Source organism: Halobaculum rarum (assembly GCF_040025155.1).
In the GTDB taxonomy this organism is placed as follows: Archaea; Halobacteriota; Halobacteria; order Halobacteriales; family Haloferacaceae; genus Halobaculum; species Halobaculum rarum.
The window spans coordinates 2,896,283-2,951,729 of record NZ_CP157275.1; the positions used below are offsets into that span (position 1 = coordinate 2,896,283).

53 protein-coding genes and 1 other RNA gene (1 of these 54 only partly in view) are annotated in these 55,447 nt (G+C 69.4%); 26 read left to right on the plus strand and 28 right to left on the minus strand.

The window, feature by feature from the left end:
* The 6 genes from ABJD39_RS14675 to ABJD39_RS14700 form a co-directional block, all read right to left on the minus strand.
* Nucleotides 1–100, minus strand: the 5' portion of a protein-coding gene (locus ABJD39_RS14675; protein ID WP_431357888.1) for a biotin--[acetyl-CoA-carboxylase] ligase. The gene continues 854 nt to the left of window position 1, outside the view; 100 of the gene's 954 nt are visible here — the first part of the coding sequence; it begins with the start codon at nt 98–100; the stop codon falls past the left edge of the window.
* Between the two features lie 77 nt (nt 101–177).
* The gene (locus tag ABJD39_RS14680; RefSeq protein WP_348610292.1) at nt 178–630 is read right to left on the minus strand and encodes a universal stress protein; all 453 of its coding nucleotides are present in this window, start codon (nt 628–630) and stop codon (nt 178–180) included.
* 96 nt (nt 631–726) lie between these two features.
* Nucleotides 727–2,196 (minus strand): bifunctional metallophosphatase/5'-nucleotidase, encoded by a 1,470-nt coding sequence (locus ABJD39_RS14685; RefSeq protein WP_348610295.1) that lies wholly within the window; start codon nt 2,194–2,196, stop codon nt 727–729.
* A 253-nt stretch (nt 2,197–2,449) separates the two neighbouring features.
* Nucleotides 2,450–4,168 (minus strand): YcaO-like family protein, encoded by a 1,719-nt coding sequence (locus tag ABJD39_RS14690; RefSeq protein ID WP_348610298.1) that lies wholly within the window; start codon nt 4,166–4,168, stop codon nt 2,450–2,452.
* Between the two features lie 81 nt (nt 4,169–4,249).
* Nucleotides 4,250–5,068, minus strand: coding sequence for a transcriptional regulator TbsP (tbsP, locus tag ABJD39_RS14695; protein WP_348610300.1), 819 nt, complete (start codon nt 5,066–5,068; stop codon nt 4,250–4,252).
* Nucleotides 5,069–5,446: 378 nt separating this feature from the next.
* Nucleotides 5,447–7,528, minus strand: a complete 2,082-nt coding sequence (locus ABJD39_RS14700) for a hypothetical protein (protein ID WP_348610303.1) — start codon at nt 7,526–7,528, stop codon at nt 5,447–5,449.
* 96 nt (nt 7,529–7,624) lie between these two features.
* Between ABJD39_RS14700 and glyA the strand changes: the two genes are divergently transcribed.
* Together glyA and ABJD39_RS14710 are read left to right on the plus strand one after the other, a co-directional pair.
* On the plus strand, nt 7,625–8,872 hold the full coding sequence (gene glyA, locus ABJD39_RS14705) for a serine hydroxymethyltransferase (protein ID WP_348610306.1): 1,248 nt from the start codon (nt 7,625–7,627) through the stop codon (nt 8,870–8,872).
* Between the two features lie 102 nt (nt 8,873–8,974).
* On the plus strand, nt 8,975–9,859 hold the full coding sequence (locus ABJD39_RS14710) for a tetrahydrofolate dehydrogenase/cyclohydrolase catalytic domain-containing protein (protein ID WP_348610309.1): 885 nt from the start codon (nt 8,975–8,977) through the stop codon (nt 9,857–9,859).
* A gap of 40 nt (nt 9,860–9,899) precedes the next feature.
* Here the strand turns inward: ABJD39_RS14710 and ABJD39_RS14715 are convergent, their stop codons facing one another.
* The 3 genes from ABJD39_RS14715 to ABJD39_RS14725 form a co-directional block, all read right to left on the minus strand.
* Nucleotides 9,900–10,529, minus strand: a complete 630-nt coding sequence (locus ABJD39_RS14715) for a hypothetical protein (RefSeq protein WP_348610312.1) — start codon at nt 10,527–10,529, stop codon at nt 9,900–9,902.
* Between the two features lie 3 nt (nt 10,530–10,532).
* The gene (locus ABJD39_RS14720) at nt 10,533–11,924 is read right to left on the minus strand and encodes a PQQ-binding-like beta-propeller repeat protein (RefSeq protein WP_348610314.1); all 1,392 of its coding nucleotides are present in this window, start codon (nt 11,922–11,924) and stop codon (nt 10,533–10,535) included.
* A gap of 123 nt (nt 11,925–12,047) precedes the next feature.
* Nucleotides 12,048–15,416 carry a tetratricopeptide repeat protein gene (locus tag ABJD39_RS14725; protein ID WP_348610317.1) on the minus strand — a complete coding sequence of 1,123 codons (3,369 nt, stop codon included), beginning with the start codon at nt 15,414–15,416 and terminating at the stop codon, nt 12,048–12,050.
* Between the two features lie 220 nt (nt 15,417–15,636).
* Between ABJD39_RS14725 and ABJD39_RS14730 the strand changes: the two genes are divergently transcribed.
* Entirely contained in the window at nt 15,637–16,599 is a 963-nt protein-coding gene (locus ABJD39_RS14730; RefSeq protein ID WP_348610319.1) for an alpha/beta hydrolase, read from the plus strand.
* Between the two features lie 28 nt (nt 16,600–16,627).
* On the opposite strand, the gene ABJD39_RS14735 is transcribed toward ABJD39_RS14730, so the two are convergent.
* Nucleotides 16,628–17,401 carry a DUF7117 family protein gene (locus ABJD39_RS14735; protein WP_348610321.1) on the minus strand — a complete coding sequence of 258 codons (774 nt, stop codon included), beginning with the start codon at nt 17,399–17,401 and terminating at the stop codon, nt 16,628–16,630.
* A 181-nt stretch (nt 17,402–17,582) separates the two neighbouring features.
* On the opposite strand from ABJD39_RS14735, the gene ABJD39_RS14740 reads away from it, so the two are divergent.
* From ABJD39_RS14740 to ABJD39_RS14750, 3 genes are all read left to right on the plus strand, one after another.
* Complete coding sequence (locus ABJD39_RS14740; protein ID WP_348610323.1) at nt 17,583–17,990, plus strand: VOC family protein; 408 nt, start codon at nt 17,583–17,585, stop codon at nt 17,988–17,990.
* Nucleotides 17,991–18,113: 123 nt separating this feature from the next.
* Entirely contained in the window at nt 18,114–19,061 is a 948-nt protein-coding gene (locus tag ABJD39_RS14745) for a DUF1028 domain-containing protein (RefSeq protein ID WP_348610326.1), read from the plus strand.
* Between the two features lie 5 nt (nt 19,062–19,066).
* Complete coding sequence (locus tag ABJD39_RS14750) at nt 19,067–19,453, plus strand: hypothetical protein (protein ID WP_348610329.1); 387 nt, start codon at nt 19,067–19,069, stop codon at nt 19,451–19,453.
* A gap of 60 nt (nt 19,454–19,513) precedes the next feature.
* Here ABJD39_RS14750 and ABJD39_RS14755 read toward each other — a convergent pair whose 3' ends face one another.
* Nucleotides 19,514–20,038, minus strand: a complete 525-nt coding sequence (locus tag ABJD39_RS14755) for an adenylyltransferase/cytidyltransferase family protein (RefSeq protein ID WP_348610332.1) — start codon at nt 20,036–20,038, stop codon at nt 19,514–19,516.
* Nucleotides 20,031–20,519, minus strand: a complete 489-nt coding sequence (locus tag ABJD39_RS14760; RefSeq protein WP_348610335.1) for a Mov34/MPN/PAD-1 family protein — start codon at nt 20,517–20,519, stop codon at nt 20,031–20,033. The genes ABJD39_RS14755 and ABJD39_RS14760 overlap by 8 nt, the downstream gene beginning before the upstream one ends.
* A gap of 139 nt (nt 20,520–20,658) precedes the next feature.
* Here ABJD39_RS14760 and ABJD39_RS14765 point away from each other — a divergent pair, with 139 nt between their 5' ends.
* Nucleotides 20,659–22,575: a DHH family phosphoesterase gene (locus ABJD39_RS14765; RefSeq protein ID WP_348610338.1), complete on the plus strand. Its 1,917-nt coding sequence runs from the start codon at nt 20,659–20,661 to the stop codon at nt 22,573–22,575.
* A gap of 55 nt (nt 22,576–22,630) precedes the next feature.
* On the opposite strand, the gene ABJD39_RS14770 is transcribed toward ABJD39_RS14765, so the two are convergent.
* On the minus strand, nt 22,631–24,376 hold the full coding sequence (locus tag ABJD39_RS14770) for a phospholipase D-like domain-containing protein (protein WP_348610341.1): 1,746 nt from the start codon (nt 24,374–24,376) through the stop codon (nt 22,631–22,633).
* A gap of 131 nt (nt 24,377–24,507) precedes the next feature.
* Here ABJD39_RS14770 and ABJD39_RS14775 point away from each other — a divergent pair, with 131 nt between their 5' ends.
* Nucleotides 24,508–24,747, plus strand: a complete 240-nt coding sequence (locus tag ABJD39_RS14775; RefSeq protein WP_348610344.1) for a hypothetical protein — start codon at nt 24,508–24,510, stop codon at nt 24,745–24,747.
* Nucleotides 24,748–24,854: 107 nt separating this feature from the next.
* On the opposite strand, the gene ABJD39_RS14780 is transcribed toward ABJD39_RS14775, so the two are convergent.
* A complete protein-coding gene (locus tag ABJD39_RS14780) occupies nt 24,855–26,162 on the minus strand; it encodes a HEAT repeat domain-containing protein (protein WP_348610346.1) in 1,308 nt (435 codons plus the stop codon).
* 150 nt (nt 26,163–26,312) lie between these two features.
* Between ABJD39_RS14780 and ABJD39_RS14785 the strand changes: the two genes are divergently transcribed.
* Together ABJD39_RS14785 and dpsA are read left to right on the plus strand one after the other, a co-directional pair.
* Nucleotides 26,313–27,092, plus strand: a complete 780-nt coding sequence (locus tag ABJD39_RS14785; protein WP_348610349.1) for a carbon-nitrogen hydrolase family protein — start codon at nt 26,313–26,315, stop codon at nt 27,090–27,092.
* Between the two features lie 120 nt (nt 27,093–27,212).
* Nucleotides 27,213–27,761: a DNA starvation/stationary phase protection protein DpsA gene (dpsA, locus tag ABJD39_RS14790; RefSeq protein ID WP_348610352.1), complete on the plus strand. Its 549-nt coding sequence runs from the start codon at nt 27,213–27,215 to the stop codon at nt 27,759–27,761.
* 126 nt (nt 27,762–27,887) lie between these two features.
* On the opposite strand, the gene ABJD39_RS14795 is transcribed toward dpsA, so the two are convergent.
* On the minus strand, nt 27,888–28,061 hold the full coding sequence (locus tag ABJD39_RS14795; protein ID WP_348610355.1) for a hypothetical protein: 174 nt from the start codon (nt 28,059–28,061) through the stop codon (nt 27,888–27,890).
* 114 nt (nt 28,062–28,175) lie between these two features.
* Nucleotides 28,176–29,015 (minus strand): hypothetical protein, encoded by an 840-nt coding sequence (locus tag ABJD39_RS14800; protein WP_348610358.1) that lies wholly within the window; start codon nt 29,013–29,015, stop codon nt 28,176–28,178.
* A gap of 197 nt (nt 29,016–29,212) precedes the next feature.
* On the opposite strand from ABJD39_RS14800, the gene ABJD39_RS14805 reads away from it, so the two are divergent.
* A complete protein-coding gene (locus ABJD39_RS14805; protein WP_348613661.1) occupies nt 29,213–30,310 on the plus strand; it encodes an NADH:flavin oxidoreductase/NADH oxidase in 1,098 nt (365 codons plus the stop codon).
* Between the two features lie 80 nt (nt 30,311–30,390).
* Complete coding sequence (locus tag ABJD39_RS14810; RefSeq protein ID WP_348610361.1) at nt 30,391–31,419, plus strand: DUF7547 family protein; 1,029 nt, start codon at nt 30,391–30,393, stop codon at nt 31,417–31,419.
* Between the two features lie 53 nt (nt 31,420–31,472).
* Here the strand turns inward: ABJD39_RS14810 and ABJD39_RS14815 are convergent, their stop codons facing one another.
* Genes ABJD39_RS14815 through ABJD39_RS14825 form a run of 3 tightly spaced genes read right to left on the minus strand, consistent with a single transcriptional unit; the run spans nt 31,473 to nt 33,500 of the window.
* Nucleotides 31,473–31,886 carry a hypothetical protein gene (locus tag ABJD39_RS14815; RefSeq protein WP_348610364.1) on the minus strand — a complete coding sequence of 138 codons (414 nt, stop codon included), beginning with the start codon at nt 31,884–31,886 and terminating at the stop codon, nt 31,473–31,475.
* Nucleotides 31,887–31,908: 22 nt separating this feature from the next.
* Nucleotides 31,909–32,346: a nucleic acid-binding protein gene (locus ABJD39_RS14820; RefSeq protein WP_348610367.1), complete on the minus strand. Its 438-nt coding sequence runs from the start codon at nt 32,344–32,346 to the stop codon at nt 31,909–31,911.
* Nucleotides 32,343–33,500 (minus strand): thiolase C-terminal domain-containing protein, encoded by a 1,158-nt coding sequence (locus ABJD39_RS14825; RefSeq protein ID WP_348610370.1) that lies wholly within the window; start codon nt 33,498–33,500, stop codon nt 32,343–32,345. The genes ABJD39_RS14820 and ABJD39_RS14825 overlap by 4 nt, the downstream gene beginning before the upstream one ends.
* A 145-nt stretch (nt 33,501–33,645) precedes the next feature.
* Here ABJD39_RS14825 and ABJD39_RS14830 point away from each other — a divergent pair, with 145 nt between their 5' ends.
* The 3 genes from ABJD39_RS14830 to ABJD39_RS14840 all read left to right on the plus strand — a co-directional run bounded on the left by ABJD39_RS14830 (nt 33,646) and on the right by ABJD39_RS14840 (nt 34,858).
* Entirely contained in the window at nt 33,646–34,059 is a 414-nt protein-coding gene (locus ABJD39_RS14830) for a DUF7548 family protein (protein WP_348610373.1), read from the plus strand.
* Nucleotides 34,060–34,133: 74 nt separating this feature from the next.
* Nucleotides 34,134–34,448, plus strand: an RNA gene (gene ffs / locus ABJD39_RS14835) — signal recognition particle sRNA.
* Between the two features lie 137 nt (nt 34,449–34,585).
* Complete coding sequence (locus ABJD39_RS14840) at nt 34,586–34,858, plus strand: DUF7111 family protein (RefSeq protein WP_348610376.1); 273 nt, start codon at nt 34,586–34,588, stop codon at nt 34,856–34,858.
* 47 nt (nt 34,859–34,905) lie between these two features.
* Here ABJD39_RS14840 and ABJD39_RS14845 read toward each other — a convergent pair whose 3' ends face one another.
* Nucleotides 34,906–36,300 (minus strand): NAD(P)/FAD-dependent oxidoreductase, encoded by a 1,395-nt coding sequence (locus ABJD39_RS14845; RefSeq protein ID WP_348610379.1) that lies wholly within the window; start codon nt 36,298–36,300, stop codon nt 34,906–34,908.
* Nucleotides 36,301–36,433: 133 nt separating this feature from the next.
* On the opposite strand from ABJD39_RS14845, the gene ABJD39_RS14850 reads away from it, so the two are divergent.
* On the plus strand, nt 36,434–37,438 hold the full coding sequence (locus ABJD39_RS14850; RefSeq protein WP_348610382.1) for a zinc-dependent metalloprotease: 1,005 nt from the start codon (nt 36,434–36,436) through the stop codon (nt 37,436–37,438).
* 72 nt (nt 37,439–37,510) lie between these two features.
* Here the strand turns inward: ABJD39_RS14850 and ABJD39_RS14855 are convergent, their stop codons facing one another.
* On the minus strand, nt 37,511–37,732 hold the full coding sequence (locus ABJD39_RS14855; RefSeq protein ID WP_348610385.1) for a hypothetical protein: 222 nt from the start codon (nt 37,730–37,732) through the stop codon (nt 37,511–37,513).
* On the minus strand, nt 37,732–38,124 hold the full coding sequence (locus ABJD39_RS14860) for a nuclear transport factor 2 family protein (RefSeq protein WP_348610388.1): 393 nt from the start codon (nt 38,122–38,124) through the stop codon (nt 37,732–37,734). Before ABJD39_RS14860 ends, ABJD39_RS14855 begins: the two co-directional genes overlap by 1 nt.
* Nucleotides 38,125–38,225: 101 nt before the next feature.
* On the opposite strand from ABJD39_RS14860, the gene ABJD39_RS14865 reads away from it, so the two are divergent.
* Complete coding sequence (locus tag ABJD39_RS14865; RefSeq protein WP_348610390.1) at nt 38,226–38,624, plus strand: hypothetical protein; 399 nt, start codon at nt 38,226–38,228, stop codon at nt 38,622–38,624.
* Nucleotides 38,625–38,810: 186 nt separating this feature from the next.
* Here the strand turns inward: ABJD39_RS14865 and ABJD39_RS14870 are convergent, their stop codons facing one another.
* From ABJD39_RS14870 to ABJD39_RS14880, 3 genes are all read right to left on the minus strand, one after another.
* Nucleotides 38,811–40,328, minus strand: a complete 1,518-nt coding sequence (locus ABJD39_RS14870) for an RtcB family protein (protein ID WP_348610393.1) — start codon at nt 40,326–40,328, stop codon at nt 38,811–38,813.
* Nucleotides 40,329–40,363: 35 nt separating this feature from the next.
* The gene (locus ABJD39_RS14875) at nt 40,364–41,548 is read right to left on the minus strand and encodes a DoxX family protein (RefSeq protein WP_348610396.1); all 1,185 of its coding nucleotides are present in this window, start codon (nt 41,546–41,548) and stop codon (nt 40,364–40,366) included.
* A 75-nt stretch (nt 41,549–41,623) separates the two neighbouring features.
* Nucleotides 41,624–42,001 carry an archease gene (locus tag ABJD39_RS14880; protein ID WP_348613662.1) on the minus strand — a complete coding sequence of 126 codons (378 nt, stop codon included), beginning with the start codon at nt 41,999–42,001 and terminating at the stop codon, nt 41,624–41,626.
* A 377-nt stretch (nt 42,002–42,378) separates the two neighbouring features.
* Here ABJD39_RS14880 and ABJD39_RS14885 point away from each other — a divergent pair, with 377 nt between their 5' ends.
* Entirely contained in the window at nt 42,379–42,852 is a 474-nt protein-coding gene (locus ABJD39_RS14885) for a GNAT family N-acetyltransferase (RefSeq protein WP_348613663.1), read from the plus strand.
* Nucleotides 42,853–43,090: 238 nt separating this feature from the next.
* On the opposite strand, the gene ABJD39_RS14890 is transcribed toward ABJD39_RS14885, so the two are convergent.
* On the minus strand, nt 43,091–43,504 hold the full coding sequence (locus ABJD39_RS14890) for an ArsR/SmtB family transcription factor (RefSeq protein WP_348610398.1): 414 nt from the start codon (nt 43,502–43,504) through the stop codon (nt 43,091–43,093).
* Between the two features lie 98 nt (nt 43,505–43,602).
* On the opposite strand from ABJD39_RS14890, the gene ABJD39_RS14895 reads away from it, so the two are divergent.
* Entirely contained in the window at nt 43,603–44,223 is a 621-nt protein-coding gene (locus ABJD39_RS14895; RefSeq protein WP_348610400.1) for a DUF7509 family protein, read from the plus strand.
* A 43-nt stretch (nt 44,224–44,266) separates the two neighbouring features.
* Here the strand turns inward: ABJD39_RS14895 and ABJD39_RS14900 are convergent, their stop codons facing one another.
* Nucleotides 44,267–45,379 (minus strand): pyridoxal-phosphate-dependent aminotransferase family protein, encoded by a 1,113-nt coding sequence (locus ABJD39_RS14900; RefSeq protein ID WP_348610402.1) that lies wholly within the window; start codon nt 45,377–45,379, stop codon nt 44,267–44,269.
* Between the two features lie 171 nt (nt 45,380–45,550).
* Here ABJD39_RS14900 and ABJD39_RS14905 point away from each other — a divergent pair, with 171 nt between their 5' ends.
* Together ABJD39_RS14905 and asd are read left to right on the plus strand one after the other, a co-directional pair.
* Entirely contained in the window at nt 45,551–46,732 is a 1,182-nt protein-coding gene (locus ABJD39_RS14905; RefSeq protein ID WP_348610405.1) for a cystathionine gamma-synthase, read from the plus strand.
* A 188-nt stretch (nt 46,733–46,920) separates the two neighbouring features.
* Entirely contained in the window at nt 46,921–47,961 is a 1,041-nt protein-coding gene (asd, locus tag ABJD39_RS14910; RefSeq protein WP_348610408.1) for an aspartate-semialdehyde dehydrogenase, read from the plus strand.
* A gap of 27 nt (nt 47,962–47,988) precedes the next feature.
* Here asd and ABJD39_RS14915 read toward each other — a convergent pair whose 3' ends face one another.
* Complete coding sequence (locus ABJD39_RS14915; protein ID WP_348610411.1) at nt 47,989–51,027, minus strand: FAD-binding and (Fe-S)-binding domain-containing protein; 3,039 nt, start codon at nt 51,025–51,027, stop codon at nt 47,989–47,991.
* Nucleotides 51,028–51,183: 156 nt separating this feature from the next.
* Between ABJD39_RS14915 and ABJD39_RS14920 the strand changes: the two genes are divergently transcribed.
* From ABJD39_RS14920 to ABJD39_RS14940, 5 genes are all read left to right on the plus strand, one after another.
* Complete coding sequence (locus ABJD39_RS14920; protein ID WP_348610414.1) at nt 51,184–51,555, plus strand: VOC family protein; 372 nt, start codon at nt 51,184–51,186, stop codon at nt 51,553–51,555.
* A 96-nt stretch (nt 51,556–51,651) separates the two neighbouring features.
* Entirely contained in the window at nt 51,652–52,956 is a 1,305-nt protein-coding gene (gene aceB, locus ABJD39_RS14925; RefSeq protein ID WP_348610417.1) for a malate synthase AceB, read from the plus strand.
* Between the two features lie 59 nt (nt 52,957–53,015).
* Nucleotides 53,016–53,732, plus strand: a complete 717-nt coding sequence (locus tag ABJD39_RS14930) for a fumarylacetoacetate hydrolase family protein (protein ID WP_348610420.1) — start codon at nt 53,016–53,018, stop codon at nt 53,730–53,732.
* Nucleotides 53,733–53,815: 83 nt separating this feature from the next.
* Nucleotides 53,816–54,802 carry a D-2-hydroxyacid dehydrogenase gene (locus tag ABJD39_RS14935; RefSeq protein WP_348610423.1) on the plus strand — a complete coding sequence of 329 codons (987 nt, stop codon included), beginning with the start codon at nt 53,816–53,818 and terminating at the stop codon, nt 54,800–54,802.
* Nucleotides 54,803–54,871: 69 nt separating this feature from the next.
* Nucleotides 54,872–55,405 (plus strand): helix-turn-helix domain-containing protein, encoded by a 534-nt coding sequence (locus tag ABJD39_RS14940; RefSeq protein ID WP_348610426.1) that lies wholly within the window; start codon nt 54,872–54,874, stop codon nt 55,403–55,405.
* Nucleotides 55,406–55,447 lie beyond the last annotated feature (42 nt).

The following is a 55,447-nucleotide window of genomic DNA, read 5'->3' on the forward strand; positions in this document are numbered from 1 at the left end:
GCAGCGCCTCGACGTGGTTCCACACCGCCGCGCGCGACACGCCGAGGCGGTCGGCCAGCGTCGGCCCGGCCACCGGTCCCTCGGCGAGCGCGTCGAGCAGCGCCCGGCGCGTCGCGGGAACACCGACCTCGCGAGCGCCACCGTCTCCGCCTTCGGCGCTGCGGTCGGCGTCGCCCGTCACGAGTCGTCGCGTCCGCCGTCGGCGGACGCGAACTCCGTCGACTCCCCGTTCGCGCGGACGGTGATCACCGTCGCGTCGAGTTTCCCCTTCAGGAACGTCTCGATGTCGGGATCGGAGAACAGCTTCTGGAGGGTCCGCCGCCAGCGACTCGCCTGCTTGGCGCCGATGACGACCACGTCGGCCTCCTCGGCCGCGATCTCGTCGAGGATCGTCTCCTCGACGAGGAACCCCCGGCGGACGACGTACCGGACGCTCGGCAGTCGGCTGAACTCGTGCTCGACCGCGCGCTTGAGCTGCGTCCGGGTCACCTCCCGACCGTCCTGATACAAGTCGACGTGGAGGATCGTCAACTCGGCGTCGCGCTCCTCGGCGATCCGGATCGCCTCCGCAAGCGTCGCCTTGGAGTGTTTCGAGAGCGGGTACCGAACCGGCACGACGACCAACGTCATTGTGGGCCGGACGCGCCGGTGCGTGTAAACACTTGCTTTTGGCCCATCGCTGACACAGGTCGCTCCGGACCCACCGCTGTCAACGGCGGTCTCCCGTCACTCGTCGTCGACTGCGGCGTCGGCGGTGTCCGCGACAGCTTCGGCGTCCGCGGCGTCGCCCGACACCCGCTCGATCCGCCCCTCGATCTCGGGGGCGATCCCGTGTTCGCGGACGTACTCGGCCAGCATCTCGTGTTGGATCCCGTGCTCGCCGGCGCGGTGGCGCTGCTCGATCGTCGGGAACTCGTGGTCCGAGTGCAGGAGGTACTCGGGCGTCGCGACGCGGTACAGCCGCTCGGGGTCGATCGGCTCGCCGCCGACGCGTGCGTCGATCAGCTCCTCGCGGTCGTCCTCCCAGACGACCCGCGCGCCGCTGAGGTGACCGTGCCACCAGCCGTCCTCGCCGAAGTCGACCACCGAGGCCGACATCTCCGACAGCACCGCGCGCAGCTCCGTGCCCGTGAGCTCGACGACGACGATCGGCTCCTCGAACGGCAGCACCGACAGGAGATCCGCGAGCGTTACCTCGCCCGCGAGGTCGTCGCCAAGGCGGAGGCCGCCGGCGTTCTGGAGCCCCACGTCGGCGTCGGCGGCCGCGCGGTAGGCGTCGGCGACGAGGTTGCCGAGGCGGCACTCGCCGCCGTGGACCGTCTCGTCGCTGCGGACGATCGGCTCTTCGACGGTGCCGACCGGCTCGTCGAGGCCCGCGGCGGCGATTCGCTCGCGTAGTGCGTCCGCGAGGTGCTCGTCGACGGGTGCGCCCTCGGGGCTGTGGCGGGTCACGCTCGCGCCGTCGTCGCCGAGCGTCACCTCCAGTACCGTCTCGCCGTTGACCCCCGGGCGGGTGCACAGCACGCCGTCGACCTCCTCGGCGCGCTCGCTGTGGATGTGCCCGCCGAGGACCAGATCGATCCCGTCGACGCGCGCGAGTTCGTCGTCGCCGCCGCCGAGGTGCGAGACCGCGACGACGTAGTCGACGCCCTCGCGCTCACCCTCGCCCCCGCCAACGCCTTTGGGTTCGGCTTCGGCTTCAGCCTCTATCGCCGCGACCGCCTCGCGGGCGGCGTCGTACGGGTCGGTGAACGTCATGTCCGCCGCGGAGGGGTTCAGCGAGTCCGTGCTCGGATCGGTGACTCCGAGGAAGCCGACGCGCGCGCCGTCGACGCGTTCGATCGTCCACGGAACGACGCCCTCGGCCTCGCCGAACGGTTCGCCGGCTTTGTCGCGGACGTTGGCGGACACCCACGTCTGGGGGGAGTCGGCGACGATCGCGCGGGTCGCGTCGGTCCCGAAGTCGAAGTCGTGGTTGCCGAACGTCTCCACGTCGGTGTCGACGGCGCGAAAGAAGTCGATCGCCTGTCGCCCCTTCGAGACCGTCGCGGCGACGCCCGGCGAGGTGTCGTCGCCGGATCCGACGACCGCGGCGTCGGGGCCGTCGAGCTGGGTGATCAGGCCGGCGAGGCGCCCCGCGCGCTCGGGGTCGTCGTAGACGTTCTCGATGTCGGAGTAGTGGACGAACCGGGGCATTCGAGTGAGTGATCCGTGTGGGGTGGCGGCCAAGAACGCTCCGGGTTCGATCGATCGGTCGATATGCTCGCTCGTGTAGACGATCGAGTCCGGCGCACGGACGAGAAGCGGCGGCCGGGAAAGCCCCCGGTTCGCTCGCGCGCGCTCGGCGGGCACTACCCGGGACCTCCGGTCCCGTGAGTTCACACTCGCTGCGCTCGCGTGAACGGAGGCCCGCCGGCACGCGCCATTCCGTTTTCCTGTCGCCCCGTGCTTATGGGAACGGGTGATACGCCCGTTCCGGCTCCGGATCGAACCCCAGCGACGCCGAGACGGCCTCCAGCCGGTCGCCGAAGAACGGCTCGCCGGTGAACAGCGGCTGCGCCTCGGGGACGAGCACGCGCACGCCCTCGAAGCCGATCGCGGCCACGTCGCGCGTGGTGAGGCGCGCGGCGTACGCGTCGAGGTCGGCGTCGTTGAGGCGGTCGACGACGGCCTCGACCTCGGCGACGCCGTCGAGTGTCGCCGCGTCGCCGTCGGTCACGTCCGCCGCGGGGAGCGTCACGTCGGGGGAGACGAACTCCCGGACGCGCTCGGGGAAGTCGGCGTACGAGCCGATCGCGCCCTCCTCGCGGCTCGCCTGCTCGGGCCCCATCGCGCGCAGCTCCATCCAGTTCTGCAGCGCCTCCGCGAGCGCGCCCCGGGCGGCGGCCGCGGCGTCGAGGTCCGCCGCCGAGCCCATCGCGAACCGCGGCCACTCGCCGGTCTCGGCGTCGCGGTGGACCGCCACTCCGACGACGGGAACGTCCACGTCCTGGGTGAGCAGCAGCGTGGTCACGGAGAGGTCCTCGGCGCGCGCCCGCTTGCGCAGCGTCTCGAACCTGTCGTCGTCGACGTCGAGGCCCATCGGATCGAACGTCGAGTACCACGCCAGCATCGACGCGTCGCGCTCGACGGTCTCGTACAGCCCCGACAGCACCGCCTCCGCCGTCGAGTTCCCCAGCCCGAGCCCGGTCGTGATCGCCGGCGCGAACCGCTTCTCGGGCGGCGGAAACACGACGAACTCCGCCGGCAGCGACGCCGATTCGCGGGTCGCCAGATCGATCCCGGAGGTCCACGGAATGTGGTCGTCGGGGTCGGGCGTTTCGGCGTCTGCGGGGCGGACGAACCGGTCGACCGGGACCGCGTCGACGACGCCAGCCGTCGGCGCCGACCGGAACGACGACGCGCGGTACGTGCCCGCGCAGTAGCGTTCGAGCGCCTCGCCGATCGCCTTCGCGTAGGCGGCGTCCCAGTCGGCGGCGACGCCGGCGGCGAACTCGGCGCAGCGCGTGTCCGCGAAGGCGGCGGTGTCGGTCGTCCGCGCGATGTAGTACGGCGCCGGCACCGACTCGCGCTCGCCCACCTCGGTGACGATCCCGAGCCGGTCGTCGACCGCGCGGTCCATCCGGTCGACGGCGTCGTCGAGGTCGACCGGCTCCGCGGGTGCGCGAAGCTCGAACCCCGTCGGCACGGCGCCGCAGTCGCACCCCGGGGACGGGAGGAAGCTCCGCTCGGCCCCGTCGACCTCGGTGACGGTGCCGGCCACGCCGCCTCCCGAGAGCTGTTGGATGGCGCGTCGCCCCGCGAGCGCCCCTGCAAAGCGGACGGCGCTGCGGGTGCCCTGCGGCGTCGCGTCCGTCGTCGGGACGTTCGCGCGAACACGGTCGCGCAGGCAGTCATAACAGCCGCTGTCCGCGGAGAAGACGGTGACCGCGGCGTCGAGCCCCTCGATCGCGTGGCCGCCGATGCCGCCGATCTCGACGGCGACCCAGTCGTCGACGAGTCGGGTCGCGGTGCGGAACGCGTCGTCGCCGGTGGTGCCGACGACGACGGCGAAGTCGAACCCGTCCAGGAGGCCGGCTTCGACCTCCATCACGTTCGCCTCGATGTCGGCGAAGGCGCCCCGGATCGGCTCGACGGCGGGGTCGGGGCCGACGATGGCGATGTCCATGCCCCGCCCGTGGAGTGAGTCGCACAAAAAGGTGGCCGGTCGCCGCGGTCCGGTGTCGAAGCCCGAAAACGGGACCCGCGCTCAGTTCAGCATCCGGTGGGCGACGCTCGCCAGCTCGTCGCTCGACGCGTCGCGCAGTCGGTCGTCGCCGAGCTTCAGACGCAGGCGGGGACGGCCGACGTCGATGGGCACCTTCTCGGTGTCGATGAGCCCCAGGTCCTCGAGGCGGGTCTTCGTGCGCGAGAACGTCGCCTTCGAGGCGATGCCGACGTCCTCGCCCCACTTGCTGATGTCGTACAGCAGCACGTCGTTTTTCGCGGCGACGAGCAGCGAGATGGTCACCTCGTCGAGGCCGTCGCCGTCGCCACGGGCCGTCTCGAGGGACTCGAGTACCGCGTCGAAATCGGCGCGGACCGGCTCCCCGATGTCCTCGTCCAGCGTCTCGCGGACGCGAGAGAGCGCCGGCGTGCGGAGGTTGAACGCCGTTGCGTCCGCCCACTGGTCGTGATACGTCTCGTAGGCGGCGGCGGCGAACGATTCGTCGTCGGCCGCGAGCGCGGCGACGTGCTCGCCCGCGGAGACGATGGCGTACAGCTCGTCCTCGCCGGCGACGAGCGTGTTGTCCGCGTCGCCGTCGAGTTCACGCAGCGTCATCGACCCGGCGTCGACCAGGTCGGCGGCGTCGCCGGCGACGAGGAAGTCGTCCATCACGTCCTTGAGCATGCGGCTGTCCGCGAGCACGTTCAGCGTCGGGAGGTCGTCGCCGTAGGCAGCTCCGGCGTCGACGAGCGACTCGATCACCGCCGCGTTCGGGTCGACGATCACCAGCTCCCCCCCGGACCGATCGAAGAGCGTCTCGAGCGTGTCGTCCATCGACTGCTCGAATACGTTCGTAGCCATAACTACGTAGACCATCGCCAGTTGAATATTTAATACTAACGGGAATTTGGGGGAATCAAGCGCTCTGCGGGGAGAATACGAGTCCCGGATGATCGGATGAAAGTACCTCCGCAGGTGAGGAACCCACCCGTGTGTGTTAAGAACACACATGCTAGTCGTGTCTACATACTTCGTTCGCTCCGCGTGCGAACGGTCGGATCGACACTACCGATCCGTAGCTGTCGGCACCGAGGCTCGCGCTGCGGGTGGCGACGGTTCTGACAGTCGTCGTGGCGTTGCTCCGCACCGGCGACGTGGCAGCGACCGCGGAGATCGGAACCGACCCGCCCGGGGTCGGCGACGTGTCGTCGGGGCCCTGAGTGACGCGTCCGACGGCGGCTACGACTCTCGGAGGTCCTCGGCGAGCGCGTCCGACCAGCGGAGTTCGCCGTCGAACAGGACGGGTGCGTCCGCGTACGAGAGGAACTCGATCAGCGTCGAACGATCGACTGTGAATTCCTTGCGTGCACCGAGGAGGTGTGTCTCGTCGCTCTCCTGGAGGTACGGTCGGAAGAACCCGCCCGCCATCCACGGCGCGCCCATCGCCACTCTCACGTCGAAGCAGTCGGGCCCTCGGCGGGTCACACGTACGTCCGTGCCGACGACGTTCTCTGACTGCGTCAGAACGTGTGTTCCGTCGCCGACGACGGCGTACTCCTTGCCGGTCATGATCTGGCGCCGCGACTTATCGAGCGCCCGCTCCATGCAGTAGCCCGTGACGAGCAGTCGAGCGAACATCGTGCCGACCGTCGCCGCCTGACTGTCGAGCACCTCGCTGAACGTGACCGCGCCAGCGACGCTCCCCTTCCGGATCAGTTCGACCCCCTCATGGAAGGAGCCGCAGGCGTTCAGAAAGAACGTCTGGGCGTTCGACCGCGAGAGGCTCGACGCCGAGAGGTAGCCGTCGGCACACCTGAGCCCGTCCCGCTCGCAGTGGCCGATATAGTGAACGAGATCGTTCCGTGACTCGAACACTGACGCGAGTTCGTCGACGGTCAGGTGCTCGTCCAGCGTGAGTTCGAGGTCGAGCGCCCCGACGCGCTCGCGGTAGTGCGCAGCGACGCCGTCGTGTTCCTCGCGCATGTCTCCGTCGTTCAAGATCGCGACGATCGAGATCGGCTCGCCCGCGGCGTCGAGGTAGCGGGCGCGGTTCTCGTACGCCTCCGGGACGGTTTTGAACACGTCTATCGGCGCGCCCTCGGCGAGCCAGCCGTGGGTCCGTCCCGGTCCGAGTGCGGGTCGGACCGGCTCGACGGACGCCGCCTCGCCCGCGTCGCGCCGGTAGAAGGCGGACAGCGACGTGTCGAGCCACTCCGACTCCGGCAGCGGGGTCGACTCGGCGACCCGGACGTGCGGGACGTTCGCGAGGAGGTGCGACAGCGTCGGTACGTGGTCGTACCGGGGGTCGATCGACATCGACAGGTGCCACTCGGGGAAGCGATCGCGGACCGACTCGAACGGCGTCGCGAGGTACGCCTCGAGCCGCTCGCCCGGCGACGCGGCGTACAGCGACCCCGGGTCGAGACCGAGATCCGAGGTCACCTCCGCGACGGACAGGTCGGAGCCGTACGGGCCGACCTCCCTGACAACGCAGTCGAGATAGAACGTCCGCTCGAGCAGCGAGGCGACGGCGTCCTGGAACTCGGGAAGCCGAGGGAGCCGATGGGTCCGTCCGGGCGTCTCGATCAGGGGACGGCCGTCAGGATCGACGGCGACCTCGGCGCCGACGTAGTGGGCAAACGGCGAGACGACGAACAGGTGGTCGAGGTCCGGGGGAACGACGACGCGCACGTCCGCGTCGTCGCGTGTCTCGCGCAGTGAGTCAGGGATCGAGACGGACTCCCCGAACGCGATCTCTGGGGGCAGTCCACGCATACTGTCGAACGAGCGGTCGGCGGTCGCGGTGCGGTGCCCGGCCGGGAACGTCGACAGCGCCGTCGCGACGCCGGCGGGCGTCCGCGGCACCGTCACCGTCTCCGGCTCGTCGTTGACGTCGCCGCCGAACCCGATCTCGACGGGGGTCGCCGCCGGGAACCGAACGTGTAGCTGCTCGTACCGCGGCTTCTCGATCGTCGCCGCGCCGTCGAAGCGGACGTACACGTCGACCCGGCTCTCGACGTTGAATGCGTACGACCCCTCGGGGATCGATAGCGGACCGGTGCCGCTGCCGAGGTCGAACACGTCTCCGGTGTCGACGTCGCGGACCGGTGCGTACACCGGCGGGAACCCGAGGGACTCGACCGACCCCGACACCGTCGCGTCCGGCCTCCAGGTGTTCCCGAGGCCGAGCGCGTCGATAGTGGCGTCGAGCGACGGGGCCGACGCGTCGGTGCGGTCGCTCCATCCGCTCGTCCGAACGTCGATCGCGTTCTTCGCGGCGTCGACCGCGCGGAGCCCGTCCTCGGTCCGTTCGACCTGCATCGAACTGCACGAACGTGCGGAGTGGCCGTATTTATCCGTATCGCCAGCCGCGCGCGAGTACGCATGGTTTTTGTCACCGCTCGCCGGACCTCCGGTATGGAGTATCCCGAGGTACGCGAGACCGATCCGGCCGTCGCCGACGCCCTCGAGGGCGAAGTCAGCCGACAGCAGGACACGCTGGCGATGATCGCCTCCGAGAACCACGTCTCCGAGGCCGTCCTCGAGGCGCAAGGGAGCGCCCTCACGAACAAGTACGCGGAGGGCTATCCCGGCAAGCGCTACTACGCCGGCTGTGAGTTCGCCGACGACGTCGAGGAACTCGCCATCGAGCGCGCGACGGAGCTGTGGGGCGCCGAGCACGTCAACGTCCAGCCCCACTCGGGCACGCAGGCCAACATGGCCGTTTACCTCGCGACGCTGGACCCGGGCGATAAGATCCTCTCGCTCGAACTCGAACACGGGGGTCACCTCAGCCACGGGCACCCCGCGAACTTCACCGGCCAGCTGTTCGAGGTCGAGCAGTACGGCGTCGACACCGAGACGGGCTACATCGACTACGAGGCGCTGGAAGCGCAGGCGGAGGAGTTCGACCCGGACATCGTCGTCTCGGGCTACTCGGCGTACCCGCGGGAGGTCGAGTGGGAGCGAATCCAGGCGGTCGCGGACGCGGTCGACGCCTACCACCTCGCGGACATCGCGCACATCACCGGGCTCGTCGCCGCGGGCGTTCACGACTCGCCCGTCGGCGTCGCCGACTTCGTCACCGGCTCCACGCACAAGACGATCCGCGCGGGCCGCGGCGGCATCGTCATGTGCGACGAGGAGCACGCGGACGACGTCGACGCGGCGGTGTTCCCCGGCGGACAGGGCGGCCCCCTGATGCACAACATCGCGGGCAAGGCTGTCGGCTTCGGCGAGGCGCTGGAGCCCGAGTTCGAGGAGTACGCGCAGCAGGTCGTCGACAACGCCGAGGCGCTCGCCGACTCGTTCGCCGACAACGGCTTCGAGATCGTCTCCGGCGGCACGGACACCCACCTCGTGCTCGTCGATCTCCGCGAGTCACACCCCGACACCTCCGGCGGCGACGCCGAGGAGGCGCTCGCCGACGCCGGCATCGTCCTCAACGCGAACACGGTCCCCGGCGAGACGCGCTCGCCGTTCGACCCCTCGGGTATCCGCGCCGGGACGCCCGCGCTCACCACCCGCGGCTTCGACGAGGCCGACTGCCGCGAGGTCGGCGACCTCATCCACCGCGTCGTCGACAACGTCGCCGACGAGGACGTGATCGCCGAGGTCCGCGAGCGCGTCGACGAGCTGACCGACGCGCACCCGCTGTACGAGTAGCAAGGCAGCCGAACACCACGTCCGTGTATATCCTTCTCTAAATTCCTCGCTTGTTGTGCACGAACCCGAGGATTCTTACCCGTCGCCGCCGCCCCATCGACCATGACCGATATCGACGGCAACGCCGTCGCCGCCGAGATCCGATCCGGCGTCGCCGACTGCGTGGAGACGCTGCGAGCCGAGGGCGTCGACCCCGCGCTCGCGACCGTGCTGATGAGCGACGACCCCGCCAGCGAGACGTACGTCTCGATGAAGCAGAACGACTGCGAGGAGGTCGGGATGCGCGGCATCCACGTGGACGTGGACAACGACGCGCCCGCCGAGGAGCTGTACGACACCATCGAGGAACTGAACGCGGACGACGAGGTCCACGGCATCCTCGTGCAGATGCCCGTCGTCGATCAGGTCGACACCCGACGCGTCCTTCGCTCGGTCGACCCCGCGAAGGACGTGGACGGCTTCCACCCCGAGAACGTCGGGCGCCTCGTCGCCGGCAACCCGCGATTCAAGCCCTGTACGCCCCACGGCATCCAGCGCCTGCTCGCGTCGGCCGACGTGGACCCCGAGGGGAAGGAGGCGGTCGTCGTCGGCCGCTCCGACATCGTGGGCAAGCCGATGGCGAACCTCCTGTTCGGCCGAGGGGAAGGTGGCAACGCCACGACCACGGTGTGCCACTCCCGGACCGACGACCTCGCCAGCCATACCCGCCGGGCGGACATCGTCGTCGCCGCCGCCGGCATCCCGGAGTTCATCACCGCCGACATGGTGAGCGAGGGCGCGACCGTCATCGACGTGGGGATCAACCGAATCGAGCGCGACGGCGAGTCGACGCTCGTTGGCGACGTGGCCTACGACGAGGTGCGCGAGAAGGCGGGCGCGATCACCCCCGTCCCCGGGGGCGTCGGCCCGATGACGCGCGCGATGCTGTTGTACAACACGGTGAAGGCCGCGAGCGAACAGCACGGCGTCGAGATCGAGCTTCCCTGAGCGGGCCGGTCGGCTGCGGACCGCAGTTCGCCACGGCGTCTCACTCGGGGCCGGGGACCGGAACTCGGTAGGTGAGTTCGTCGTCGGGGTCGTCCCGAACCGCGGAGTCGTACGACCAGACGAACGTCACCTCGCTCGCGTCCGCCGGGATCTCGGCGTAGACCCAGCCCTCGTGTGTCGCGTCGGGCCAGTATACCGTCGACGGCCCGTACAGTCGCCGTTCGGGCGACAGGAGTTGTTCCGGCGAGTCGCGCTTGAACTGCCCCCGTACCGAGAACTCGCCGTCCCCGTGCCGGACGACGAACGGCCAGGGGATGTTCAACGACTGGTCGCCGACGTTCCTCGTCGTCAGGTGCAGGGTCAGGAACACCGACCCCTCGGCTGCGGTTCTGGACCCCTCGTCGAACTCGAGTTCCCGACTCGTCCGGGGGTCGGCCACCGTGAGTCGCTTCCCGCCGTAGGTGATCGTCTCGGCGTAGTCCACGGCCGGCATCGGTGTGGCGGTCGGTTGGGGCGTGGACGACGGCGTCCCTGTTTCGGTCGGCGTCGGAGCCGGAGTCGATCGAACGGTCGGGGCGGTCCGGCGATCGAGGATCTGATCCTTTCCAACGTACCCGCCCCCGCCGAGACCGAGCAGCACCAGCGCCCCCACCAGCGAACGTCGCCGCATGACTCACTCCTCGCCGTCGACCGGCGCGACGTAATGGAGTCCCGCGCCCCGGACGTAGAAGCCCTCGGTGGCGGGGCGAAGCCGAACATCGGACGAAAAGTGGTCGGCCGCCGACTCGTCCTCGGTGAAGAACTGCACCCGCTCGGCGTCGCCGGAGGCGGTGTCGATGCTGTGTACCCTGGCTCCCCCGTTCGTGTTCAGGTCCGGAACGACCAGGCGGTCGTCGGTCACCAGCGACCCGGGCGAGAACCGGTCCGCGTTCTCGTAGGTCCACTGCACCTCCCCGGTCGCCCTGTCCAGAGCGTTCACCGTGCTCTCGGAGACCAGGTACACGTGGTCGTCGTCCAGCAACGGCGGGTAAATCGTCTCGTTGACGACCAACTCGGGTGCCTTCCACTGCAGGCTCCCGTCACGGCTGTACGCGATCATCCCGTACCGGGAGTCGTCGTACTGCAGCCCGCTCCGGTTGGCCATCGTGTAGACGGTCTCCCCGTCGGTCGTCGACCAGTCAGGGTAGCCCATCTCGTCGTCCCGGAGCCAGGTCTCCTCGAACTCCCCGGTGATATCGCCCGTCTCCAGGTCCCGAACCTGAACCATGATCGGGTTGTCGTCCCTGGAGGACTCGACCGGGGCGGCCCCCACGAAGACGATACGGCCGTCGGCGATCAGGACCTCGTACACTCCCGCCATGGCTTCGACCTCCTCCTGGCGGACGATCTCGCCGGCCGTCAGATCGACCACCGTCATCGTGCTCCCGCCGAGGTCCCCGGTCACACTGACGAACAGGCCGGACTCGGCCACCTGATTCAGTGACGTGTCGGGCTCGGCGTCGACGTCCGTGACGAGCGCCTCACGCTCGCCGGTCTCGGGGTCCATGACGAGCACGTCCCCGTCCCAGGTGATTCCGGCCAGGAGTCCGTCCGCGTAGACGATACCGCCGACCCCCGCGTCCGTTCGCTCCCAACGGAGTTCCCCCGTCGGCTCGACCGCGAGCAGGCGACTCCCGATGTGGTCGCGGTTGGACTGCACGAACAGGGTCTCCCCGCCGGCGATGACCCTCGAGTCGTCGAAGGCGATAGTGTCTCCCTCCTGGCTGTGCGTCCAGCGGATATCGTACTCTCCCGTGGCGACGGACTGGTCGGGAACGTGCCTGGTGTTGGCCCCGTCCCTCGCGTAGGTCCGCCAGTCCAGCGGGAGCACGGCTGGACCCTCCTCCGTGGTCGTCGCGGTCTCTCTTTCGGTCTCCTCGCCCTCCCTCTCGGCCTCCGTCATCGCCTCCTTGACGGTCTCCGGGAGCGTCGCGGTTCCTTCCTCCCCCTCGCTGGTCCCCGAACAGCCTGCCACGGCGACGGTGCCCGGGACCGCGAGTGCCTTGATGTAGTCTCTCCGTTGCACACACGTACCTACCCCGCAGGGGGTTTCGGTTCACGGGCTGACGGAGTTCCCCACGGTCTGGGGAACCCGTCCCGGCAGTGGATCTGTCGGGCCGTCGATCCGCTCGCCGACGGCCGTCGGTTGTCAGTCGTCGGCCGCCGACGCGCCGGCGCCGTCGTCGACGCCCGGCTCGCGGGCGGCCCGGGCGCTCGCGTGAGCCGCGTTCACGTCGCCGCGGTTCAGGTGGAGCGTCGCCAGTTCCTCCGACAGGCTCCTTGCCTGGGGGTCGGCCCCGCAGTCCCGGAGCTCCGCGATCCCCCGTTCCAGTTGGTCGCTCGCCGCGTCACGTTCCCCGCGCTCCACCAACACGTCGGCCAGCAGGGACCGGGTCACCCCCACGGAGCGTTGGTTTCCGGCCTCGTCCAGATGCCGCATCGAATCCCTGGCCAGTTCCTCGGCCGTCTCGACGTCGCCGCGTTCCAGCGCACAGACCGCCAGGTTGTGTTCGCTCATCCCGACCTCGTGCGGGTTGCCGATCTCCTCGCGGATCTCCACGGCCTCACGATGTGTCGCAACCGCCGCCTCCAGACGAGCCAGGTCCTTTCGGACGATGCCGAGGTTGTTCAGGCAGATCGCCAGGCGGTGGTCGTCGCCGATGCGGCGATACAGCGACTCCGCCCGTTCGAGGTACGACAGCGCGCGCTCGTCGTTCCCGCGCCGCCGCTCGAGGTCCCCCAGGCTCGTCAGGGTGCCGGCCCTCCCGTGGTCGTCTCCGAGTTCCGCCTGGAGGTCCACGGCGCGCTCGTAGTACCCGGCCGCCCGGTCGTACTCCCCGAGGTTGGTCAGGGCGTTGGCCGCGTTCGCCAGGCAGTTGGCGACGCTGAGGGGTTCGTCGGCGGCCTCGAAGGTCTCCATCGCCGCTCGCGCGTGACCGAGGGCCGCCTCGTAGTCGGGACGGTTGGCCGCCACCGTGCCGAGGTTCTTCCGACACCTGGCCACGAGGAGATCCTCCCCCAGGGCCGTGGCGCGCTCGTGGGCGGCCTCGTATCTGGCCGCCGCCAGGTCGGCCCGGCCGCGCTTCTGTGCGACGGTCCCGAGGTCGAGCAGACAGCGAACGACCGTCGGTCCGTCGTCGAGGCGAACGGCGAGCGCCAGGCCGGCAGTCAGGTACTCGACGGCCGTCTCGTAGGCCGAACGCTGGAGTGCGGCCGCACCGAGACCCCGACGGGCGGCGGCCTCGGCGTGGGGGTTCTCGTGGTCCGTGGCCGTCGATAACAGGTGCTCGAACGCCGCGGTGGCTTCGGCCGGGTCGCCGGCGCCGAGCGCCAGGCGTCCGTGCCACCGGTGTCGATCGAGTGCGGCGACGGCGGACGGGAGGTGGCCGTGGAACGTCTCGCCGACGAATCCCGCCAGGCGCGGTCTGGCGCGGATGACCTCGAACAGGTTCACCATCAGGCGCTCGCGCCAGTCGTCGGTCGGGTCTTTCCCGTCGCCGGGTCGGCCGAAGTCCGCCCCGCCGATGTCGCCGTCGGCAGCGTCCAACACCGCAGTCAGCGACCGACCGAGCGTCTCCTGGGCGCCCCGTTCGCCGAGCGTCGCCAGGGCGTGCGCGAGGAAGGCCGTCGACCACGCGTCGTGCGCCGTCTCCGGCGGGGTCGCCAGCGGGTCGCTCCCGGCGACGAAGACGGCCGACCCCTCGAGGACGTCGAGCGCGTCCTCGACGAACGCCTCGTCGCCCAGCGGGTGGACGTACTCCGGCCGGAGCGGGACGTTCGCCAGGTTCAACAGGGCGACCCAGACGCCCACGTCGACGGCCAACCGTCCCCGGGAGCGGAGGCGATCGAACACTCCCCGTGCGGCCGCCGACAGCGACGTCGCCGCGTCATCGGTCGCGACCGCCAGGGGGTCGGCCAGACGGGCGACTCGATGGACCGCGACGAAGAACGCGCCGACCGCGTCGCCGTCCGTTCCACCCGCCACGGACTCGTGGAGTTCCTCGGGAGTCAGCGGGAGTTCGGAGTCGTGGTGGCGAGCCGCACGGCGGAGCAGTGCGTCGCAGTCGCCCACCGACAGCGACGGCATCGTCTCCCTGACGAGCGACGGCCCCGGGAGGGACGTTGAATCCCTCTCGGCCTCCCAGGCAGGCGTCCGAGCGTCGAACAGGAAGCTCACGTCCGATCGAGCCGTGAACTCGGCACGGAGATCCAGAGCCGCGCGAGCTCCGGGCGAGGGCACGTCCTCGAACACGACCAGGACGTGACCGTCGAGCTCCTCGATGGCGCGTCTGGCCGCCGCGACGGACTCGAACGACCGCCGCGCATCGGCGGCCCGATAGCAGACAGGACCGCGACCCTCGCGGTGCCACTCGACGGCCACCCGCTTGCAGGTCGTGCTCTTTCCGGAGCCCGGCGGCCCGGTGAGTATCACGTCCTCGCCGGTCGTGAGGTGATCCCGGACGGCGGCAGTAGTCCGGTCGGGTATCCCGTTCTCACCGCCGGACCCGTCGTGTTCGTTCTCGACGTCGGCTGTCTCGCCGACTCCCCGCTCCACCGGATGACCGGCATCGACATCGGCAAGCGAGATACCGGTTCGCCAGGCCTGAAGGAGCGATGTCGCCTCTCGACGGGCCAGCAGGTCATCGGTCACCAGCGCGACGCCCTCGGACTCCAGTTCGACCGGGAGCCGATCGGCCCGCTGCCGCTCGGCCGGTGCGGTCGGCACGTCGAGACGTCCGACGGCGTCGGTCACGTCCTTCGCGTCCGCTACTCGATCGTCGACGCGGTCGGCGAGTCCGTCGACTGCGTCCGGATCGGTCAGTTCCAGTACCCCGGCGATCCCGCCGAGGTCGGTGTACACGATCACCAGCGCCACGTCCCGCGCGCCGCGACAGACGACCAGACCGTACGGGGGAACCGCTCCGCGAAACACGCGGGATCCCGCCGTTACCAGGCTTCTGTAGGTCTCCGGTGACCGGCCGCGCAGCGCTGCGTCCAGAGACTCCGAGACCGCGATTTTGGTGCGGGTTCCGTCCCGCCGGGCGTGGGTCAGGTACGCATCCAGAACCGTCGAATCCGAGAGGCGAGGGAGCAGCGCCTCGGCCGCTTCGGCTCCCGTCAGCGCGTCCTCGACCAGACTCACGATGTCTCGGGGATGGTGGGTGTCCACGGCGTGTGTGCGTGCTCGAGCCACCGTTCCCGCCGGGAGCGCCGCGTCGTCGGGGAGGTGTTCGATCACGTCGCTCGCGGCGATCAGCCGCGAGAGGTCCCCGTGGAACGCCTCGAAGCGCTCGAGGACGAGCTCGCCGGTTTCGGTCGTTCGGTAGCCGCCGTCGACGGACGCGATCAGGTCCGCGCCACGGAGGTCATCGACCACGCGGTCGACCGTCGACCGCGACGTGTCCAACCGGTCGATGATGTCGCGCTTGAACAGCGGTCCGTCCCGAAGCGTCCGCAGGAAGTCCTCGCGGGACTCGACCAGCGCCAGCACCTCGTCGACGGTGGTATCCGAGGACATGTCGAGTTGGACGAAGAACGGAGGAGATCTTATAAAAAGCTTCTACTCGCTGTGCAGACGGAACCGGAGTGCGTCCTCGATCTACACCAGCCAGTCGCGCGCGCTCGCCAGCCTCTCCGGGTCGAGGGGGTATCGACCCAAGTCGACGGTCGACGAGCGGGTCCGCCTCCGACTGACCTCCGGCAACCGATTTATCCTTCGCCCCTCGGTACCGCTCCGCATGGACCGCGACGCGGACCTCGATCCCGAGGCGAGAGAGCTGTTGGAGACGATGGACGGCGCCGACGTGCCGGACCTGCGCGACCTCTCCCCGCGGGAGGCCCGCGAGTTCTTCTCCGACTGGCGCGGCGAGCCGACGGACGTCCCGGAACTGGCGACGGTCGCGGACCGCGCAGTCCCCGGGTACAGTGACGGCCCGGAGGTCCCGATCAGGGTGTACACGCCCGAGGGCGAGGGGCCGTTCCCGGTGCTCGTCTACTTCCACGGCGGCGGCTGGGTGATCGGCTCGCTCGACACGGTCGACGGGATCTGTCGGGTGCTCACCGACGAGGCGGACTGCGTCGTCGTCTCGGTTGACTACCGGCTCGCCCCGGAGGACCCGTTTCCCGCGGGGCTGGAGGACGCGATCGCGGCGACCGAGTGGGTCGCGGACGACCCCGAGGCGGTGGACGGGGACGGTCGACTCGCCGTCGGCGGCGACAGCGCGGGCGGCAACCTCGCGGCGGCGGTCGCCCTGCACGCCCGCGAGACGGGCGGCCCGGCCATCGACCACCAGACGCTCGTCTATCCGGTCGTGGACCCGACCGGCGACTGGCCGTCCTACGAGGAGAACGGCGAGGGCTACTACCTCGAACGGGCGGACATCGACTACTTCCGGCGACACTACTGGCGGAGCGACCTCGAACTCGCGAACCCGTACGCGTGTCCGTTGGCGGCGTGCAGCCACGCCGATCTCCCGTCGGCAACGATCGTCACCTGCGGGTTCGACCCGCTGCGCGACGAGGGGGTCGCCTACGCCGAGGCGCTCGCGGACGCCGGCGTCCCCGTCGACCACCTCCACTACCCGTCGCTGATCCACGGCGTCGCCGGGATGCTCGGCGATCTCGGGGTGAGCGCTGCCCGCGAGGTGCTGACCGACACGGCCGCGGCGCTTCGCGAGGGGTTCGAGGAGAGCGACGGGTGAGGCGAGCGGTCGGCCCCGCAGTGCGGCCTCACTCGGTGTCGTCGAGGTGTTCCCGGGCGCTCGCCAACGCCTCCGGGTCGTCGGCGATGAGGTACCGACCCAACTCGACGGCCGCGTCGACGAGCGCGTCCGCCTCCGTGGGCGCAACGTCGCCCTCCAGCGCGTCGATCCGCTTCGCGCGGTCGCGGACCGCGCCGAGCGTACGACTCGCCTCCGGATCCGGGTAGTCCTCGAGGTACCTCGCCACGTCCGTGCGATACTCGAGCACCGCTTCGGCGGCGGCCATCCCGCGCGCCTCGCGCATCCGCGGCGGCACCTCGCTCGCGCTCGGCCGCTCGCCCGTGTCGGTCGCGTGCAGGAGGTTCGTGACGTACCATTCCTCGTCGTCGGTGACGCCCGGGGATGTCCCCTCGGGGCCGCGCTCGCCCATGGTCGCGTCCGCCCGACCGCCGCCGGGGCCGGCGATACGACCGTACACGTCCGCCGCGTGGCGCAACTCGGCGGCCGCGAGGTACGCGTCGTCGAGGGGAACGAGGTCGCCGCCGCGGATGAACCCCCGCTTGCGGAGGTACGCCCGACACTCGGCTTTGATCTCGTCGACGAGGTCCGCGAGCGCGGTGTCGTCGAGCCACACCAGTACGGAAGTGAGATCCAACTCCGCGGGTGCGTCGGTGTGTCTGCGGCGCTCGCCGGTGCCCACGCTCCGGAGGCTTCCGCAGTCCGGACACGCGATGCTCCCCGTCTCGAAGTACGACCAGCGGGTTCCGCACTCCGTACACTCGCGCTCGCCCCGGACTTCCATGCCCGCACGTACCGGCGGTACGGGGAAAAACGCCTCGTCGCCGCGGCGACGTGCCCCCTGCCGTCGCGGCGGTGGGGCGGGACCGTCGTCGCAGCAGCACGGAGGGCCTCCCGTCGCGGGCCTCCGGGAACAGGCCGGACCCGCCGGTAACGCCTTAATCACGGCGGACGACGGACAGCCCGTGACACCGAATTCGTTCTTCCACGTGGCGCTGAAGGCCGACGACGTCGACGCGACGGCGGCGTTCTACGAGGAGGCGTTCGACGGAACCGTCATCGAGCGAGGCCACGCCGACGACGGGGAGGGCGCGACCGCGGTCGAACACGTCGCGCTCGAGGTGGCCGACAAGCGCGTGTACGTCTTCGACCGGGCGCCCTACGAGGCGACCGGCGACGTGGAGTCGATGCCGAACGGCCTGCTCCACTTCGGGTTCGTCGTCGACGACGTCGACGTCGCCCGCGAGGCGATCGACGCCGCCGGCCCCGGCGTCGACTGGGTGATGGGCCCCGAGCGCTTCGGCGACCTCCGGATCGCGTTCCTCGTCGACCCGGCCGGCACCATCGTCGAGCTCATCGAGCACGTGTCGTAGGCGGCCGTCCACCGGCTCACGCCCGGGGGTGGTAGCAATCCGACGGCGTGCATCCTTGCAGTTGCCTCCTCCTCCGAGGGCACCCCGGCACGCTTTTGGCGTCGCCGCCGGAGGTGCCACCGAATGACGTTCTCCATCGCCGCGCGCGACCCCGAGACGGACGCGGTCGGGGTCGCGGTCCAGTCGAAGTTCGTCTCCGTCGGCGCCGTCGTCCCGTTCGTCTCCGCCGACGCCGGCGCGATCGCCACGCAGAGCTTCGCCAACGTCGCGTACGGCCCGGACGGGCTCGATCTCCTCCGCGAAGGCTACACTGCCACCGACGTGATCGAGAGGCTCACCGACGCCGACGACGAAGCGGCACAGCGGCAGGTCGGCGTCGTCGGCCTCGACGGCGAGCCGGTGGCGTTCACCGGCGCGGAGTGTTTCGAGACCGCGGGCGACCGGCAGGGGGAGCACTACACGGTCCAGGGGAACATCCTCGAGAACGAGGCGACGATCGACGCGATGGCCGAGGCGTTCGAGGTGACTCAGGGCGGACTCCCGGACCGGCTCATCGAGGCGCTGCACGCCGGCAACGACGCCGGCGGCGACTCCCGCGGCGAGCAGGCGGCGGCGCTGTACGTCGCCAAGCCCGAGGGGGGCTACGACGGACGGAACGACCGCTGGGTCGACGTTCGCGTCGACGACCACGAGCACCCCATCGACGAACTGGAGCGGGTGTTCAAGCTGTACGACGTGACGCTGCTCGCCCGCGAGGAACCCGACGACCCCGCCGAGCTATCGGGCGACGCGGCGCTCGCGGTGTCGGAGACGCTCGCGGAACTGGGCGTTCTCGACGCCGAGCCGACCGACTCGTTCGGCGAGGCCGAGCGCGCCGCCCTCGAGGACTTCCGCGGCATGAACAACTTCGAGAACCACTCGCTGACCGTCATCGAGGACGCGCTCGCGCGCGGCTGGGAGGCGGCCGCCGATGGCGCCGATGCCACTGAGAGCGCCGACGCTGACGACGACGGCGAATCGCGGATGGTCGACGCCATCTGGCACGGGCTCCAGCGCTACGACCGGCTGTAGTCCCCGTGTCCGCCCCCGCTATCGTCGCTGTCGATCTCGCCGCGTTCCACCTCGCCGCCGTCGTTCCCACCGCTACCGCCCCGGTCGCGCAGCTCCCGTCGTTCCAGCTGCTCACCGCCGTACTCGCGTTCGTCGGCGCGGGTGTCGCGCTCGCCGCGGGGATCGGTCTCGTCGCGGTGTACGTCCGCCTCGGTGACGGCGTCGACGCAACAGTCACGCGGCGGGCGTTCGGGCTGTGGGCCGCAGGTGCGCTCCTCCTCGCCGCCGGCACCCCCGCCGTGGTTCGCGCGTCGCTGTCGACCGCGCCGACGCTGCGTGCGCTCGCGGTCGGCGCGCTCGCCGTCGGCGCCGCGCCGATGTACCTCTGGCAGGCGACGCTCGGGGATGCGTGAGGCGGCCGATCTCGTCGTCGGGCCTACCGTGCGGCCGGCGCGGGGTACGCCGCTCGCGAGCTATTCCGGACCCGAGTGCGAACGTCGCCCGCGCTCGCGGATCAGCTTGTCGACGATGTCGCCCGTCGAGAGGAGTTCCCCCTCGTAGCGCGGCTCGCGGGCAGTCGCGCGCGTCACCTCGGCGTCGATGCCCTCGGCGGCGAGCGCGTCGGCGATCGCGGCCTCGTCGTGATGTTGGTCGAACCCGAGGACGATCACGTCCGGTCCGATCTCGCGGACGGGGACGAAGAAGTCCTCCGGGTGCCCGAGGTGTGCCTCGTCGACAACGTCGAGGGCGTCGATCATGTCCCGACGCTGCCGGTCCGGGCACACGGGCTTCGACTTGTGCGTGACGTTGTCCCGGCGGGCCACGATAACGTGGAGTTCGCCGCCGCGGGCGGCCGCGTCCTCCAAGTAGTGGAGGTGTCCGGGGTGGAGAATGTCGAAGGTGCCCTGCGCGAGCGCGACCCGGGGGGAGTCGGCGTCGCCCCCGTCTTCGTGCCCGCTCCCGCCGTCGTTCCGGCCTCCGTCGGCTCCCTCACTCATCGTATAGCTCCGCGTCGATGTCGGTCTGGTCGAAGTCGAAGAACGCCTCGTCCTCAGGCAGCGCCACGTCGATCACGTCGAGATCACGGGGGTCGCCGTCGGAGTCGAACGCCCGCCAGCAGTCGCGTTCGTAGGGCGCCCCGATGATGACGTGTACCTCGCCGGCGTGGAACGTCGCGAGGTCGGCATCGGAGGGGCGGAGGACGCCGTTCGGGTGCGAGTGGATCGAGCCGACCGCCCGCGCGGAGTTGGGCTTCATGTGCTCGCGGACGGTCGCCGATTCCGGCGTCGACGTGGTGCCGGGGATGACGAGCACGTCGGTGATCACCTGTCCCTTCCGGTCGAGCCCCAGATCGCGCGCGTCGGTCGCTCGGAGAAAGCCCATGTACTCGTTCGGGTGGGTGTCCCGGGAGGCCTCCAACGCGAACGTGAGGGTGTCGGCCGCGATGCCGAGCAGTTCGCTCGACCGGAACAGTCGCATTGGCGGAACTCCGGTCGGGCGCCAACTAAGGGTGTCGATACCCCCGCCTACAGGGTCGTCCACGGCCGGTCGTCGGCCCGTCGTTCGCCGCCGGAGCGATACTACAAGCCTTAACACCCGCCGTCACCCACCGTCCGGTATGAGTGATTCCGCCGCCGGTGACCCCGGCGAGAACGGGGAGGGGGATTCCCGACCCGTGGTTTACGATCTCGATCCCGCCTGCACGCTCGCCGACGTCGATGTCGGCGCGCGCTACCGTGCGGAGGTCAACGGTGTAGTCGACTACGGCGTCTTCGTCGACATCTCCGAGGACGTGTCCGGACTGCTTCACGAGTCGAACCTCGACGGTGAGACGTTCGCCGTCGGCGACGAGGTGGTCGTCGTGCTCGAGGAACTGAAGGAGAACGGCGACGTGTCGTTCGACCTCGCGGACGTCGACCTCGCCGACGCGAACGTGCTCGCGGTCGAGTACGAGCCGGAGATCACCACGATCGGCGACGCCACGGTCGGCGACAGCGTGACCGTCGAAGGGGAGATCACCCAGATCAAACAGACGGGCGGTCCGACGATCTTCCACGTCGCCGACGAGTCCGGCGTGCTCGCCGCGGCCGCCTTCGAGGAGGCCGGCGTCCGCGCGTACCCCGAAGTCGACATCGGAGACATCGTCCGCGTCTCCGGCTCCGTCGAGACCCACGACGGCTCCAGACAGCTTGAGGTCGACGACGTGACTGTACTGACCGATGAGACGGCCGATGCCGCCCGCGAGCGCCTCGAGGAGGCGATGCGCGAGCGCGCAGAGCCCGAGGCGATCGAGCCGCTCGTCGAGTGGGAGGCGTTCGAGAAGCTCCGCCCCGAGCTGGAGGACCTGGCGCGCACCCTTCGCCGCACCGTGCTCGAGGGGCGTCCGATCCGGATCCGCCACCACGCCGACGGCGACGGCATGTGCGCGGCCATCCCGGTCCAACTCGCGCTGGAGAACTTCATCGAGGAGGTCCACGAGGGCGACGACGCGGCGCGCCACACTCTCAAGCGGCTGCCGAGCAAGGCGCCGTTCTACGAGATGGAGGACGTGACCCGCGACCTCAACTTCGCGCTGGAGGGGCGCGCCCGACACGGACAGAAGCTCCCCTTCCTCCTCATGCTCGACAACGGGTCGACCGAGGAGGACGTGCCCGCCTACAAGAACCTCGCCCACTACGACGTGCCCATCGCCGTCGTCGACCACCACCATCCGGACCCCGACGCGGTGAACGACCTGCTCGACCACCACGTCAACCCGTACATCCACGACGAGGACTACCGCATCACGACGGGGATGATGTGTGTCGAGCTCGCCCGGCTCATCGACCCGAACGTCACCGACGAACTCCGCCACGTGCCCGCTGTCGCGGGACTGTCGGACCGCTCGAAGGCCGAGGTGATGGACGAGTTCGTCGACCTGGCGGAGACGGCCGGGTACGACCGCAACGATATCGAGGACATCGGCGAGGCGCTGGACTACGCCGCCCACTGGCTGCGCTACAACGAGGGCAAGACGCTCGTGAGCGACGTGCTCAACGTCGGCAGCGACGACGACGAGCGCCACCGCGACCTCGTCGAGTTCCTCTCGACGCGTGCCGAGCGCGACGTGGAGGAGCAGCTCGACGCCGTCGAGCCCCACGTCGAACACGAGCGCCTCGACTCGGACGCGCACCTCTATCGCATCGACCTGGAGAACTTCGCCAAGCGGTTCACCTACCCCGCGCCCGGGAAGACGACCGGCGAGCTCCACGACCGGAAGGTCCGCGCGACCGGCGAGCCCGTCATCACGATCGGCTACGGGCCGGACTTCGCGGTCCTCCGCTCGGACGGCGTCCGTCTGGATATCCCACAGATGGTCACCGAACTCAACGAGGAGGTCGTCGGCGGGGGCGTCTCCGGCGGCGGACACCTCGTCGTCGGCTCGATCAAGTTCGTCGAGGGGCGCCGCGAGGACGTCATCGACGCGCTCGTCGAGAAGATGGCCGACGCCGAACTCGACGAGGAGCTGTCGACGACGATCGAACTCGACGACTGAGGCGGAAGTCCGTACGACGTTTTCGACCTGATGCCCGACACCGGGCACCCGCCGGTCATCCGATCGGCCCGTCGCGGTCGGTGTCGTCGCGAGCCCGGCCTCCGTCCGTGCTGTCGATCGTCAGTCGTCGCCGGAGGAATAGCGTCGCGCTCGCGACGACACCGACTGCGGCGACTGCGACTGCCGGCGGGAGCTCCCCGATCGCGGACGATACCCCTCGACCGGCGCGCCAGTCCGCCTCGAACCCCTCTCGGTAGTACGCCGCGACCGCGTCGCCCTCCAGCGCGACGACGACCTCGCGGTTCTCGCGTGCGCTCGTAGGGTTCCAGTTGAGCGACCCCACGAGCGCAGTGTCGTCGGCGACGACGCCTTTCGCATGGATCTTCCCGTACCTACCGGCCGGATCAGCGATCCGCGCCTCGAAGGGAACGTCCGCGGCTGTGGCCCAGCGGTTCAGATCAGCCACCAACGCGGCGTTCTCCTCGGCGAGGTACCAGGTACCCGATAGCAGCAGTCGCACGCGCACACCCCGTTCGGCCGCCCGCCGCAGCGACGCGAGCATCGGTCCGTCGGCGACGGTGGGCTGGAGGACGTCGACGCGGGCGTCGGCGTCGTCGACGGTCGCGACGACTGCGGACTCCGCGTTTCCGGGCGCGGTCAGCAGTCGCACGCGCTCGACCCCCAGCTCCGCCGGCGGGTGGCGTGACGGGTACGAACCCGTCGCCGCGTCGGTTCGCTCGAACGACTGCCCCGCCCGGTATCGGTCCCAGGCGACGGCGTCGCGCCACCCGGCGTCCGCACGGAACAGATCCGCGAGCGCCTCGGCCGCGGCCGGGGAACGGAGGGTGACGCCCCACCCTCGGCTGTCGCCGCCGCCGGTGCCGCTGGGTTTCCAGTTCTCCGTGAGCACGACCGCGGCGTCGTCGGCGACCGCGTACTTCGCGTGGTGATACCGGAACCGAGCGTGGGGACCCGAGATCACGCGGACCTCGACGCCCGCGTCGACGAGCGTGTCGAGGCGGTCGGCTTGCCGTGCGGATATTCCGCCGACCGGTCCGCCGTCGAGGAGCACGCGCACCGAGGCACCTCGCTCATGTGCGGCGATCAGTTCCTCGACGACGCGCTCGGACGCGAAAGTGTACCCCGCGAGGAACACCCGCTCGTCGGCTCCACGGATGGGTGCGACCGGTTCCGACGGCGCGTCAGGAAGCACGAACGCCGTCGCGTTCGCGGTTCCCAACGGAACCGGGTCACGAAGCGCAAGTCCGACCGGTCGCCACCGCGGGTCACCGCCGCGAACCCACCGCTCGCCCTCGGGTGCCCGCCCGTACTCGACGGCGTCAACGATCGATCCGTTCGGTCCGCCCCGACGGAGCACGATCCGCTCGCCGGCGTTCGACAGCGCGAGTCCACGGGGGACGACGCGTCCCGTCGGAGGGTCCGAAAGCGCCTCCGGCTCGGCCGTCACGACGACCGTTCCCGGCCGTCGCTGCCGGATCGCGACGACGTCCTCGCCGTCGTCGACGCTCCAGTTCCCGGGCGGTAGCGACAGACGGACGTACTCTCCGGCGTCGTCGGCGGCGACGGGGTTCGGGAGGAGCCCGACGATCCGGGCTCCGGTCGGCTCTGTCCCCGTCTCAGCTGTGGTGTTGGTGGCGGCGGCGACCGTTGTCGGTGTCGCCGGAGTACTCGCGACCGTCGCTGCCGTGGGCTCCGAGACCGCCGCGACGGCTGTCGGCGTCGCCGGCGTCGCCGCGACGAGGAGGAGGACGGACGCGACCACCGCAGAGAGGCGCACCACTGCGACGGTCTGGCCGCGTGTTCGTACTTCAACCCTCGTCTCGTCGCCGCCGGGGCAGGTCCTGAAGGATCCGACTGTCAGCCTCGACGGCCTTCGGTGCGTTTTTGCGCCGACGACGGCGGATGACAGGTATGGTCACCATCGCCGAGGGGGTCAGGCTCGCGGGAGCCGCGCTGGGCGCCGTCGGCGGCGCCCTTATCGCCCTGGAGTTCTTCCAGGTTCCTTCGTACATCTCCTATGAAGAAGAGTGGGACAGCTACGACGTCGATATCGCGCCTACCGAGGTCGCCGAACACACGAACCTCGGCCGGGTGGGGGGTCTGCTGGTCTCGCTGGGATTCGCGCTGCTGTTCGTCGGCGAGTTGCTGTAACGGCGAGACCACGTCGGCTTGCGCCACGACCCGCCCTGACGAGATCGGTGGGTGACGGCTGGTGGGCGTCGGAGAACGGGTTCTCCCGGGATTCGAATCCGAGTCGATTACGCGGCGACTTCCTCGCCGGCGGCGTCGAGAGCGTCGCGCGCCTTCTCGGCTTCCGTCTGCACGATGAACGCGCGGTCGTCGTCGAACTCGGCGGCCGCCTCCAGCGCCGCCTCGGTGCCGATCTGGCGCAGCGCCCACAGGGCGGCCGCGCGGACGTTGTCGCTGTCGTCGTCGGCCGCGACGTCGGCCAGCGGGTCGACGGCGCGAGCGTCGCCGATGAGCCCGAGCGCGCGGGCTGCGTACGGCCGCACCTCGTCGTTGTCCATGGCGAGCTTGTTCGCGAGCGGCTGCACGGCGTCCTCGTGGCCGATCTCGCCGAGCGCCTTGAACGTCACCTTCTGCAGGGTCGGGTCCGAGTCGGAGTCGACGTACTCGACGAGCGTCTCGACGGCGTCCTCGGCGGCCATCTTGCCGAGCGCGCGGATCGCCGGCCGGTCGCGCTTCTGTGCGCGCTGGTGCATCGCCTCGAAGGCGCGCTGGTCGTTCATCCGTGTGAGCACGTCCAGACAGTGATCCTCCATGAACTCAGACTCCAGCGAGTCCAGCGCCAGCAGCACCATCTCGACGTTCCCCCGCTGTTCGTGCTCCTTCAGCGCCGACAGCTCCGGCGGGAAGTCCTTGTAGTGGCCGAGCACGTCGTAGAAGCCCTGCACTTGGAGCTGCTCGTGGGTCTGGAGGTCGTCCCACTCCTCGGCGTCGTCGACGCCCGTCTCCAGCGCGTCGGTCGCCTCGAGCAGCGCAGCGATCGTCTCCGCGTCCTCGTCGGCGTCGAGGTCGGCGTCCTCCACGGCCGCGACGGCGTCGTCGAGCGCGTCGGCCAGTGATTCGGGGTCGTCGTCGCCGGTGCGGTCGAGTTCCACATCGAGCGTCTCGTTCACCGCGTCGAGGAACTCGTCGACGACGCCGGGGAGGTCGGCCTCGCCCGACTCAGTCCACCGGGTGTCGGCGATCGTCGCCTGCGCGGATTCGATGTCGTCGACCACGTCGGACGCGTACGGGCCACGCTGGTCCGCGAGGTCGTCGCGCTGGTCGGAGAGGCGCGACCCCAGTTCCTCGCGCGGGTCCTCCGCGTCCTCGTCGTCCTCGTCCGGTTCCGGGAGGTCGGCGCGCTCTAGGTCGGCCTCGATGTCGTCCAGGTCGGCCTCGACATCGTCGAGGTCGGCCTCGGTCTCGGCGGCCTCGAGCGCCTCGGCGGTCTCGTCCAGCCGGGCGTCCAGATCCTCGGCGGACACCTCGGGGACGAGTTCCGTCTCCTCGGCGTCCTCGGGGTCGCCTGACTCCTCGGCCGGGTCGTCGTCGCTCATGCCCGTCGATGGGTGTGTCGGCTACAAGGGCGTTTCCATATTCCGGGCGACGGGGTTCCCTCGCTGGCGGGGCGTGACTCGTATACCAGTCCGTCGAACGTCCTCCCGTCAACCACGGATATTATTCCAGTCGACAGCGACGCGCCGTTCATGTCCACCGTCGCCGTCCCACAGCTGTCCGTCTCAGATCTCGACGTGGATGCGAACCTCGACGCCGTCGCCGCTCGCGCCGCCGCCCTGCCGGAACACGTCGACGTGGCGCTGTTCCCGGAGTACGCGCTGACCGGGTTCGTCGCCGACGAGCGCATCGAGGCGGTCGCACTCGACCGCGACGGGCCGGAACTCGACCGCCTCCGATCGGTCGCTACCGACAACGACCTCGCGATCCTCGTCGGGTACGTCGAACGCGGCGTGAGCGACGGCCGGCTGTACAACGCGCTCTCGTACGTGTCTCCCGACGGTGACGCAACCGTCTACCGGAAGCGACACCTCTGGGCGAACGAGGCCGACGTGTTGACTTCCGGCGGCGAGCGGGTGACCGTCGAGACGCCCGTCGGGTCGACGGGGCTGCTCACTTGCTACGACCTCAACTTTGTCGCCGACAGCGCCGCGTTCGCGGTCGATCGGGTCGACGCGCTGTTCGTCGCCGGCGCGTGGCCGGCGGCGCACTCGGAGAACTGGCGGCTCCTGTTGCGCGCTCGGGCGCTCGACGGCGTCCGTTGGGTGGTCGGCGCGGGCCGGACCGGCGCGCGCGAGGTGTCCGACGCTCCGTCCACGGAGTACGCCGGGCGCTCGGCGGTCGTTCGCCCCGACGGACACGTCACCGCGGCGCTCAACCGCGACGAGCGCGATCTGATCGCGGAACTCGACCCCGCTGTGCTCGCCGACCAGCGCGAGTTCATCCCGGTGCTGGAGGACAGCAGCGAGTGACGTGACAGTGTCAAAACAACCCATGGTATTTTTCCACACGAAAATATATTTATCGATAACTAAAAAGAAGTTCACATACACCGGGTTTTATGAGGGTTCGGCCCGTATCTATGGATACAGATGAGTACTCAAAAGCGTGTGCTGAAGTCCGCGGGCGAGGTCGAAGGAAGCGAAGCGCTCCGGATGGACGCCGAGAAGGCCGAGCAGATCGTCGACGCGCTCAACACGGATCTCGCGGCGACGTACGTCCTGTACCACCAGCTTCGCAAGCACCACTGGAACGTGGAGGGGGCGGAGTTCCGTGACCTCCACCTGTTCCTGGGCGACGCAGCCGAGAACGCGGAGGAGTTCGCCGACGTGCTCGCCGAACGGCTGCAGGCGCTGGGCGGCGTCCCGCACGCGTCCATGGCGACGCTTCAGGAGGAGTCGCCCGTCGAACCCGAGGACGAGGACGTGTACGACATCCGCTCGTCGCTGGCGAACGACATGGAGATGTACGGCGACATCATCGAGACGCTCCGCGAGCACGTCGAGCTCGCCGACAGCCTCGGCGACCCCGCTACGGGTGAGATCCTTCGCGCGAACCTCGTGCAGGTCGAGGAGGACGCCCACCACATCGAGCACTACCTCGAGGACGACACGCTCGTCACCGAGGGCGCGATGCAGTAAGCCCGCGCGAACGACGAGCGTTCGAACTCCCGCCCCGTCACTTGATTTTTGAGAGCCCGCGTGAGGACCTGCGTGAGAAGCTAGTTCGCAAGAAGACGTCTAGACAGCCGATAAGCAGCAGCGCGACTACCGTTCGAGGTCGACCGTCAGGTCCGTCGAGATCCAGCCGTCGGCGTTGCCGTTCTCGGAGAACACCGTTCTGTCGGGACACGTGCGGAGGGCGGCGACATCTGTTTCGGGGGAGCTGTCGCGCTCGGGCGTCTCCGCCTCTTCCCAACCCGCGAGCACATCGTGCGTCATTACCGGTGTCTCACGCCCCCGTGGGGATATAGGTTTTGGTAGCCCTAAACGGTAGGTCGGCCTAAACGACGGGCGCCCGCCCCCACTCGTCGCGGTCGCGCTTCGCCGTGGTCCTTACTCCTCGCGGCCGATCCCGCACCCGGAGATCGTGTCGCACTCGACGCCGCGCTCCTCGAGGGCATCGATCACCGCGTTCATCCCGATCGCGTCGCTGGCGATGTGTCCGGTGACGACGAGGTTCTTCCCTTCGCCGGCGAACTCCTCGCGTAACTCGGCGGTGTCGCCGGCGCCGACATGGATGTAGAGGACGGTGTCGACCCCGTGTTCGAAGTACGCGCGGGCGACCGACGCGCCCCCGTTGGTGCCCGCGGCGTGGTGGACGGCCACCTCGCCGAGGTCGTTGTCTCGGTCGCCGACTCGCAACAGCACGTCCGTCTCGGCGGCGTCGAGTTCGGGGATCTCGCCCAGCGCGTCGACGAAGTCGCCGGCGGTCGCGTCGTCGGCCAGCCAGTCGGCGACCTCGCGGAAGGCGCGCCGGCCGTACTCGTCGGGCGCGAGGTGCGTGTTGAGATACGGCTGGTCGAGCAGCTCCGCGACGCTCGGGTCGTGGCGGTAGTTGCTGGAGTGCCCGCCGTGGTCCATCCGCGATCGGAGGTCGGCGACGGCGTCCTCGGCGGCGTCCTCGGGGACGCCGTGGTCCGTCATGAACTCGACTTGCGTGTCGAGTACCTCCGGAAAGTCGAGTCGGGCGGACATCCCCGTCGGGTGGTGCGCCAGCGCCAGATCGTAGTCGCGGTCGTGGGCCAACTGGATCTCCGGGGATTCGAGGTCGATCCCCACGAGCGCGGTTTCGATGTCCTCGCCGGGAACGTAGACGGTGCTGTCGGCGGGCGTGTCGTCCCAATCGACGAGGTCGAGGCTGATCTGCATGATCTCGTCCGTAGAAAGTCCCATAGGCGGCCAGTGACGGACCGCGGTTGAAAAGCCGCGGGAACCGGAAGCCCGGACTGCGCCGGGGTCGTCGCCGACAGCGACCCCCTGGCCGGGAACGGCGGCCACGGGGCGCCCGCCCGGCGCCGCGGCGCTTGACGAAAGTGGCAATCCCCTCTGTCGTCGCCAGCCGTTTGTACCGACGCGGCTGTACCATGCACATGGTCGACCACCTGTTCTCGTCGCTCACGCTACGGGACACCGAGATCCCCAACCGCGTGTTCGTCTCGCCGATGTGTCAGTACTCCGCGCCGGAAGGCAAGCCGACCGACTGGCACCTCGTCCACCTCGGCTCGCGTGCAGTCGGCGGCGCGGGGCTGGTGATGGCCGAGGCGACCGCGGTCTCGCCGGAGGGTCGGATCACGCCCCACGACGTGGGGATCTGGACCGACGAACAGGCCGACGAGTGGGCCCGGATCGCCGAGTTCGTCCGCGAACAGGGGTCGGTGCCCGCGATCCAGCTCGCACACGCCGGTCGGAAGGCGTCGACGCACCGCCCTTGGGGCGACGGCGGCCCCGTCGCGCTCGACGAGGGCGGCTGGGAGGTCGACGCGCCGTCGGGACCGTACCCCCGCGACGGCGACGAGCACCCGACGAACAGTCTCTCGGCGGCGGGAATCGACCGCGTGATCGACGACTTCCGGGCCGCCGCCGAGCGCGCGCTCGACGCCGGCTTCGAGGTCGCGGAGGTGCACGCCGCCCACGGCTACCTGCTCCACGAGTTCCTCTCGCCGGTCGCCAACGACCGCGACGACGAGTACGGCGGTTCCTTCGAGAACCGCACCCGCCTCGTTCGCGAGGTGACCGAGGAGGTCCGTGAGGTATGGCCCGACGACAAGCCCGTGTTCGTGCGTATCTCCGCGACCGACTGGATCGAGGACCGCGAGTCGTGGGACGTCGACCAGTCGGCGCGGCTCGCCCCGCTGCTGGCCGAGGCCGGCGCAGATCTGCTGGACGTAAGCTCGGGCGGCATCTCGCCCGCACAGGAAGTGCCGTACGCGGGCCCGAGCTACCAGCTCCCGTACGCGGAGACGATCCGCGAGCACGTCGCCGAGATCGGCGCCGACATGGCCGTCGCCGCCGTCGGCGGCATCACCGAGCCGACACAGGCCGAGGAGATCGTCGCGAACGACCGCGCCGACGCGGTGCTCATGGCCCGGGAGTTCCTCCGCTCGCCGTACTGGCCGCTGCACGCGGCGGACGAACTGGACGAGGAGATCGAGTGGCCAGTGCAGTACCGCCGCGCGAAGCCGCGCTGACCGATCGAGTCGTCTCGTCGGCGTCCCGGATCGGTCGACCGAGTGAACCCTTTTCACGGAACGCGCCCAATCATCTCGTCATGAGCCACTCCTCCCGCGGTCCGGACGACGAGGACCTCGCGGCGCTCGTCTCCGAGTTGGAGGCGACGCTGTCGGATCTCCGTGCGGAACTCGCCGAGCGCGACCGTGCGGACGATCGCGACGAGCGAGCCGCGAGCGATCGCGACCGACGGCCCGCCGCGGATCGCTGGGAACGGCGCGGTCGCGGCCGCCGTCCCCCTCGCCCCCCGGCTCCGGGAGAGCTGTTCCGCTTCACGAGCGACTACACCATCCCCACGGTCGTGGCCGTCCTCGAGGCGACGATCGAGGCGCTCGAACTCCTCCGGGGAGTCATCGATCTCGCCGCGCCAGGCGAGACGCCCGCGCGTCGGCGTCGCGGACGCGGTTCACGTCGTGACCGTCGCGATGCTCGCGGGATCGCCCGGTCGGTGTTCTCGGACGCGGTGGGCGAGGGCGTCACCGCCGCGACCGACCGCGCGGCCACCGACACGGCGGACGCGCTTGAGCGCCTCCGCGAGACGCTCTCGGAGGCGGACCTCCCCGAGGACGGGGAGAGCCGCGACCTCGTCGCCGACGCGCGCGAATTGAGCGCGGAACTGGAGCGCCGTGTCCGTGAGTCTCGGGAGGTCGTCGACCGCGAGCGCGACCGCGAACGCCGGACGGACCGCGGGCGCGACGACGGTCCGGTCACCATCGAGGTCGGCGACCCCGACGAGTCGACGGACGACGGCGACGACGCGTCCGAAGGTGACGACTCGTCCGACGGCGCCGCCGAGTTGAGTGAATCCGACCGCGACGCCGAGGGCGACGACACGCGCCCGGAAGTCGACGTCGACTCGGAGCTGGAGTCGATCAAACGCCAGATGCGGGACGGCGACGACGACCACGCGGGAGACGTTGACGGCGGTGACGCCGGCGCCGAGAACTCCGATACCGGAGGCGACAGCGACGACGGCGACGACAGCGACGACGGTGATTACAGCGACGGCAACGACGACAGCGACGATGCCGACAGCGACGAGACCGCCGGCCCGGAAGATCGCGACTGACACTGGGGATCCTGTCCCGCGACCCAGTGAGAGTTCGTCCCGTGACCCCGTGATCAGGTCGGTTCCGCGCTTCCCTCTCGCGTTTTCGCATACGCCTCGATCGCGCCGCCGGCGACGCCCGCGAGGACGACCGCCGGCCATCCGAGCAGCACCCAGCCGAGCGGCGTCGGGTCGACGGGCGTCGGCGTCGACTCCGGAGCCACGTACAGTGCCCACGTCGCGACCGTGGCGCCGAGGAAGACGACGCCGGACACGGCAGCGGGCGTGACGAGCCCGCGGCTCGTCCGTGCCCACCCCGCGACCGCGCCCGCGACGACCGCGCCGACGAGGAGGTACATGGCGGTTCCCGGCCCGGGGTCGATCACGTCGAACAGCGCCAGCGCGACGCGAACGGCTACGAGCGAGCCGAGGACGCCGAGCGCGATCCCCGTCCTGACGGCGACACCGCCGTTCTCGTCGTCGCTCACTGGTCGGTCCTCACGCTCCCGATCACTCGACTGGACGGAACCGGAACCCGTCCCACTCCTGACTGGCGGGCTCGCGGATCCCGGCGTCCGGATCGCGAAGCTGCTCGCAGTACACCGGCTCGACCTCGTCGCCGATATCGATGTCGCCCGTCGTGGCCTGCCCGATCGCGCGCACGGGCTCGCCGTCCACGTCGAACTCGACGATCGCGACGTGGTTCGGCTCGCGCACGCCCGGCGGCGTCGCCGTCGACGTGGTCCACGTGATGACCTCGGCGGTGTACTCGCTCAGGTCGACCGTTCCGACGGGCTCCTCGCCGCCCGGCCCGACCGGGTGGGCGGGATAGGTGATCGAGCCGTCCGGGTAGCGGGCGGCCTCGAAGGCGGGCGCGTCGTTGCCGGCGCCGCCGGTGTCCGCAGCGTCCGCGGAGTCTTCGCCGGGGGTCGCGTCGTCGTCGCTCATGCGTCCACCCCCTCGAGGATCGCGGTGGTAACGCAGTTCCCGAACCCGCCCACGTTGCACGCGAGCCCCACGTCCGCGTCGACCTGCCGTTTGCCGGCGTCGCCGCGGAGCTGCTGGACGATCTCGTACGCCTGCGCGACGCCGGAGGCGCCGAGCGGGTGGCCCTTCGACTTCAGGCCCCCGGAGGTGTTGATCGGGAGGTCGCCGTCGCGCTCGGTACGTCCCTCCTCGATCGCCTTCCACCCCTCGCCCTTCTCGGCGAAGCCGAGGTCCTCGAACTGGAGGAACTCGAGGATGGTGAACATGTCGTGCAGCTCCGCCACGTCCACGTCGTCGGGCGACAGGTCGGCCATCTCGTAGGCGCGGTCGCTGGACTCGACGACGCCGCGCATCGTCGTCGGGTCCGCGCGCTCGTGAACGACGTGGGTGTCCGTCGCGCCGCCGATGCCGGAGACGCGGATGTACTCGTCGGCGTGCTCCTCGGCCACGGAGACGGGACAGAACATGAGCGCCGCCGAGCCGTCAGTGATCGGACAGAAGTCGTACAGGCGTAGCGGGTCGGCGACGATCGGCGAGTCGAGTACCGTCTCCAGGTCGACCTCCTTGCGGAACTGGGCGTGCGGGTTGTCGACGCCGTTCTTGTGGTTCTTGACGGCGACCTTCCCGAGGCTCTCGCGGGGCGCGTCGTACGTTTCCAGATACAGCCGTGCGGTGAGCCCCGCGAAACTGGGGAGCGTGAGCCCGTGTTTGTACTCGCTGGGGTGCGTGAGCGAGGCGATCACGTCCGTCGCCTCCGCGGTCGTGCGGTGGGTCATCTTCTCGCCGCCGACGAGCAGCGTCATGTCGGAGGCGCCGGAGGCGACCGACTGCCAGGCCGCGTAGATGCCCGCGCCGCCCGAGGAGGAGGTCTGATCGATGCGGGCGGTGTACGCGGGCACCGCCTGCAGGTCGTGTGCGAGCGCGTTCGGCACGCCCGTCTGTCCCTCGAACTCCCCGCTGGCCATGTTCGAGACGTACAGGTGGTCGACGGCGTCGGCCGACACCTCGGCGTCCTCGAGGCAGGCCTGCCCGGCCTCCGCCAACAGCTCGCTGATCCACGCGTCGCGCTGCCCGAACCGGGTCATGGACGCGCCGATGATTGCCACGTCTTCCATACTTGCCTCTCCGCGGGGGAGCACTTCGGCGTTCCCCTTCGGGCGATCCGAACCCGGGCGACGGGCCTCGACACGCACGTATCGCTCCCCCGGCGGGGCGGCCGATCGCCGGACATTAAGTGCGCACCGGCCGGTATCCGATCGCATGAACCTCGCCGACTCCGCGCCCGTCGCGGGCGTCGCTGCCTGCCTCGCGCTGCTTTCCGTGTTGGCCGCACCGTTCGTCCTCATCGCCGACGCCGGAACGGGGCTGGGCGTCTACTACGCCTCCGGAACCGTCGGCGCCGCCGGCGTCGCGTTCCTCGCGGTCCTCCTCGTCGTGGTCTTTCTCTCGGGGCGCCAGGAGCGCCGGCCCGCCAGCACCGTCGCCGGCGTCGCACTCGTCGCCGGCCTCGGACTGTTGGCGTTGGCCGTGGCGTGGGCGCTGGCGGTCGACGTGCAGAACCTCTACTCGTTCCCGCAGTCGGCGACGTGGATCCTCTGGCACCGCTGGCTCGTCGTCGGCGTCGCGGCGCTCGTCCCGCTCAGTGCGGGCGCGTTCGCCAGCGCCGTCGTGTGACCGCCGGCTGTCGATTCCGTCGCCGCCTCGACGAACCGGACCGCAAGGCCCTTAAGTCGGTCCGGACTACTTCGGAGTGGACTAGGTCGGGCAGTTAGGCCCTGCTCGTCTCCCGCAATAGAGTCTTTAGCGGGGACCGAACGCCGGACGCGTCCGGGGCGCCCACCGCGGGCCTCGGAAGCTGACGGAGAAGCCTCGTCCGCCGGGGACGACGGTCCGCCGGGACGCACCCGCAGGGGTGTTCTCCCCCGGTTCGTCGGTGGAACCGGGCCAGGCGCGGAAGCGAGCAGCCCACCACCGGACGTCCGTCGCTCGTCGGGCCGCGGGGCGGAGTCAGCGACCGGGATTCCCCACGGTGGAACCCCCGGGCAACTCCGGTCCGTCCGCCATTCATCTCGTCTTCTCTCCGCCGAGCCGTGGCGCCGTCGCGCGTCGGGCTGATCCCTGTGCCTCGGGCCGTTCAACCGCGTCGCTGGCGCCGTGTCGCGACCGCAACCGCCGAGTACCTGCCGTCCCAAGCGCGTCCATGAGCAGCGCCGAGGCCGACGGCATCACGGCGACGTACGAGGAGACCGACACCGAGCGCCTGCTGACGTTCGAGCGCGACGGCCGCCGCGCGGCTGTGGCACAGAACCTGGAGGGGTACGCCATGCTGAAAGTTCGCGACGGCGGCGCCGCCGGCGACGAGTTGGAGCGCTACTACGGCTTCGACATGGCGCTGGACCACGTCGCGGAACTGCTCGGCGTCGCGGTCCACGACCTCCCGGTCCCGGAGGAGGCGGCGGACATGGGAATGTGAGCGGGACCCGGCCGCCGCGGCGGACGCAGTAGCGACGCAGCAGCGACTCAGTACGCGTACTCGTCCTCGGTCAACTGGACGTACCGCCCGCCGCGGTTCCGCCACTTGATCCACTGGTACCGCAGGAGGAGCTTCGTCGCGCCCCAGCCGGCGCTGAACTTCTGCTCGAACATCCCGACCCCACCGTCGCCGGCGAGCATCTCCCGGCCGATGCGGAACGTGTCGTCCCAGTCGTCCGGCCCGTACCCGCGGCACAGCTCCGCGAGCGCGACGTTGCGAAGCAGCTCGTCGCCGATGGCGTCCTTCCACCGCTCGTTGTATCCCGACACGTCGCCCTCGGCTGCCAACTCGCCGGCGATGGCGCCGGTACGTACCGCGACGTGGTCGCCGCCCTCGTGGAAGGCGCTAGTGGTGCCCATCGCGCCGCCGGTCACGCAGACGCCCGCCTCAACGGGGCTGTCGATCGGGTTCGTCGAGGAGATCGGGTACGTCTCCGTGCCGTTCCTCTTGCCGGCGTCCTCGACGAGGGGGAAGTCCTCCTCGATGTCGTACTCGTCGCCCCACTCGCGCTCGAGGATCCGGCGGACGTACTCCTTCCCGGAGGGGATCCGCTCGTCGTCCTCGCGGATGAGCGCGTACTCCTCCCTGTCCTCGACCTCGTCGAGGTCCATCCCGATGGGCATCGTCAGCCCGACGCGGCAGACCCGCTCGGCGTTCGGGAACACCCACGGGTAGGCGGTGTGCCCGGGCATGACGCCCCACCAGAACGTGATCGCGCCGTCGACCTCATCGTACACCTCCCGCGGGAACTTCCGGTACTCCTGGTAGGCGATGTGGTTGTTCTCGGTCGAGGCGAGGCGCTCGGAGGCCTTCCGCCCGTCGGGGAGGTACCGATCGAGCACGCGGTTCGTCACCGTGCGCTGGGGACCGTCCGCGAGCACGAGGAAGTCCGCGCCGACTTCGTCGCCGCCGGCCAGCGAGAGCACGTGGCGCGGGTCGTCGCCGCCGACGCCCGCCGAGAGGTCCGTCTCCACGTCCTTCACGGACGCCTTGACGCGGTACTCGGCGCCGGCGTCCTCCGCTCTATCGCGCATGAAGTCGTCGAAGCGCGCGCGGTGCATCGTGTAGCCGAAGCCGTCGTAGCTCGACTCGATGCCGGTCGAGCGGAGAGTACACGCTTCGGTCGGTCCGACGAACTCCGCGCGGTCGAGTTCGTCCTGGATGACGCCCTCGGGGAACTCGTCGGGGTGGATCCCCATGATGTCGACCCAGTAGTCGAGGATGCCGGCGGCGTCGGTCGAGTCCGGGCCGAGTCGCTCCCGGTCCGCCCGGGGGACGCCCTTCTCGAAGACGACGGCGTCGGCCCCGCGAGCGGCGGCGGCGTGGGCGGCGGCAGATCCCGCCGGTCCGCCGCCGACGATGGCGACGTCGACTCGTTGCATGCTCCGATCGGACCGCGGATCGCTCTTAAATCGTCCGAAGCACACCGACCGGCTCGTCGCAGTACTGCGTCCGTCGATCCGGAGCGCGCCGCGGCGGGGGAAGGCCTATCCCGACAGACGGCGGAATCGTCGTATGGATCTCTCGCGGAGCGTTCGCGCGATCGCCGGCGCGGCGGACGCGACCGACGGCGCCATCGACTGGGACGCCGTCGCGGAGGCGGCCAAGGGCGGCTGTGAGCCGGGCGACCTGCGGGTTGAGCCGGCCGAACGTGAGGCGTTCGCCGACGACGTGCGGGCCGCCCGTGATGGTCTTCGCGCGGCCTCCGGCGTCGACTTCGACCTTCCGGGGAGCATCGAGGTGCAACACCGCCACCACTGGATCGACGCGAACGTCGACACCTTCCGCCGGGTGCTTCGTCCGCTGGAGGACACCGCGACCGGCGGGGGCGTCCCGGGCGTGGCACGCTCGCTGAACACCGGGACGATGGCCGTGACGGTCGCGTTCCTCGCTCGGAACGTCCTCGGCCAGTACGACCCGCTGTTGCTCGCGGAGGCCGATCCCACCGACCACGGGCTGTACTTCGTCCGGCCGAACATCCAGCAGGTGGCGGTTGACCTGAACGTCGGCTACCCGCGGTTCCGCCGGTGGATCGCCTTTCACGAGGTCGCCCACGCCGCCGAGTTCGCGGCGGCGCCGTGGCTGCCGGGGTATCTCGAGGACCGCTTGGAGTCGGGGATCGCGTCGGTGACCGACGAGTCGTCGCTGCTCGAACTCGCTCGCCCCGGTCGCGACGGGGGCGGCCCGATCGACTCGTTCGCCGACCTCAACACGGCGATGACGGCCGTCGAGGGGTACGCGGAACTCCTCATGGACCGCGCGTTCGACGACGAGTACGACGACCTCCGCGCGAAACTCGACGCGCGTCGCCAGGGCGGCGACCCGATCACGAACCTGTTCAAGCGACTGCTCGGCTTCGGCATGAAGCGTCGACAGTACGAGCGCGGCGCGGCGTTTTTCGCGGCCGTCGCGGACGAGACGGATCTCCGGACCGCCTCGCTGGTATGGGAGCGGCCCGGGAACCTCCCGACCGACGCGGAACTCGACGACCCCGACGCGTGGATCCGCCGGGTCGCGTGACTGCGGGTGCGGCAGCCGCAGTCGCCGCGACCGCGGTCGCTCGACCGATTCCTCTCCGGCCTGCCGGGCCGGCTACCGCTTGGGCGAGTACTCCTTCAGCGTCCGCACGACGAACCACGTCAACGCCACACCGATGAGGAGCGAGACGGCGACGGCCGTGGCGATCTGTGCCGGCGTCGGCTCCGCCTGTAACGACACGAGCCCGCCCGAGACGCCGATAAGGAGGACCATGCCGACCTTGAGCCGTCGGTTCGTCGCGTCCCGCTTCTCCTTCGTGATGCTCGGACCGACCATCAGCGATCGACACCCGAATCGATGTCGGTCGCTGCCGAGACGTGCATCCCCGCGAACGCCCACCCGTCGTCGTCGGGAAGGAGCGTCCCGCTCCAGCGCGTCTCGAACGAGCGCTCGGCGAACGCCTCGGTGTCGTACCACGACAGCGACACCGCGTCGGCGACGGCGGCGCCACCGTCGCGTTCGATGACCTGCAAGTCGTAGCTCTGAACGCTCCAGTCCTCGGTCGTCCGTGTCTGTTCGCGCAGGGCGTTGGCGATCTCGGCGTACCCAACGAGCCGTTCGCTGATCCCCACTTTCACGGTCGCCGGCGATTCGACGAAGAACGGCGCGAGCGCCTCGCCCGCGCGGAGGGCGTCGTAGTACGCCCGGACCGTCTCCTCGGGTGTCATTGGATCTCGACTGGGGGGCCGGGGGCTTGAAATCCGCGTTCCGGGAGCCGCGGGGCGCCGTCGCCGACGAAGGCAAGTGCCGCCGGCCCCTCGGATCCGGTATGAGCTATCCGGTTACCTACTACTGTCCCCACTGCGGCACGCTCGTCGAACTGGAGCGCGACGGCTACCTCTCCGATAAGGCCGTCACGCCGTACCCGTTCGAGGGGTGGGAGTACGCCGCCCCCGACGAGCCGTTCGAGGACGGCGCCGCCGACGGTGTCGCGTTCGTCTGCGGCGAGGGGCCGTCGCCGGCGGGCGAGGACGCTGCGGACGCCGAGGGCTGCGGGAAACGATTCTACCTTTCGTTCGTGAAGTTCGAGAACGGCCGCGAGATCGATCCGCGACGCGCCGAAACGGACGGTGAACGGGTCGAACTCGCGGAGGATCGCGGACCGAAGTCGCCGCGAGGACCCGAGAAACCGGACGGTCCTTCCGGTCCGACGGGTGGGTTCTACTGACTCCGGACGGAGCACATCCCCGCGAAGCGATCACGGTCGCCCCCGCCCCGAACGTTCAAATACGAATCCGGAACCACCGTCCCTGTGACGTGACGGTCACCACGGCGCGAGCGCGGGTGTGCGACGCCGCGTGTCGTGGACGGTGCGGGGCGTCGCCTGTCAGCCCCACGCTCACCGAGCGAGCGGCTACCCCTTGATGTTGCAGACGGGGAACGTACGCGCCACCTTGTCGCCGATGCCGAGCGCGTCGCTCACGCGGACGACCTCGTCGACGTCCTTGTACACGCCGGGCGCCTCCTCGGCGACCGTCGCGCCCGACTGTGCCTTCACGTAGATGTGGTCCTGATCGCGGAGTTCGTCCTGGACGGTCTCCCCCCAGTACTCCTGCTTGGCGGCGGTGCGGCTCATCACGCGACCGGCGCCGTGTGCCGTCGAGCCGAAGGTCTGCGCGAGCGACTCGTCGCCGCCGACGAGCACGTAGCTGCCGGCGCCCATGCTCCCGGGGATGATGACCGGCTGTCCCACGTCGCGGTAGGCCGCGGGGACTTCCTCGCGGCCGGCCGGGAACGCGCGCGTGGCGCCCTTGCGGTGGACGTACAGTTCGCGCTCCTCGTGAGCGACAGCCTCCTCCGTGGGGACGGCGGTGCCGTCGTCGTCGACGCCGACCTCGTGGGTCTCCTTCTTCGCGATGTTGTGGGCCACGTCGTAGAGGAGTTCCATCCCGAGTTCCTCGGCGTCCGCACGGAACACGCGTTCGAACACGCGGCGCGTCCGGTGGGTGATGAGCTGCCGATTCACCCACGCGAAGTTGATCGCCGCGCACATCGCGCCGTAGTACTCGTCGGCCAGCTCCGAGCCGGCGGGCGCGGCCGCGAGCTCCTTGTCGGGAAGCGATTCGAGCAGGTCGGCGTGCCGTTTCTCGATCTTCCGGAGGTAGTCGGTGCACACCTGGTGACCCAGTCCGCGTGACCCGCAGTGGATCAACACGACGATCTGGTCTTCTTCGAGGCCGAACGAGTCGGCGACGGCCTCGTCGAACACGTCGGTCACGCGCTGAACCTCGAGGAAGTGGTTCCCCGAGCCGAGGCTCCCGAGTTGGTTCCGGCCGCGATCTTTCGCCTTCTGGGAGACGAATTCGGGGCGCGCGTCGGGGCGACGGCCCTCGTCCTCACAGTGGGCGAGGTCGTCTTCGGTGGCGTACCCCTCCTCCAGCGCCCACTCCATCCCCCGTTCGAGCACCGCCTCGACGGTGTCGGCGTCGCCCTCGACGATCCCGCCGCCGCCGAGACCCGAGGGGACGTTCGCGAAGAGGCTCTCGACGAGTTCCTCTTCTTTGCCCTGCACGTCCTCGTACGTGAGCTCCGTCCGGATCATCCGGACGCCGCAGTTGATGTCGTAACCGACCGCTCCCGGGGAGATACAGCCATCTCTCGCGTCGGTCGCGCCGACGCCGCCGACGGGGAAGCCGTATCCTTGGTGGCCGTCGGGCATGCACGCGGCGTACGTGGTAATCCCCGGGAGATGTGTCGCGTTGCGGAGCTGTTGGAGCGTCTTGTCGTCGCCGATCTGTTCGAGGAGTGGATCGCTCGCGAGCACGCGTGCGGGAGCGTTCATCTCCCCCTCCTGTGGGATCTCCCAGACGAACTCCCGAACCTTGCGGAGTTCGATCCCGTCGTACTCGCGGGTCTCGGCCGTGTCTGTCATGTCCGTAGCTCCCGTTGGCGCACGGAATAGCGTTACTACCGCTCGGCGTCACGCCGACGCCGCCCGGCCGACCGTCCGGTCCCGGACGACTCCGATGCGGCGGCGCGTACGGCGTCCGGACCCATCTCGGGAGTGCCTCGTTCGTTCGTCGACCTGAAGACGGTCGTGTCGATCGAGAGCGGTCCGGCCCCGGTGACGAGCAGCACCGAGACCAGGCCGAACAGCGAGATGTGCGCGATCACCGGGTCCTCCGCGAGCCCGAACAGCGTGGTCGTAAACACGACGAACGCCGCGCTCGAAGCGGCGCGCGTGAACAGTCCGAGCACGAGCAACAGGCCGAGGAACAGTTCGGTGAGGGCCGCGCCGAGTATCCACAACTCCGGCGGCACGGGTAGTAGCGTCGACAGGCCGTACTGCTCGACGACTGCGAGTGCCTTCCCGGGCGTGAGCAGCTTCTCGGCGAGGGCGAGGTAGATGAAGACGATACCCATCCCGACCCGGACGACTGTCGGGACGAACTTCCGGTACGGGTCGATCAACTCCCCGACCGGGACGGCGACGCTGCGGTGAAACGGATCGAACCGGGAGTACACGGTCTCTTTGTTCGCCGCCAGCCGCGCGATGACGTGGTCGGCGCTCGGTCGACCCCCGCCGACGAGCACGATCGCGAGGAGACCTGCGACGTACTCGAACGCGAAGAACATCGAGGGATGCAGCGGCAGTAAAACCAGATACGACGCCAGCGCGATTCCCGCGACGAGTCGCGTCGCGAGACCGAACAACAGCGCGAACCCGACGGCGACGCCGAACAGCCGAACCGGGACCGCGGTGTCGGCGGCCGTGACTAGCGGTGTGAACAGGTAGCCCGCGAAGCCGGCGCCGACCATCGGCAGTCCGATACTGAGCCTGAGCAACCACGGGAGCAGGTCCGCGTAGTCGACGAGCGCCCGCCGTATCGCGGCCACGTCGTCGCGGAGCGGTCGAACTCGGAGATATCCCGCCATCGTCCCGATCACGCCGACGCCCCCGGCACCGAGTGCCAGCACGACCACGGGGTCAGACAGCGCGGCCGCTAGGAACGCGATCGGGTCGCCGTTCTCCGCGTCGGTCACGTACTCTACGTGTGCGGCGGCGACGCCCGACGCGCCGGCGACGAGCGCGGCGAGCGCACCGACGTACACGGCGAACGCGGTGGGGCGGTGCCGAGAACGCGGGTCCATCGTGTGCAGCCCCGGGCGCTGAGATGGTAAATCCTGTGACTAACTCACATGCACCCTCCACGGCGGAACAGATACTCAGACGTCGAAGACGACGTATGCGCGCCATCCGTCGTCGGTCTCCACGAGTTCCATCTCCGAGTACGTCACCGCCTTCACATCGCGTGCGGTGACATCCGTCAGGGGGACGCCACGCGCGGTGGCCTCGACGACCCACTCGTCCCCGTCGCGGCGGACGGTCGCTCGATAGTCAAACGGTAACACGCCACGCACGTCCCGTTCGTAGATGCACTCGTCGAGGTAGTCGAACAGCGCCGCCTCCAGCGACTCGGACCGAACGCGCATCTCGAAGCGGTCGCCGGTCGGCGGGATCGAATCACACATGGCTGCGGTCAGTCCCTCCGCCACGGCGGCGAACACGCCCCCCAGGGAGTCCGCGGTCGCCGCGACGGCCACGTCGGCGGTGTGCTCGCGGAGTTCGAACCGGCCGCTCGCGTCGACATCACTGTTCGGCTCAGCGTCGACTTCCTGATCTGTTCGCTCGGGATCGTCGATCACGGGTTCGATACCGTGTTCGCACCACCGGCTGTTAAACACGATGAGCGGGAGCATCAACGGCACGACTACCGCCACTCCGGTGACGAACGCGCTTCACAACGCCCAATCGACCGACCCGCTCGGCCGGTCGGGAGACCGACTCGACAGTACCGATCCGAATGAGCGATGGACCTACAAACGGTGCTGCTTCCGCTGTTACGGTCAGCGAGCGCGCGTCCGGCGGAGAGCCCCGCCGACGGTGGAGTTAAATGCACCTCAGCAGTATGACCACCCACGTGAGCGTCAACGTCGAGAAGCGCATGGACCCCCCCGGGGAGGCCGCCAACGCCGAGGCCGCCTGGGCGCTGAAAGAGGAGATCCGCGAGCGCGAGGGCGTCCTCAAGCAGCGCCGCGGCTTCTTCATGAACGCCTACAAGCGGGCCGAGTGCCACCTGCTCGTCGAGGACGACGAGCTCGTCGGCTTCGCGTCCGCGCGCCGCGACGGCTACATCCTGTTTCTCGCCGTCGCGCCGCGGGTCCGGGGACGCGGCTACGGCGAGCGCCTCGTCGCCGAGATCGCCGAGGGGAACCGCTCGGTGTCGTGTCACGCGCGGACGACGAACGAGGCGGCGCTGGACTTCTACAAGCACATCGGCTTTCAGGTCGTCCGCCGCATCGAGAACTACTACGAGGACGGCGGCGACGCGTTCTATCTGAAGCTGGGCGACGACTCGTCGCTCAGGGATCGGCTCTCGAAGTTCCTCCGGTAGCGGTTTGTACCGCCGCCGCGTATCTGCCCGTGCGCGCCTTCAGTCCCCGCCCCAGTAGACCCGCCAGGGTGCGATGACGGTGCGGAGAACCCGGGCGCGCGACACACGGCCCGCCGCGAGCCGCGATCGCGGACGCCCGGCACGAGGGTTTACCGGCCGACGCGGCACGCCGCCTCGGGATGAGGCCGGCTCGTTAGTGTTCCGGGCGACACTTCGTCCGCCGAGTATCCGCTTCGGGTTAGCGGCCGGTCGAACTGTCGTACAGCTCGTCGAACTCCCGTTCGCCGCGGATCAACTCGTCGACCCCCTCCGTGAGCGTCACGTCACCGAAGACGGTCGCCCGGTAGTAGGTGTACAGTCCGTCTTGTCCACGCTCGGTACGCTGTCGCTTTTCGATGAGTCCGACCTCGACGAGCTTGTTGAGGTGGTAGTGGAGGGTACTGTCATCGATGTCGAGCGCGTCCTCCAACTCCGTCGGACTCATCGGCCCGGTGTGGACGAGGCGGTAGAGGACCTCATAGCGAGTGCGGTGGCCGACGGCAGCGTGCATCGCGAGGTACTCGTCGAGCGTGAGGACGCTCTCGTCCGGGAGCAGGTCGTCCGGGTCTTCCGGAACCCGACCACCGACCGCCTCCGAGTGGTTCGTCGCCATCCTACTCGGGAGTACGGGGGAGTGACTCTTAGAGTTTCTCAAGCCGAAGGTTCTAAAAAACGCCCTATTTTAAATACTACCCGTGAGCACAGCCGACCGTGACGGGAGAGATCACACGAGACCTGATCGTCGAGCGGTTGGGCCACGTGAAATACGATCGGTTCCTGTTCTACCTGATGGGCCCGTACAAATCCTTCAATCTCAACTACGTGCTCAGCGAGGAGGAGCGCCGCGAGATCGATGTCGACGACCTCCCGGGACCGCTGCGTCGGCTCTTTCGGAACAAAACGGATATCGATGCGGCGCAGGCACTCCTGCGCCGGGTACAGGGCGAACTCCGAGTCACGCCGGGGATAAACGCGTTTCTGGCTCTCGATGTCGGTGTCGACACCGACGACGTGGACGCGGCGACACAGAGCATCGAATACACGAAATGTAGTAACGCGACGGCGTTCGTCCTCCCGTTTCTTGGACACAATTTCGGCGTCGGGGAGGAGGCCGGGAGCGTCCTCGAGGCGCTCTCGGAAACGCATGGGGATCGGTTGGTTTTCGTCCACGAGGACGACGTGACGAGCGCGATGATCCGCTCCGCACGGGTGCGGTGGGACCTGCGGGTCGAAACGTACGAGACGGAGGCGGACCTCGTCCGAACACTCCGATTCTTCGCGGGCGGCATCATGCAGCAGGAACGCCGGGGCGAACTCAGCCGGTTGGAGTGAGCTGCGGGAAGCGGTCAGGAAATGTCCGGACAGGAGACCTCCGTCATAGCCCCGCCACGTCCTCGATGGCGTCCGTCAGCTCCTTGATCGACTCCACGTCGTGCTCGCCCATGTGGCCGATGCGGAACGTCTCCTCACCGAGTTGTGAGCCGTAGCCGTTCGAGAAGGCCATGTCGTACTCCTCGCTCACGCGATCGATCGTCGCCGCAACGTCGATGTTCTGCGTGTTCTCGATGCACGCGACCGTCTGCGACTCGTACCCCTCCTCGGGGAACATGTCGAAGTGCTCGCGGGCCCACTCGCGGGTGTACTCGGCCATCTCGCGATGTCGGGCGTCGCGTTCCTCATGGCCCTCCTCCAGCATGTACTTCATCTGCTTGCGGTACGCCAGCATGATCGGGATCGCCGGCGTCGAGTGGGTCTGTCCCTTGCGGTCGTAGTAGTCGAGCGCGCGCTGGAAGCCGCCGTACCACGAGGCGGAGTCCGTCTCCAGTTCCCGCTCGTACGCCTCGTCGCTGACGACACACACCGCCAGCCCCGGCGGCATCGCGAACGCCTTCTGCGTCGACGCGAAGATCACGTCGATGCCGTGGGCGTCGATGTCGACGTAGTCGCCCCCGAGCGCGGAGACGGCGTCGACGACGAAGTACGTGTCCGGGTACTCCGAGACCACGTCGCCGATCTCCTCGATCGGGTTGCGGACGCCGGTCGAACTCTCGTTCATTACGGTCGCGACCACGTCGTAGTGTGTGTCGCTCTCCTCGAGGTGCTCGCTGATGTCCGCCGGCTTGATCGCCTCCCCCCACTCGTACTCCAGGCGGTCCACGTTCTTACCGAGTCGCTCGGCGACGTCGGCGTGGCGCTCGCTGAAGCTCCCGCACGTCGGCACGAGGATGTTCTCGTCGACGAGGTTCAGGGTCGACGCCTCCCAGAACTCGGTCCCGGAGGCGGTGAGGATCATCACCTCGTTGTCGGTGCCGAGGAACTCCTTCGTGTCCTCGACGATGGTCGTGTACAGGTCCGTCATCCGGTCCATCCGGTGGCCGAACATCGGCTGGGCCATCTCCTCGATCACGTCCTCGCGGACCTCCGTCGGGCCGGGGATGTACAGCGTCTTCTCGGGGTAGTCGTCCGTGTACTCGCGTTTCTCGGTCACGAAATCACCTGATACCCGTGGCTCCGGGGCCGGGCGGCAAGGTGTTTGTGATTCCCCCAACTCCGGTACCGCGACGGCGGGTAACCGAGGTCCCCGTCGACCAATGGCCCTGCGGGCGGGGTGGACGCGAGAATGGCAAGAATCACGCCGACCGCTACCGTCGGCACCCATATGACCGACGACGGCGACGCCGACGAGAGCCGATTCCGCATCGAGACGGCCGCGATCCACGCGGGCCAACAGCCGGATCCCGAGACGGGCGCGCTGATGACGCCCATCTACGCCAACTCCACCTACGAGCAGGACGGTCCCGGCGACCACCGCGGCTACGAGTACAGCCGCACCGGGAACCCCACCCGAACCGACCTGGAGGCGAACCTCGCGGCGCTGGAGGGCGGCGAGTTCGGCCGCGCGTTCTCCTCGGGAATGGGGTCGATCAACACTGTGCTCAATCTCCTGTCCGCGGGCGATCACGTCGTCACCGGCGACGACGTGTACGGCGGCACCCACCGGATCTTCACGCAGGTGTACGAGGAGTACGACCTCGAGTTCGACTTCGTCGACACCACCGACCACGACGCCGTCCGCGACGCGATGCGCGAGGAGACCGAACTCCTGTGGGTCGAGACGCCGACCAACCCGCTGATGCGCGTCAACGACATCGAGGCCCTCGCCGACATCGCCCACGAGCACGACGCCCTGTGTGCCGTCGACAACACCTTCGCGACGCCGTACCTCCAGCGCCCGCTGGAGCACGGCGCCGACATCGTGAGCCACTCGCTGACGAAGTACCTCGGCGGCCACTCGGACGTGGTCGGCGGCGCGCTCGTGACCGACGACGCCGAGTTGGACGAGCGCATCGGCTTCTACCAGAACTCGGTGGGCGCGACGCCGTCGCCGTTCGACTGTTTTCTCGTGCTCCGGGGAACCAAGACCCTCCCCGTGCGGATGGACCGCCACTGCGAGAACGCCCGCGACCTCGCGGCGTGGCTCGACGACCACGAGGCCGTCGAGCGCGTCTACTACCCGGGGCTCGACTCTCACCCGCAGCACGACCTGGCGAGCGATCAGATGGACGACTTCGGCGGCATGCTCTCGTTCGAGTTCGACGGCACGCTGGAGCAGGCGAGTACCGTCGTCGAGGGGACCGAGGTGTTCACGCTCGCCGAGAGCCTCGGCGGCGTCGAGAGCCTCATCGAGCAGCCCGCGGCGATGACCCACGCGGCCATCCCGAGGGAAGAGCGGGAGGCGGCCGGGCTCACCGACGGGCTCATCCGCGTCTCCGTCGGCGTCGAACACGTCGAGGACATGAAGGCGGATCTGGACGCGGCGTTCGACGCCGCGCGGGAGTAGTCGCGCGGAACGACGAGTCCGGGTGAGTTGTCGCCGGAGCCGACCGACGATCCATCGGGAACGGCGGGCGCACGCCGACGAGTTCTCGCCGCCCCACGGTCAGTACCGACGGACCGCGGCTGCGGCAATCCTCGCCGTCCCTCCCCGTATCCGAAGGGTCTTATTCGCGTGTGACACAGCGACACACAATGACTCATCGAGTCGGTATCCTCGGCGCCACCGGCGCCGTGGGCCAACGGTTCATTCAACTGCTCGACGGCCACCCGCAGTTCGAGATCGCGTGTCTGACCGCCAGCGAGTCCTCGGCGGGCAAGCCGTACCGCGAGGCGGCCAAGTGGCGCCTCGACTCCGCCATTCCGGAGGAGGTCCGGGACAGCACCGTCCGCGCGACCGACCCCACGGAGATCCCGGACGACATCGACCTGCTGTTCTCGTCGCTTCCCTCGGGCGTCGCCGCCGAGATCGAACCCGGTCTCTGTGAGGCGGGCTACGTGGTCTCCTCGAACTCCTCGAACGACCGCATGGCCGAGGACGTCCCGCTCACGATCCCCGAGATCAACCCGGACCACCTCGACCTGATCGAGGTCCAGCGCGACGAACGCGGCTGGGACGGCGCGCTCGTGAAGAACCCGAACTGCTCGACGATCACGATGGTGCCGACGCTGGCCGCGCTCGACGAGTTCGGCCTCGAGCGCGCGCAGGTGTCGACCCTGCAGGCGGTGTCGGGCGCGGGCTACGACGGCGTCACGTCGATGGAGATCATCGACAACGCCATCCCCCACATCGGCGGCGAGGAGGAGAAGATGGAGACCGAGAGCCGCAAGCTCCTCGGCGACTTCGACGGCGCGGAACTGTCGCTTCACTCCGCCGAGGTCGCCGCCTCGTGCAACCGGATCCCGACGATCGACGGCCACCTGGAGAACGTGTTCGCCGAACTCGCCGACGACCCTGCCCCCGCGGACGTTCGCGCGGCGATGGAGTCGTTCCCGGGTGCCGACCTCCCGTCCTCCCCGGATCAGCTCATCCACGTCTTCGGCGACGACCAGCCGGAGCGTCCGCAGCCCCGGATGGACCGGATGCGCGGCGACGGCATGCAGGTCGTCGCCGGCGGCGTTCAGTCGACGCCCGGGGGCGTGAAGTACAATTGCCTCGCGCACAACACGATCCGCGGCGCCGCGGGTGCCTCGCTGCTCAACGGGGAACTGCTCGCCAGCGAAGGCTGGATCTGAGCGGGCGGGCGGTCGCTCGGTCCTGACTTACTCCGCCAGCGCGGCCGCCACCTTCTCGATCGGGTGCGGCGGCTGTTCGCCTGTCCCCTCCCGATCGCCTAACTGCGACCGACAGGAGGCGCCTGGGGCGGTGACGGCCTCCGCGGGGCTCTCGTCGACCTTCTCGAACAGCAGCGACCCGATCGCCTTCGACAGCTCGTAGTGTTCGGCCTCGTAGCCGAAGCTCCCGGCCATCCCGCAGCAGGTGGTGTCCAGCGGGTCGACGTCGTAGCCGGCGCGGCGCAACACTCCGACCGCGTGGTGGTCCTTGTTCAGCGACTTCTGATTGCAGTGACCGTGATACGCGATCGCCTCGCCGGCCTCGGGCGCCTCGCGGAACTCGATCGTCTCGTCGAGCCGGGCAGTATCGACGTATTCCAGCACGCCGTAGCTGGCGGCCGAGACTGCCTCGACGGCGTCGCCGTCGAGCAGGTCCAGATACTCGTCCTGGAACATCACGGCGTCGGACGGCTCGACGAACACGACACTGTACCCCTCCGAGACGAGGGATTCGAGCCGCTCGACGTTCTCTGCGGCGCGCTCACGCGCCTTCTCCAGGAAGCCGCTCGAGAAGGCCGCCCGTCCCGACGCCGCGAGGTCGTCGGGGACGCGGACGTGGACGTTCGCCGCCTCCAGCACCTCGACGGCGGCCATCCCCGCGTCGGGCATGCTGTAGTTCGTGTACGTGTCCGGGAACAGGACGACCCGCGCGTCCGCCTCGGCGGCGCTCACCGCGGCGCCGCCGCGGCGTTCCCAGCGCCTGCGGAACGTGTCGCGCGTGAAAGTCGGAAGTTCACGGTCGCTGGCGATCCCGAGCGTCTTCTCCATCACCGTCCGCGCGCCTGGAAGCTTCGTCGCCGCGTTGGCGACGGGCGCGAGCGCGCTGCCGATCCGACTGGCCGCGTCGATGTCCGCGAAGACGCGCTCGCGGAGGCCCGCGCCCTCCTCCTCGTGGTGTTCGTGTTTCACCTCCGCCTTGAGCTTCGCCAGGTCGACGCCGGTCGGGCAGTCGGACATACAGCCTTTACAGCCGACACACAGGCCGAGCACTTCCTCCTGGAAGCGGTCGGAGTGGATCTCGTCCTCGGACAGTTCCCCGGAGATGGCCGCCCGGAGCATGTTGGCGCGCCCGCGCGTCGCCTGTATCTCCTCGCCGGAGGCACGGTACGTCGGGCACATCACGTCGCCCTCGGTCTCCCGGCAGGTGCCGCAGCCGTTGCACAGCTCGACGAGATGAGAGAACCCGCCCTCGTCGTCGAAATCGAGGGCGGTTTGGGGCTCGATCGAGGTATAGTCGGCGCCGTAGCGGAGGTTCTCGCGCATGTCCGTGTCGGCGGCGGAGTCGGGGTAGCCCCGCTCGGCGGCGGTCTCGCCGTCGACGTAGACGACCTTTCCGGGGTTCATCCGCCAGTCGGGGTCGAACGTGGACTTCAGCTCCTGAAACGCCCCCCAGAGGTCCTCCCCGTACATCTTGGGGTTGAACTCGGTGCGCGCGAGCCCGTCGCCGTGCTCCCCGGAGAACGCCCCGAAGTGGTCGAGCACGAGGTCGGTCACGTCGTCGGTGATCGAGTGCATCTTCTGGATGCCCTCGTCCTGCTTGAGGTTCAGGATCGGCCGGATGTGGAGCGTCCCCGAGCCGGCGTGTGCGAAGTAGGCGGCGGAGGTGCCGTGGTCCGCCAGCACCTCCTCGAACTCGCCGACGTACTCGGCCAACTCCGCGGGCGGCACCGTCGCGTCCTCGATGAACGGGTACGGCTTGGGGTCACCCTGCAGACTCATCAGGAGGGGAATGGCCGCCTTCCGGAGCTTCCAGAGCTTCTCCTGTTCCTCCTCGGAGTACGCCTCCAGCACGTCGAAGGCGGCGCCGTTCGTCACGAACTCCTCGGTCGTGTCGGCCATCGCAGCCTCGAAGTCGTCCACCACCTCCGAGTCCCACTCCAACATCAGCGCCGCCGCCGCGCCGTCCGGGATCGGCTCCTCGTACTGCGCGTACTCGGTCGACTCGCGGGCGAGGCGGAACACCTCGTCGTCCATCAACTCGACCGCGCTCACCGGGTACTCCAGCGCGACCGGAACCGCCTCCATCGCGTCGACGAGGTCGTCGAAGCAGTACAGCGCTAACGCCGTCTCCTCGGGCTTGGTGACCAGCGAGACGGTCGCCTCGACGATCGTCCCGAGGGTTCCCTCCGCGCCGACGAACAGCTTCGAGAGGTTGATGACTTCCTCGCCGTCGTCGTTTTCGTCGATCACCTTGTGGAGGTTGTACCCCGACACCGACCGCTTCAGGTTCGGGTACTTCTCGTCGATCTCGGCCTCGTTGTCCCGGACGAGCCGCTCGACGGTGCGGTACAGCTCCGCTTCGATACCCTCGCGGTCGAGTATTTCCTCGTGTTCCTCGGAGCCGAGGACGACCTCGCGGGTGTGGATCCGGGTTCCGTCCGCGAGCACAACGTCCAACTCCTCGGTGTAGGCGTCCGTGATCCCGTATCGCACCGAGTGGGCGCCCGTGGAGTTGTTTCCGATGCCGCCCACGACGGTCGCGCGCCCGGAGGAGGCCGGATCGGGCGCGAACTTCAGGCCGTCCTCCGCCAGCCGCGCGTCGAGGTGGTCCTGCACGACGCCCGGCTGGACGGTCGCCTCCTGCGCTGCTGGGTCGACGTCGACGATGTCGTCCATGTGTTTCGTGGTGTCGATCACGACGCAGCCGGGCCCGACGGTCTGGCCCGCCAGCGACGACCCGGTTCCTCGCGGAAGCACCGGCACCCCGTGCTCGGCGGCGACCTCGTGGGTCGCGACGACGTCGTCGGCGTCGCGCGGGCAGACGACGCCCGCCGGCTCCGCTTGGTAGATGGAGCCGTCGGTCGCGTACAACACCTGCGCGTACTCGTCGAACTGGACCTCGCCGGCGACGCGATCCCGCAGATCGGACGCCAGCTTGGCGTACTCCTCCACGTCCGGCCGATCGTATCCCAGCGATGCGGCGGATGTCTCCCATCGTTCGTCGGTCCCCGGGTCGTGCGTTGCCATAGATGACCCGAAGGAACAATCGTGTAAAAGGCCTTTGTCAACATTTGCCATCCAACGGTCCGATCGGCCATCGAACGACCCGGTCGTTCGGATCGCTACGACGCCCGAGTTGCGCCGACGCGAACGATTATGTCCGTGGGTGCGCGGATCTCACACATGGCGTTCATTCACGTCTGTCTCAACGTCGCCGACGCCGAGCGCGCCGCCGACTGGTACGCGGAGAACCTCGGCTTCGAGCGGTCATGGGAGTTCACGACGCCCGACGGCGACACCCGAAACCTCTACGTCGCCGACGAGAACGGCGTCGAACTCCAGTTGTCGGACACCGAGGGCGACGACGAGTTCGAGGAGGGGACCGCGTACGACCACTTCGCGGTGAAGGTGGACGACGTCGACGCCGCGTTCGATCGTATCGACGACCACGGCGTCGTGAAGGAGCCTGCCGACCAGCCCGCGGCTGGCGCGCGCACGGCGTTCCTGAAGGACCCGGACGGGCACACCGTCGAACTGGTCCAGCCGCTGGAGTGAGGCGGCCCGGGCGACCTCGGGGGCGTCCTCCGTGGGCAATACTGTGTCTGGGACTAACGTTTATCACACTACCACGAGTGGGTGAAACCTGCATACATGACCGTACAACGGAATTACGAACGGGAGTTCGTTCGAACGTTCTTCACGTCGCCGACGGCCGTTCAGGGGGAGGACGACTCGGCGAAGATGATCCGCAGCGCCGCGGGGCTTCGCGGCATCCAGGCGCCCGACGTGTGGGTCCCGGACAACGAGGACGCGACGGCGCCGTCGATGCGCGACGAGGGCGTCCAGAACATCATCGAGGTGGTCGCCGACAAGGGAGCCGACTTCCCCGGGGAGATCCACCCGCGCGTCGTCTGGCACCGCGACGACGCCGAGAAGCGCCTCGCGGGCTTCGAGTACATTCGCGAGATCGCCGACCCCGCAAACGGCGCGGTCGAGAACATCGACGGGTTCGTGATCCCGGAGGTCGGCGACATCGACGATTGGAAGAAGGCCGACGAGGCCTTCCAGCAGATCGAGGCGGAACACGGGCTTGAGGAGGGGAGCCTCTCGATGTCGGTCATCGTCGAGTCCGGCGAGGCCGAGATCGCCCTCAACCGCATCCGAGACGAGATGGGCAAGCCCTCGAACACGCTGGAGCGCATGTTCATGCTCGTCGACGGCGAGGTCGACTACACGAAGGACATGCGCGCGATGACGCCCACGGGCGAGCTGCCGGAGTGGCCCGAACTTCGCCACAACACGTCCCGCGGCGCCAGCGCGGCCGGCCTGATCGCCGTCGACGGCCCGTACGACAACATCCGCGACATCGAGGGGTACAAAGAGCGGATGGAGGCGAACCGCGCGAAGGGGATGACCGGGATCTGGTCGCTCACGCCCAAGCAGGTGGAGGTCGCCAACAAAGCGCCGCTCCCGCCGAAGACCGGCACGTGGCTCTTGGAAGTCGGGGGCGACGAGGTCGAACTCGCGAGCGAGGACGGCCGAGAGGTGTACGACGGCAACAAGGTGTCGCTGTCGGAATCGGGCGGCTCGTACGTGCTCGTGATCGACGGCGACGAACACGAGTTGACGGAGGACGAACTCCGCGAGGAACTGCTCGATCGCACCTCCTACGTCCCGAGCATGGACGACATCGTCGAGTCGATGGAGGAGTTCGAGGCGGCCAAGGAGGCCGGCAAGGGCGCCATCGCGATGACCCAGTCGGCGACGCTCGCCATCGACGGCGTCGAGGTCGACCTCAGCAAGGACCGGATGTGGGACGAGGCGACCTATCAGGCCGCTCAGACGCCGATCACGCTGTTCCAGGACGTGTACGAGCACCGCCCGGACCAGCACGACGAGCTGGCGGAGATCTACGGCTCCGACGTGGTCGAGCGCGCGACGCAGGTCGGGAACTGAGACCGGCCACGCTCCCCGGACCGCCGCCCTTTTTCGCGCTCCGACCCGCAGTCGGCCCCATGCGAATCGCACGCGCCCGTACCGCCGACGGAGTCCGCGAGGGAGAGTACCGGGACGGAACGCTGGTCACCGACGACGCCGAGTACGAGGTCGACGAGGCGGACCTGCTCGCGCCCTGCGACCCGGACGCGCTGTTCTGCGTCGGCCGGAACTTCGCGGCGACGCTCGATCAGATGGACTACGAGCGCCCCGAGGAGCCCGATTTCTTCATCAAGCCGCCGCACTCGGTCGTCGGCCACCGCGATCCGATCCCGTACCCCGAGTGGACTGACGAACTCACATACGCGGGCGAACTCGTCGCCGTCATCGACGAGCCGTGTTCGGATCTCGCGCCCGAGGAGGTGCCCGACGCCGTCCGGGGATACACAGTGATGAACGACGTGGACGCGCTCGACCAGCAGGGGCGCACGGCGCGCAAGGCGTTCACCGCGTCGGGGCCGCTCGGCCCGTGGATCGAGACCGACGTCGACCCGACGGACATGAACATGTACACCGATGTCGCCGGCGAGCGTCGCCAGGAGGCCAACACCGAGCTGATGCTGTTTGACCCGCACGAGATCGTCTCGTACCTCTCGAAGCGGTTCGCGTTCCGCGTGGGCGACTGTGTCGCGTTCGGGTCGCCGGCGAACCCCGGCCTCGTCGAGCCGGGCGACGGCGTCGAGATCACCTACGAGGGCGTCGGCACGCTCGTGAACGAGGTCGTCGCCGGCGACTGATCCTCGTCGAACCGATCCCCACGGTCACCCGCGGGCGGTCCGCTGTCGGCGCGATTAAGTTGGGGCCGCTCGTGGCGCCGCGCATGCGAATCGTCGTCACCAGACAGAAGATCCACGGCCACCCGGCGTCGGAGTACGTCGACCTGCTCCGCGAGCGGCTCCCCGACCACGAGGTCGTCCTCGCGGACACCCCGGAGCGGGAACGCGAACTGATCCGAACCGCGGACGTCGTCACCGGCGAGGGCGCCGCCGCGGAGGAACACCTCGACGAGGCCGAGTCGCTTCGCCTCTTTGCGGGCGTGTACGCGGGCGTCGGCCACCTCGATCTCGACGCCTTCGAGGACGCCGGCGTCGCCGTCACGAACGCCTCGGGCGTCCACGCGCCCAACATCTCGGAGTACGTGATCGGCGCGCTCGTCTCGCTCGCGCGCGACTTCCGACGGGCGACCCGCCAGCAGGACCGCCGTGAGTGGCGCGCGTACCGCACGCGCGAGCTGTACGACTCGACAGTGACAGTTGTCGGGCTGGGAGCCATCGGCACCGCGATCGCCGAGCGGCTGGAGCCGTTCGGCGTCGAGACGCTGGGCGTGCGCTACACGCCCGGGAAGGGCGGCCCCGTCGACGAGGTGTACGGCTTCGACGACCTCCACGAGGTGCTCGCCCGCACGGATCACCTCGTGCTCGCGTGCCCGCTGACGGACACGACGGAGGGGCTGATCGACCGCGAGGCGCTGCGGACGCTCCCGCCGCACGCGACGCTCGTGAACATCGCCCGCGGGCCCGTCGTCGACACCGACGCCCTGGTGTACGCGCTTCGGTGGAACCAGATCCGCGGGGCGTTCCTCGACGTGACTGACCCCGAACCGCTCCCGGAGGACCACCCGCTGTGGGGGCTCGACGACGCTCGGATCACCCCGCATAACGCGGGGCACACGCCGCGGTACTTCGAGCGCGTCGCGGACATCCTCGCCGGCAACGTCGAACGGCTGGCCGACGCCGCCGGTACCGCTGCCGGCGAGGAAGTCGCCGACGGCGACGACGTTCACGAGTTGGAGAACCGCGTCGTCTGATCCGAGCGGGCTCGTTGTCGCCCCTCGGACGGAACACGGTTTTATCCCTCGGCGGACGTAGCAGGGGATATGGCGAAGTACTCCACCGGGAGCGGCGGTGGCGGCGGATCGGGCGACGCGTGCGAGCTATGCGGACGCGAGGACACCAGCCTGTCGGAGGCGAACGTCGCCGGCGCGCGGCTGTTAGTCTGCGGCGACTGTGCGCCCCACGACGACAACGCCCGCAGCGGCGGATCCGGCCGTGCTGGCGGGGGCGGCGGAGGCGGCGGCCGCGGCGCCGACGAGCCGAACCGGAAGAAGCGCGCGGCCCAGAACGTGGCGAAGGCGATGGACGCCTCCACCGGCGACTCGCGTCACTGGGAGGAGGAGGGGACCGACTACGAGGAGGACCGCCTCCCGTACCTCGTGAAGGGGTACGGCGAAGTCGTCACCGAGGCGCGTCAGGACGCGGGAATGACCGCCGAGGACCTCGCGGCCGAGGTCGGCGTCGACGCCGATCAGATTCACGCCGTCGAGGACGGGCGGGCGGCCCGCGCCGGCGTCGGCGGGTCGACGGTTCGTGGCATCGAGCAGGCGCTCGATGTGACCCTCGTCGACGAGTAAGGCGAGGCACGAACGAAGTGAGTGCCTCGTTGCGAACGGCGA

What these genes read in the sequence shown, in the direction of transcription:
- ABJD39_RS14920 (WP_348610414.1), top strand. Translation starts at nt 51,184, where the DNA reads ATGGCGTTCATTCACGTCTGTCTCAACGTCGCCGACGCCGAGCGCGCC.
- ABJD39_RS14785 (WP_348610349.1), top strand. Translation starts at nt 26,313, where the DNA reads ATGTCCACCGTCGCCGTCCCACAGCTGTCCGTCTCAGATCTCGACGTG.
- tbsP (WP_348610300.1), bottom strand. Translation starts at nt 5,068, where the DNA reads ATGGCTACGAACGTATTCGAGCAGTCGATGGACGACACGCTCGAGACG.
- ABJD39_RS14865 (WP_348610390.1), top strand. Translation starts at nt 38,226, where the DNA reads ATGAGCTATCCGGTTACCTACTACTGTCCCCACTGCGGCACGCTCGTC.
- ABJD39_RS14935 (WP_348610423.1), top strand. Translation starts at nt 53,816, where the DNA reads ATGCGAATCGTCGTCACCAGACAGAAGATCCACGGCCACCCGGCGTCG.
- ABJD39_RS14855 (WP_348610385.1), bottom strand. Translation starts at nt 37,732, where the DNA reads ATGGTCGGTCCGAGCATCACGAAGGAGAAGCGGGACGCGACGAACCGA.
- ABJD39_RS14715 (WP_348610312.1), bottom strand. Translation starts at nt 10,529, where the DNA reads ATGCGGCGACGTTCGCTGGTGGGGGCGCTGGTGCTGCTCGGTCTCGGC.
- aceB (WP_348610417.1), top strand. Translation starts at nt 51,652, where the DNA reads ATGACCGTACAACGGAATTACGAACGGGAGTTCGTTCGAACGTTCTTC.
- ABJD39_RS14930 (WP_348610420.1), top strand. Translation starts at nt 53,016, where the DNA reads ATGCGAATCGCACGCGCCCGTACCGCCGACGGAGTCCGCGAGGGAGAG.
- ABJD39_RS14850 (WP_348610382.1), top strand. Translation starts at nt 36,434, where the DNA reads ATGGATCTCTCGCGGAGCGTTCGCGCGATCGCCGGCGCGGCGGACGCG.
- ABJD39_RS14820 (WP_348610367.1), bottom strand. Translation starts at nt 32,346, where the DNA reads ATGAGCGACGACGACGCGACCCCCGGCGAAGACTCCGCGGACGCTGCG.
- ABJD39_RS14775 (WP_348610344.1), top strand. Translation starts at nt 24,508, where the DNA reads ATGGTCACCATCGCCGAGGGGGTCAGGCTCGCGGGAGCCGCGCTGGGC.
- ABJD39_RS14730 (WP_348610319.1), top strand. Translation starts at nt 15,637, where the DNA reads ATGGACCGCGACGCGGACCTCGATCCCGAGGCGAGAGAGCTGTTGGAG.
- ABJD39_RS14825 (WP_348610370.1), bottom strand. Translation starts at nt 33,500, where the DNA reads ATGGAAGACGTGGCAATCATCGGCGCGTCCATGACCCGGTTCGGGCAG.
- ABJD39_RS14805 (WP_348613661.1), top strand. Translation starts at nt 29,213, where the DNA reads ATGGTCGACCACCTGTTCTCGTCGCTCACGCTACGGGACACCGAGATC.
- ABJD39_RS14915 (WP_348610411.1), bottom strand. Translation starts at nt 51,027, where the DNA reads ATGGCAACGCACGACCCGGGGACCGACGAACGATGGGAGACATCCGCC.
- ABJD39_RS14810 (WP_348610361.1), top strand. Translation starts at nt 30,391, where the DNA reads ATGAGCCACTCCTCCCGCGGTCCGGACGACGAGGACCTCGCGGCGCTC.
- ABJD39_RS14735 (WP_348610321.1), bottom strand. Translation starts at nt 17,401, where the DNA reads ATGGAAGTCCGGGGCGAGCGCGAGTGTACGGAGTGCGGAACCCGCTGG.
- ABJD39_RS14875 (WP_348610396.1), bottom strand. Translation starts at nt 41,548, where the DNA reads ATGGACCCGCGTTCTCGGCACCGCCCCACCGCGTTCGCCGTGTACGTC.
- ABJD39_RS14860 (WP_348610388.1), bottom strand. Translation starts at nt 38,124, where the DNA reads ATGACACCCGAGGAGACGGTCCGGGCGTACTACGACGCCCTCCGCGCG.
- ABJD39_RS14680 (WP_348610292.1), bottom strand. Translation starts at nt 630, where the DNA reads ATGACGTTGGTCGTCGTGCCGGTTCGGTACCCGCTCTCGAAACACTCC.
- ABJD39_RS14710 (WP_348610309.1), top strand. Translation starts at nt 8,975, where the DNA reads ATGACCGATATCGACGGCAACGCCGTCGCCGCCGAGATCCGATCCGGC.
- ABJD39_RS14760 (WP_348610335.1), bottom strand. Translation starts at nt 20,519, where the DNA reads ATGCGACTGTTCCGGTCGAGCGAACTGCTCGGCATCGCGGCCGACACC.
- ABJD39_RS14700 (WP_348610303.1), bottom strand. Translation starts at nt 7,528, where the DNA reads ATGCAGGTCGAACGGACCGAGGACGGGCTCCGCGCGGTCGACGCCGCG.
- ABJD39_RS14745 (WP_348610326.1), top strand. Translation starts at nt 18,114, where the DNA reads ATGACGTTCTCCATCGCCGCGCGCGACCCCGAGACGGACGCGGTCGGG.
- ABJD39_RS14780 (WP_348610346.1), bottom strand. Translation starts at nt 26,162, where the DNA reads ATGAGCGACGACGACCCGGCCGAGGAGTCAGGCGACCCCGAGGACGCC.
- ABJD39_RS14890 (WP_348610398.1), bottom strand. Translation starts at nt 43,504, where the DNA reads ATGGCGACGAACCACTCGGAGGCGGTCGGTGGTCGGGTTCCGGAAGAC.
- ABJD39_RS14905 (WP_348610405.1), top strand. Translation starts at nt 45,551, where the DNA reads ATGACCGACGACGGCGACGCCGACGAGAGCCGATTCCGCATCGAGACG.
- ABJD39_RS14800 (WP_348610358.1), bottom strand. Translation starts at nt 29,015, where the DNA reads ATGGGACTTTCTACGGACGAGATCATGCAGATCAGCCTCGACCTCGTC.
- ABJD39_RS14690 (WP_348610298.1), bottom strand. Translation starts at nt 4,168, where the DNA reads ATGGACATCGCCATCGTCGGCCCCGACCCCGCCGTCGAGCCGATCCGG.
- asd (WP_348610408.1), top strand. Translation starts at nt 46,921, where the DNA reads ATGACTCATCGAGTCGGTATCCTCGGCGCCACCGGCGCCGTGGGCCAA.
- ABJD39_RS14940 (WP_348610426.1), top strand. Translation starts at nt 54,872, where the DNA reads ATGGCGAAGTACTCCACCGGGAGCGGCGGTGGCGGCGGATCGGGCGAC.
- ABJD39_RS14795 (WP_348610355.1), bottom strand. Translation starts at nt 28,061, where the DNA reads ATGACGCACGATGTGCTCGCGGGTTGGGAAGAGGCGGAGACGCCCGAG.
- ABJD39_RS14845 (WP_348610379.1), bottom strand. Translation starts at nt 36,300, where the DNA reads ATGCAACGAGTCGACGTCGCCATCGTCGGCGGCGGACCGGCGGGATCT.
- ABJD39_RS14685 (WP_348610295.1), bottom strand. Translation starts at nt 2,196, where the DNA reads ATGCCCCGGTTCGTCCACTACTCCGACATCGAGAACGTCTACGACGAC.
- ABJD39_RS14765 (WP_348610338.1), top strand. Translation starts at nt 20,659, where the DNA reads ATGAGTGATTCCGCCGCCGGTGACCCCGGCGAGAACGGGGAGGGGGAT.
- ABJD39_RS14755 (WP_348610332.1), bottom strand. Translation starts at nt 20,038, where the DNA reads ATGAGTGAGGGAGCCGACGGAGGCCGGAACGACGGCGGGAGCGGGCAC.
- ABJD39_RS14725 (WP_348610317.1), bottom strand. Translation starts at nt 15,416, where the DNA reads ATGTCCTCGGATACCACCGTCGACGAGGTGCTGGCGCTGGTCGAGTCC.
- ABJD39_RS14830 (WP_348610373.1), top strand. Translation starts at nt 33,646, where the DNA reads ATGAACCTCGCCGACTCCGCGCCCGTCGCGGGCGTCGCTGCCTGCCTC.
- ABJD39_RS14840 (WP_348610376.1), top strand. Translation starts at nt 34,586, where the DNA reads ATGAGCAGCGCCGAGGCCGACGGCATCACGGCGACGTACGAGGAGACC.
- glyA (WP_348610306.1), top strand. Translation starts at nt 7,625, where the DNA reads ATGGAGTATCCCGAGGTACGCGAGACCGATCCGGCCGTCGCCGACGCC.
- ABJD39_RS14870 (WP_348610393.1), bottom strand. Translation starts at nt 40,328, where the DNA reads ATGACAGACACGGCCGAGACCCGCGAGTACGACGGGATCGAACTCCGC.
- dpsA (WP_348610352.1), top strand. Translation starts at nt 27,213, where the DNA reads ATGAGTACTCAAAAGCGTGTGCTGAAGTCCGCGGGCGAGGTCGAAGGA.